Origin of the sequence: Allobosea sp. BE125 (assembly GCF_031456075.1) — a bacterium.
Lineage (GTDB): Bacteria > Pseudomonadota > Alphaproteobacteria > Rhizobiales > Beijerinckiaceae > Allobosea.
This window is the reverse complement of sequence record NZ_JAVDTY010000003.1, coordinates 57,672-114,055: the sequence shown is the minus strand read 5'-3', so window position 1 is coordinate 114,055 and position 56,384 is coordinate 57,672. Positions and strand designations below refer to the sequence as shown.

Here is a 56,384-nt window from a genome sequence, read left to right as displayed (position 1 = left end):
CTCCCAGCTGCCGGCGAGGTCGAGCCGGAAACCGGCCCGGACCTCGTCGAGGATGAGCGCGGCGCCCGTCTCGTCGCAGACCGCGCGCGCGGCGGTGGCGAAACCCTGTGTCGGCAGTTCCTGGTCGCGCGCGAGGTCATGGCGATAGGCCGAGACGATGATTCCGGCCAGGTCGTCGCCGGCCTCGGCTGCGGCCGCGCGCAGGCTCTCGGCATCGTTGAAATCGTAATAGAGGATATGGGCGCGATCCTCCGAGGTCACGCCGACGACCGAGGGCGAGCACCACGGCACGGCGCCATGATAGGCGCCGCGTGCGGCCAGCAGCTTGCGCCGCCCGGTGCCGGCGCGCGCGATGGTCGCGCAGCTCGTGGTGGCGTCGGTGCCATTCTTCTGGAACTGCGTCCAGTCGGCATGGGCCACCGTATCGACGAGAAGTTCGGCGAGCTCGACCATCACCTCGGCGGGGCCGTTCATGCAGTCACCCAGGCGGGCCTGGCGCTCGGCCGCAGCCTCGACTTCGGGATGATGGTGGCCGAGAAGATTTGGGCCCCAGCTGCACATGAAGTCCAGATAGGAGCGCCCGTCCACGTCCCAGAGCCGGCAGCCCTCGGCGCGCGCAAAAAACTGCGGATAACCCTCCGGCAGCCTGTTGGCGTGGAGATGCCCCCACATGCCGCCTGGAACCACACGTAGCGCCCGATCGCGCAGCGCCGCATCGACGGAATTCTTGACCTCGGGCATGGCTATCCTCCGAGTTGGATATATCATATAGTACACCGGGCTTGGCAAGAGCTTTTGCGTATGCCGGACGGTCTCTGCATGATGGCGAAAAAGGCCACGCTCCGAGACCGCTCCGAAAGCGGCACGCCAGACAGCGGCGGGGCAAACGTCATGCCGAGGACAGGGGCCTGCGCTCAGCGTTGGCGTCCTGGGATCAGCAACAAGGAGAGGGGATCACATCATGCGGGCAGGACAGATGAAGGCGGCCTTGGCGCTCGGCATTGCCGTATCGCTGGCGGGGCCGGTATCGCCGATACGGGCCGCCGATGCACGCCCGCTCGTCGTGGCCAGGAACATGGACATCACCTCGCTCGATCCGGCGCGATCATTTTGCGACACCTGTCAGATCTACCTGTCGGCGGTCTACCAGACGCTGGTCACGCTGGCGGCAGACAACAAGACGCTTGCGCCCAACCTCGCCACCTCCTGGGAGGTCAGCCCGGACCAGACGCGCTTCGCCTTCAAGCTGGCGCCCAACGCCGTCTTTTCCGACGGCGCGCCCGTGACCTCGGCCGATGTCGCCTGGTCGCTGACACGGCTGAAGAACATGAAGTCGGATGCGTCGTTCCTCATGGAGGCCCTGACAGCGGTCGAAACGCCCGACGAAAAGACCGTCGTGCTGCGCACGGCTCAGCCCAATTCCGAATTCCTGAACATGCTCGCCTCGTCCTATGCCGGCATCATCAACCGCAAGCTCGCAGAGGCCAACGGCGCGGCGGGTGGCGAGAATGCCAGCACGGCCGACCAGGCCGACAACTGGTTCTTCGCCAACTCGGCCGGCAGCGGCCCCTACAAGCTCGCGCTCTATCGCAATGGCGACCAGCTGCGCCTGGTCACGAACGACAAGTTCTGGGGCGCGGCGCCGAAGGTTGCCGAGGTCATCATCAAGCAGGTGCCCGACGCGGTGGCGCAGCTGCAGATGCTGCAGACGGGCGGCGCCGATGTGGCGATGCAGATCGATCCCGACACGGCCGCCTCGGTCAAGGATCCAAACCTCGTGCTCGATACCGTGCCGAGCTATAACTTCATCTACTTGGCGCTGGGCGTCGGCGCCAAAGACAACACGGTCCCGCTGACCAAGCCTGTCCGCGAGGCCATCGCGGCGGCGATCGACTATCAAGGGCTGATCGACTTCACCGTCGGCGGCAAGGGCCGACCGCAGCCGGTCGCGATCCCCAATGGCTTCCCGGGCACGACCGGCCTGCCTTCGCCCAAGCAGGATCTTGCGCTTGCCAAGGCGAAGCTCGCGGAAGCAGGCCAGCCCAACGGCTTCACGATGAAATCGGCCTATCCGGCGGTCAATTCCTACGGCGTCGATCTCTCGCTGATGATGCAGAAGCTGCAGCAGGATCTGAGCCGCGTCGGCATCAAGCTCGAACTCGAGCCGATAACCTTCGCGGTCTGGCGCGAGCGCGTCGCCAAGGACGGCATCCCGATCACTGCATCCTATTATGCGCCCGACTATTTCGGCACGGTGCAATATGTCCAGTTCTTCTCGATGATGAGCACGAGCTCCTGGGTCAAACGTTCCCATGCCGACAAGGTGCAGGGCGTGGTCAACGAGAAGGAAGGCGAACTCCTCAAGCAGGCGCTGGCCGCCACGCCGACTGAAGCCGAGCGGATCTATCGCGAGATCGCGCTGGAGATGATCGGCGACAAGGTCATCATCCCCGTCGTCAGCCCGGATCTGATCCTGGCCTCGCGTAAGGGTGTGACCGGGGTGCACTACAGCGCCTGCTGCAATCTCGCGCTCAGTCAGGTCGGGCGGCAATAGCGCGCCCGGCCGGCAGAACCGATGCTCAGAGTTGCGCTGCAACGACTGGCGATGATGCCGTTTCTTCTGCTCGGCATCGTCACTGTCGCCTTTTTTCTCTCGCAGTTCACCAAGGGCGACCCGCTGGTCGCCCTGATCGGTGAGCGGCAGATGAACAATCCCGTCGTGGTCGCCGCCGCTAAGGAGCGCTGGCGCCTCGATCGTCCGCTGGCCGAACGCTATGTCGTCTATGTCCGCAACCTGCTGCATGGCGACATGGGCACCTCGTTCCGCACGCGCCAGCCCGTGGCGGGCGATCTGGCCCAGCGCCTGCCCGCGACGCTGGAGCTCGTCGTCGCATCGGTCGTGCTCGGCGGCAGCGTCGGCGTCATCCTCGGTATTCTGGCAGCAAAGTTCCGCGACGGGCTGGGCGACACGGCCATCCGCATCTTTGCGCTCGTCGGCTCGTCGGTGCCGATGTTCTGGCTCGGGCTGATCGCGCTCTTCATCTTCTTCGCCACGCTCGGCTGGTCGCCGGGGCCGGGCCGGCTCGACACGCGCTCCTTGCCGCCGCCCTTCGTAACCGGCTTCTTCACGATCGATGCGGCGCTCGCTGGCGAAGGGCGCATCTTGCGCGAGGCGCTGGCGCATCTCGTGCTGCCGGCCCTGATGCTGGGCTGGACGGTGGTGGGCATCGTCGCCCGCCTGGTGCGTGCGAGCATGATCGAGGTGCTGTCGCAGGATTACATTCTGGTCGCGCGGGCCAAAGGGGCGGGCGAGGGCCGTGTCCTGCTGACGCATGCGCTGCGTAACGCGCTGATGCCGACATTGACGATCCTCGGCTTCACCTTCGCCTATCTGATCACCGGTGCCGTCCTGACCGAAACGATCTTCGCATGGCCCGGTATTGGCTCCTACGCTGTCGAGGCGGCGCGCCAGCTCGATTATCCCGCCATCATCGGCGTCACGATCATCGGTGGCGCCGCCTTCCTGCTGACCAACCTCGTGACCGACATCGCCTATGCCTTCGTCGATCCGCGCCTGAGGGATCGCCGGTGAGCGCAGCCCTTCCCGAAGCGGCGGCGGTTGCGCGCCGAGGCCGCCTGCGCCGGCTTGCCGCGCTGCTCGATCCGCGCGCCGGTCCCGCGCGCTGGCCGGTCCTGATCGCACTCGTGACGATCCTCGCATGGGTCGTCGTCGGCGCGACCATCGATCTGTGGACGCCCTATGATCCGGTCGCCCTGGCCGGCCGCCGCCTGCAGCCGCCGAGCGCTGCCCACTGGCTCGGCACCGACGCGCTGGGACGCGACGTGCTGGTGCGCACGCTCTACGGCGTGCGGTTCTCCTTGCCGGTGGCGGTTGGCGTCCTCGTCACGGCGGTCGCGATCGGATGCTTTCTGGGCGCTCTTGCGGGCTATTTCGGCGGCGTCCTGGACGGCGCGCTGATGCGGCTTGCCGATGTGACGCTATCATTTCCACCCATGCTGCTGGCGATGGCGATCGCCGCCTCGCTCGGGCCGGGACTGCTCAATGCCGGCTTGGCGATGGTCATCGTTTGGTGGCCCATCTATGCTCGGCTGATGCGGGGGCAGGTGCTCTCGGTCCGCTCTCTGGAGCATGTCGATGCGGCTGTGGCGATGGGCGCCTCCTCCCCGCGCATCCTGGTTCGGCACGTGCTGCCGTTGTGCTGGACGCCGATCCTGATCAACGCCACCGTGGACATCAGTCAGGTCGTGCTGCTCGTCGCCGGCCTGAGCTTCATCGGCCTCGGCGCGCGCCCCCCGACGCCAGAGTGGGGCCAGATGATCGCGGAGGGCGCGACGAATTTCTACAACTGGTGGATCGCCGCAGGGCCAGGCCTTGCGATCCTTTCACTGTCGCTCGCCTTCAGCTTCATAGGCGATAGCCTGCGCGACCTGCTCGACCCACGCTCACGGTGACACGGTCGTCCAGCGCGGGACTCACGCGCTTGCCGGCCGAGAGCGTTGGTTGCATCGCATCTGACAGCCCAAGGCTGGCAGATGCGAGCGCTTTTTCGGGTTACAGAAGGCAGGCCCCGAAAGGCGCCTGCCTTCCGAAGTCAGCGGCGCAGCCGCGTCCAGACACCATCGCGGATCTCGCGTGCCTTGAGCGAGCAATCCTTGACCGGCCTGAACCTCGTCTTCAAGGCTTCCGGCGGGTTGATCGCCGGATTGTCGCGAAGGTCGGCTTTGAGCAACTCCTCGGCGCCCTTGATGGCATTGTTGTAGCCGCTGAAATTCGAGGCCTCGGCGGCGTTCTTCGGGACCATCATCCAGTTGAGGAAGATCTTGGCGCTCTCGGGGTTGGATGCACCCTTGGGAACAGCAAAATTGTCGCCCCAAAGATTCATTCCCTCCATCGGGTAGACGAAGACGGCGGTCGGGAGCTTGGCACGCGAACGGTGCGAAGCGCCGTTCCACTGCTGGTGCATGATGACTTCGCCGGCAGCGACGCGGTCGATCGTGCCGGTCGAGGAATAGATCTTGATATGCGGCTTCTGCTTTTCAAGCAGCGTCAGGATCTTCTGGCCGTCTGCGGGGTCTTCGCTGCAGGTGTCGAGCCCAAGATAGAGCGCCGCCGCGCTGTAGACCTCGCCCTGATCGTTGAGCACAGCGATCTGACCCGAGAGCTCGGGCCGCGGCTCGAAGAATTCCTTCCAGCTCTCGGTCAGCTTGCCGCCCGGCACCTTGGCGGAATCATAAGTGAATCCGGTCGAGCCCCAGAGATAAGGCACCGAATATTCGCGGCCTGGGTCGCTGGCGGGCCGGTCGTGAGGCGCGGTGACATTGCCGAAATTCGACATTTTTGCCGCATCGACCTTCAGCAGGAGCCCGGACTTGATCATCGTCGCCAGGATGGAATTGCTGGGAACGACGATGTCGTAACCGCCGCCGCCGGCCTGCAGCTTGGCGAGCATCGTGTCGTTGCTGTCGTAGACGTCGAGGCTGACCTTGATGCCGGTCTCCGCCTCGAAGCGCTTGATCAGATCGGGCGGCACGTAATTGGCCCAGCTGTAGAGCAGGAGTTGCTTCGACTGGGCGAGCGCGGCGGCGGGTGTGGCCGCGATCGCGAGCGCCGCGAGCACCGTGCGGAATCGGGTGGCTATCGTCATGAAGTCTTATCTCCCCTTGTTTGGTTGGCAGGCGTGGTTCCACTTCGGAAGACGATGGCGACGACCGCGACTGAAGCCAGCAGCAGGAGCGTCGACAGCGCATTGACCTCCGGTGTGATGCCGGTGCGGATCATCCCGTAGATGTAGACGGGCAGCGTCGTGGCGCCGGGACCGGCGACGAAATAGGTGATGACGAAATCGCCGAGTGAGCTGATGAAGGCGAGGAGCGCGCCGGCAAAGATGCCCGGAGCGAGCAAGGGCAGCTCGATGCGCAGGAAGCGCCGCCATGCGGGCGCGTAGAGATCGCTCGCCGCCTCCCCGAGCGCAGGGTCCAGCGCAGCCAGGCGCGAACGGATCGGATAATAGGCGAAGGGGATGCAGAAGACCGTATGCGCCAGAATGACCGACATCAGCCCAAGCCTCACGCCCACAAGCACGAAGAGCATGAGCAGCGCGACGGCGGTGACGATTTCGGGGATGAGCAGCGGCAGGCCGAGCAGCCCCTCGACCACAGTGCGGACGCGGCCGCCCGAACGCGCGATACCGAGCGCGGCCGACGTTGCGGCGGCGGTGGCAAGGATGGTCGCGACCGCCGCCACCGTCAGCGAGTTGCCGATGGCGATGAGCATCGTGTCGTTGCCGAGCGCCTGAGCGTACCAGTGCAGGCTGAAACCGGTCCAGACCGTCGTCATGTCGCTCGCGTTGAACGAGAGCACCACGAGCACGATGATCGGCACGTAGAGGAAGAGCATCGCCAGCGCGGCGAGGACTGCGGTGCCGGGAAGGCGGAGAGGGTGCCGGGCCTCGTTCATGATGCGAGCCGCTCCCGCCGCTTCACGCTGGCGAGCAGCGCCAGCGCGACCAGGAGAACCAATAGGAGAACGAGCGCCAGCGCGGCCCCGAACGGCCAGTTGCGCGAGGCGCCGAACTGGGCCTGGATCAGGTTTCCGATCATCAGCGACTTACCGCCGCCCAGCAGCTCCGGGCTGACATAGGCCCCCAGGCACGGCACGAAGACGAGGATGGCGCCAGCGGCGATGCCGGGCGCCGCCAGCGGCAGGACCACGCGCGAGAGCACGCGCCAGCGATCCGCGCCGAGGTCAAAGGCTGCCTCGATCAGACGCCGGTCGATGCGCTCGAGCGCGACATAGATCGGCAAGATCATGAAGGGCAGGAAGGAATAGGTCAGGCCGATCCCCGTCGCGAGCGGCGTGTAGAGGATGTCGAGCGGCGGCGTGACGAGGCCGGTCGTCGCGAGCGCGCTGTCGAGCGGGCCGCCATTGCGCAGGATCAGGATCCACGCAAAATTCCGGACCAGCAGGTTCGTCCAGAACGGGACGGTCACGAGGAACAGCATCAGGGCCGCGCGGCGCGGCGGCAGACTCGCCATGTAGAGAGCCGTCGGGATCCCCAGCGCCAGAGTGACCGCCGTGGTGATGGCCGCAAGCCGGAACGAGCGCAGGATGATAGCGATATAGTCGCTGTTGAAGGCGATCTGTCCCGCCAGATCCCGCTCGAACAGCAGCTTCTCATAAGCGATGGCCGTATGCTGGCCCCAATTGACGCCTCCGAAGGCGCCGCGCTCGAGGGTTGAGACATAAAGCATCAGGCCGACCGGCACGAGCATGAACGCGATCAGGAAGAGCGCAGCCGGCGCCGTCAGCAGCCCAGGAGAGGTCCGGATCGCATTCATGCCGGGAAGACCCGGACTGCGTCGGCGGGAAAGGCGAACCCCGTGGCGGTGCCGATCAGTCCCGCTGCCGCGATGCTGCCGGGCAGGCGCGCCCGCAATGCGCCCCCGCCCGCAAGCGCGGCATGCACGACGAGGTCGCTGCCGCGATAAACCGCCGTCTCCACGGTGCCGTGCAACAGGCCGGGCTCGGCCGCGCCGAGCGTGATGCGCTCGGGCCGGACGACCAGCACGGCCTTTGCTCCCTCAGTCAGCCCTTGCGCCTCGGCGACGGGCATGACGGCCTCGCCGGAGCCGATCGCGAAGCGCCCGCCTGCGCCGCTGCGTCCAAGACAGGTCGCACTCCAGAAATTCGCTTCGCCGATGAACTCGGCGACGAAGAGATTGGCCGGCCTGTCATAGAGGTTTTCCGGCGAGCCGACCTGCATGACCACGCCGTCGCGCATCACCGCCAGGCGATCGGACATGGCGAGCGCCTCTTCCTGGTCGTGCGTCACGAACACGAAGGTGATGCCCGTTTCGGTCTGAAGCCGCTTGAGTTCGATCTGCATCTCGCGCCGCAGCTTGAGATCGAGGGCAGACAACGGTTCGTCGAGCAGCAGCACCTTGGGCGCCGGAGCCAAGGCGCGCGCCAGCGCGACGCGCTGCTGCTGGCCCCCGGAGAGCTGGGCCGGACGGCGCTCGCCCATCCCCTCGAGGCGGACCAGATTCAGCATCTCCGCGACGCGCGACCTGACGGTCTCGCGCGGCCGCCCGAGCATTTCGAGCCCGAAGCCGATATTCTCCGCCACGCTCATATGCGGAAAAAGCGCATAGCTCTGGAAGACGGTGTTGATCGGCCGCAGATTTGGCGGGGTCTGGCCCAGAAGCTTGCCGTCCAGGCTGATCTGCCCGGAATCGGGCATGCCGAACCCTGCGATCAGGCGCAACAGCGTGGTCTTGCCACAGCCCGACGGGCCGAGCAGCGTGAAGAACTCGTTGCGGCGAATGTCGAGCGAGACGCCGGCCAGCGCCGGCTGGGCTGCGCCTGCATACCGTTTCGAGACTTCGGAGATGGCGACGATGGTGTCGTTCATGCTGGGCCTTCGGTCACGGCTGGCCTCCCGCCTTGCGAGCGCGAGGGCGCTTGAACCAATCCTCGAGCTGATGGCGCCAGTAGATGAATTGGAACGCGGCGCGGCCATAAGTGCCGCCGGCGAAAGGCAGCCCGAACGGCGCGAAATGGCGATGGCGGTCGTCGCCCTCGGCAATGGCCGATGCGATCAACTCGCCCGCGAGCGTGGTGTTGACGAGGCCGAGCCCACCAAAGCAGGCGGCGGCCCAGAGGCCCTCCGCCAGGGGCCCGATGACAGGCATTCTGTGCCGGGCGATCGGCATCAGCCCGGACCAGGCGCTCTCGATTTCGAGATCGGCCAGCTGCGGATAGATTCGCGCAATGTCGCGCTTCAGAAGGCCGCGCACTGTCTCGGGTGCATATTCGAAGGCATTGGCCCTGCCGCCCCAAAGCAGGCGGCCATCGGGCAGCACGCGATAGTAGTCCGTCGCGACGCGCGTGTCGGACACCGCAAAGCCCGTGCGGATGGCGGCACGCAAATGCTCGGATGCGGGCTTCGTGGCGACGACGAAGGATGCGACCGGCACCGTGGCGAGCCCCAGGCCGGTATGCAGCATTCCCAGATGCGCGCCGCCGGCGAGCACGACATGGCGCGCCGTGACCGAGCCGGACCGGGTGACGACCTTGCGCGCAGCGCCGGCGGCCTCGATCGCGACGACGTCTGCCCCCTCGTGAAGTCGCGCACCCACTGCTGCAGCGGCGTGCGCCATCCCGCGCGCCAGATTGAGGGGCTGGATCTGCAGGGACGCCGGATTGAGAAAACCGTCGGCATAGGCCTCCGTCGCCAGCAAAGCGCGCAGCTCCCTTGGGGGCAGATGGACGAGACCTGCCGCGAAATGCTCGTTCATCCAGCCGACATGCTCACGCAGCGTGTCGGGCTGCCAGGCGATGCGGCAGCGCAAGGCGCCGTGGCCCTGCAAGGTGTCGGTGCCGAGCGCTTCCGCGCGGCGGCTGACGACCGAGAGCGCCTCCACGCTCAGGCGCCAGAGCGCCGCGGCGTCGGATAGTCCGCGCTGCGCTGCGAGAACCCGCATCGACAGCGGATAGCCAGCGCTGGCGAAGCCGCCATTGCGGCCCGACGCCCCCCAGCCCATGCGGTTAGCTTCAAGCAGCACGACCGATCGCCCGCGCTCGGCCAGGCCCAGTGCCGTCGCCAGGCCGGCCAATCCCCCGCCGATCACGCAGGTCTCGGCCTCGCACTCGCCGTCGAGGACGGGCCACTGGGCGTCATCGCTGCGGGTGGCGGCGTAATGCGTCTGCGGATAGGGCAGCAAGTTCAGTACCCTCCGCCGGAGATCAGGCGGGCGGCGGCAACCGCCATGGGCGCGAATTTGGTCCGGACCTCGCTTTCATCATGGTCGGCGAGGGCCATGGCGATGTGAACGGCGCCGCGCGGCCTTCCCTGCATGTCGACGACCGGCGCGGCGACCACGATCTCGCCCATCAGCGCTTCCTGGATGCAGACGGCAAAGCCGTCCTGCCTGGCCCGCGCGATCTGCGCCATCACGGCCTCGACATCGGTGATGGTGTGCGGCGTCAGCGGCTTGCGCGGGCTGCGCTCGACCAGCGCGCGCGCCTCGTCCTCCGGCAGCAGCGACAGCATCGCCCGACCGCCCGAGGAGCAGAATGCCGGGATGCGGCGTCCGATCACTGTGGCGCCGAAGGCCTCGCGCTGGCTCTGGAGCCGCACGACATAGACGATATCGAAGCCGTCCAGCAGGCTCAGATCGACCCGCTTCTGGCAGGCTTGCCTGAGATCGGCGAGATAGGGCGTCGCCAGCTCGACCAGCGGATCGGTGCGCAGATAGGCATGCGCCAGGCCGAGCACGCGCCGCGACAGTCTGAATCGCCGCGTCGCCGGGTTCTTTTCGAGATAGCCCAGGGCCTGCAGCGTGAAGGCGAAACGCTGCGCGGCGCTCTTGTCGAGCCCTGTCTTCGCCGCGATCTCCGTCACCCCGACATCGCGCCGCTCATTGCCGACCGCTTCAAGCACGGCGAAGCCGCGCTCGAGCGAGGTCACGAAAAGCGAATTCGCCTGCGCGGCGTTCTCGCTTCTGATGGAGACAGAAGGATCCTTGCTGACCGACAATTTGCCCCTCACCGCGCTCAATCCGGGGAAAGGCTATGATGCAGCGCTATGGATTGCAATACAATTAAAAGTATCGTCTGGCGACACAAAGCCTTGACGCCATGGCTGCGCAAAATCGCTGTTGAGCTCGCCTGTGCGCGATTGGAGGCGTCAATTCGGTGCCATGCTCGCAGGGGGGCGCACATCGATGCGAGCCTTGCTGATCGGGCGCAGTGCATTGTTCCAGCCGCCCAACGACGCACGCCGAAACCGGACGCAGCCGATGTCGGCTGCGGATTGCAAGCCCGGCTGTTGGCTGAGCCGGAAAGCGCACGGGCGGCGCGATCTTGATCCGGCAGGAGAAGTTATATCGGTGCTTCAAACGGGTAGGCGTTCGCAGTTTTTTCCTCAGCGGCGCGCCATTTCACAATCAAAGCTTCGAACTCTCTCCGCTCAGCCCGCGTGACCGCTCAGCATGTGGTCAGCCAGGCTGTAGCAGTGGCTTGCCTGATAGGCGTTCCGGCCGCGGTTCATATGCGTCAGGTTGAATGCCCGGATGGCCTGCAATGAACGGCGCTCCGCGAGGAATTTGCCGATCGAGGAGAGGCCGCGGACCTTGACGCCGAAAATGTCCTCGCCGCGGGGGAAGACATAGCTGACATCTTCCGGCGTCATCACGCAGCGCTCGAGGAAAGCTTCATCCACCTGGCCCGGATCGAGCGAATGGTCCCTGGTGAAATCGGAAAGATGCACCAGAAATAGCGCGCGGATGCCCTCGCCATCCGCATAGAGCGAGAAAAGCTCCATCCAACTCGCGTTGACGCGAATGAGCGCCTTGCCCGGTGTCGACGGCAGACAGGAAACCGACCAGTAATGCCGCTCGGTCCGGCTCGGGATCGGGATGCAGTTGCGGCCGTATTGCCGGAGAATGTCCAGGACCGCTTGCACCTGCGGTCGGCGCAGCAGCTTCTCGAACCGCGGGACGTATTTGAGACGCAGTTCCAGCGACTCCGCGCGCTCATCGGCATCGCGCAGGATAGTCTTGCCCTGCATCCAATCGCGCTGCTGCTGGAGATCCAGGAAGCGGCGCAGACCGGTGGTGCTTGGGCGGGCAGGCGTGCTCACGTCAGATACCATGTCGGCCCAGTCGGTTCGGATGGGCTAGCGGCAATGCGATCAACAGACGGCCCGAATATCACGATGCTCCGGACCATAGGTCGTTCTCAGTTTCATCTGCATTGCGACGCCGCCTTTTCATGGCAGGAGCAGCCGGCTGAAAACCAACGAAAATCAGAAATCGCTCCAAGCGCCTATTGCGTCGGGATGAGCACCAGATGACCGGGGGCGATCTCGGTGTATCGCGACGGCGCGGGAACGTGACCGGCGGGATGGATGGGCGAGCTTAGGACCGGAGGCGCGGTCAGGCTACGCGTCGCCCGTCGCGCCGGATCGGCGATCGGGACCGCCGACAGAAGCGCCCTTGTATAGGGGTGCTGCGGGGTCTCGAAGATTGCGGCACGCGGGCCGATCTCGACGATCCGGCCCAGATACATCACCGCGACGCGATGGCTGATCCGCTCGACGACGGACATGTCGTGGCTGATGAACAGACAGGAAATTCCCAGATCCGCCTGCAGCTCCATCAGCAGGTTCAGCACCTGCGCCTGCACCGAGACATCCAGCGCCGATACCGCCTCATCGGCGATGATCAGCTTCGGGTTGAGGGCGAGCGCGCGGGCGATGGCGACGCGCTGACGCTGGCCGCCCGAAAGCTCGTGCGGGTAAAGCTCGATGAAGCCGGCGGGCAGGCGCACACGGTCGAACAGCTCCGCTACGCGCCGGTGCAGGGCCTGTCCCGACAGCCGGTCGTAGTTGAGCAGGGGCTCCGCCACCTGGTCGAACAGGCGCATCCGCGGGTCGAGGCTCGCATAGGGATCCTGGAAGATCATCTGCATCTTGCGGCGCAGCGCGTGCATCCCCTGCGTCGACTGGGCCAGCACGTCCTGCCCGTCCAGCACCACCTCGCCCGACAAGGGTTGGATGAGCCGCAGGATCGAGCGGCCGCAGCTCGACTTGCCGCAGCCGGACTCGCCGACGAGGCTGAGCGTCTGGCCGCGGTCGATGGTGAAGCTCACATCCTCGACCGCGTGGACATTGGCGATGGTCCGGCGCAGCAGCCCTTTCTGGACGGGGAAGCGGGTGCACAGGTGGCGCACCGCGAGAAGCGGCGCAGCCTCCGTCCCCGCAGCGGTCGCAATGGTGGGGGCGGCCGCTGCGCGGGGGGCGTCGCCGGTCGCGATGCCGCGCATCGGCGCCGGGCAGGTCGTGCCGCGCATCTCGCCCAGCCTGGGCACAGCGGCCAGCAGCGCGCGCGTATAAGGGTGTTGCGGGTCGGAGAAGATCGCCTCGACCGGTCCATCCTCGACCTTTTCGCCGCGATACATCACCACGACCCGGTCGGCCATCTGCGCGACCACGGCCATGTCGTGGGTGATGAACAGCACCGCCGTTCCCGTCTCGCGCTTCAACCTGTCGATCAAACCGAGGATCTCGGCCTGGATCGTCACGTCGAGCGCCGTCGTCGGCTCATCGCAGATCAGCAGGCGTGGTTCGCAGGCCATCGCCATGGCGATCACGACGCGCTGGCGCATGCCGCCCGACAATTCGTGCGGATATTGCTTCAGGCGGCGCTCGGGCTCGCTGATCTGCATCTGCGTCAGCAGGTCGAGCGCGCGGGCGCGCGCCGCAACTGCGGGGATGCGCCGATGCGTCAGGATCACCTCGACCAATTGGCGCCCGATCGTGAAGACGGGATTCAGCGCCGTCATCGGCTCCTGGAAGATCATGCCGATCTGGTCGCCCCGGATCGCACGCATCGTCGCCTGATCGGTCCGGGCGAGGTCGATCACGCGCCCGTCGGCCTGCCGAAAGCGCAATTCCCCTCCGGCGATCCGGCCGCCACCGAATTCGACGAGCCGCATCAGCGACAGCGCCGAGACCGACTTGCCCGAACCGGATTCGCCGACCACGCAGACGCATTCCCCGGGAGCGATGTCGAAGCTGATGTCACGCACGCCGATGACGGGGCCGGAATCGGTCTCGAACGCGACGCGCAGGCCCGCGATCGAAACCAGCGGCGTCAGGCCGGATACTTGCGGAGCATGGGACGTCTCGAACATCAAACCTCCCCGGGACGGGCCCGGCCATCCTAATGCCAGGCGACGCCGCAGCCGGAGCAGAGCATCCGGCGGGGTGCGGACCTGTCTCGAGAAAGTACTATTTGTTACATATTGACTGCGGTATGGCGTGCTTGCAATGTATTTTACATATTCTCGCGATCGGGACAGGTGCCTTCGGGATGGATCAGAACCTCATATGCGGCGCCGCCAGCGACTGCGCCTGCCGCATGCGCGGCTGAGGCCTCGAGATGTTCCAATACACGCTGCGCCGACTGCTGGTGGCGATCCCGACGCTCCTGCTGATCAGCCTTGTCATCTTCCTGCTTCTCGGCCTCGCGCCCGGCGATCCGATGGCGCAATTGCCGCTGACGATTCCGCCCGAGGTGAAGGAGAAGATGCGCCAGTCGCTCGGCCTCGGCGATCCCTTGATGCTGCGCTACCTGCTGTGGCTCAAGCAGTTCTTCTGGATCGAGCCGCTGCATGTCCTCGACACGGTCTTCGGGCTGAACCTGGCAGGGGACAGCCAGCGCGTGATGTCGTGGCAGTCGCGCGCGCCCGTCGCCGATATCATCGCGCTGCGCCTGCCGCAGACGCTGTGGGTCGTGGGCCTGGCTTATCTGGTGGGGATCGCCATTGCCCTGCCGATCGGCATCATCTCGGCCTATCGGCAGCACAGCTGGTTCGACCAGCTCGGCACCTTCCTGTCGATGATCGGCTTCTCGGTGCCGACCTTCTTTACCGGGGTCGTGCTGATCGTGATCTTCTCGGTCGAGCCGCACTGGTTTCCCTCGCTCTACGACACGACGCTGAAGGTCACCGACTGGAACAGCTTCCTGATGCAATTGCGCCAGATGGTTCTGCCGGTGATGGTGCTGGCGCTCTACAATGCGAGCCAGATCAGCCGGTTCATGCGAGCCGCGATGCTCGACAACCTGCGGCAGGACTATGTCCGCACCGCCCGCGCCAATGGCCTGAGCGAAAGGGTCGTGGTGCTGGTCCATGTGCTCAGAAACTCGATGATCCCGGTCGTGACCGTCATCGCGATGGGCGTGCCGCAGATCTTCGGCGGCGCCATCATCACCGAGCAGGTCTTCAAGGTGAATGGCATCGGTGAGCTGCTGATCTCGTCGATCCAGGCGAATGACGTGCCGATGGTGCAGACCCTGACCTTCATCTTCGCGGTGCTGATCGTGCTGTTCAACCTGGTCGCCGATATTCTGTACGGCGTTCTGGATCCGAGGATCCGCTATGACTGAGCGGGGATCGACTATGACTGAGCCTGCCGCGACCGCTGCCCGCCGGCGTTCAAGCCAGGCGCGCGATGTCTGGCGCCGGTTCCGCAGCCATCGCGGCGCGGTGATCGGCGTGGTGATCCTGGGGGCGATCCTGCTGGCGGTCATCGCCGGACCCTGGCTGTGGCAGCTCGACCCGACCGCGCTGGCGATGCGGCTGCGCAACAAGGGCCCGTCGCTTGAGCATCCGCTTGGCACCGACCAGCTTGGGCGCGACATGCTGGCGCGATTGATCGCGGGCGGGCGGGTCTCGCTGACGGTCGGGCTGACGGCGATGGGGCTGGCGCTGCTGCTGGGCACGCTGGTGGGGGTCTGCGCGGGGTTCCTGCGCGGGCTCGACGGGGTCCTGATGCGCCTGACCGATCTGTTCCTGGCGCTACCGCTGCTGCCATTGCTCCTCGTCATGTCGATGCTCTTCCGCGAGCCGCTGTCGCAATGGCTCGGTGCCGAGACGGGGATATTCCTGCTGATCGTCACCTCCATCGGCGGAACCAGCTGGATGCACACGGCGCGCCTCGTGCGGGGTGAGGTTCTGACCCTGAAGGAACGCGAATTCATCCTTGCCGCCCGGTCGATCGGCACGCAGCGCGGCAAGATGATCCTGCGCCACATCCTGCCCAATGTGCTGTCGCCGATCCTGGTTTCGGCCACGCTCGGGATCGCGAGCGCGATCATGACCGAAAGCTCGCTATCCTTCCTCGGGCTCGGCTTTCCACCGGATTTCCCGACCTGGGGGCGGCTGCTTTACGATGCGGTCGATCAGATCCAGCTCTATCCGATGCGGGCGATCCTGCCCGGCATTGCGATCTCGCTGACGGTGCTTTCGGTCAATTACATCGGCGACGGCTTGCGCGACGCGATGGATCCGCGGATCCGCGGGCGCTGAGCGGGCGCGCACCGGGGGGACGGCGCTCAGCGCTTACTTTTAAACTCCGCGAGCCCTCATCCTGAGGAGCCGCGAAGCGGCGTCTCGAAGGATGCTCCAGATGGTTCGGGAGCCTCCTGGAGCATCCTTCGAGACGCCATTCCCAACGGAATGGCTCCTCAGGATGAGGGCTGGAGGTTCCAAAGGGGCTCTTAGCCCTCCATCCGGTCACGCAGTTGGTTGAACGGGCCACGGCACAACTGCACCATCCGCCCCAGCAGCGCGCGAGCGACGACCCGCGGCGGTTGCCGCTGGGGCCACCAGTCGAGCCCCGCCGCGGGGTCCTCGAGGGTACGCGCGAAGGCGCAGGCCAGCGCTGCCGAGGTCGGCACGCCCCGGCCGGACCAGCCCGAAAGCGCCCAGAGCCCGTCGTCGAGGCGCTGGATCGAGGGCGTCTGGTCGAGCGCCATGCTGACGGTGCCGGTCCACATGAATTCCCAGTCCAACCCCTCTAGCACAGGCCAGATGCGCGACAGGCGGCGGGTCATGAAGGCGACGGTATAGTCGAAGCGGCTGCCGCGTCCGGGTTCCTGCAGGCCGCCGGTGACGATCCGCCCGGAGGCGTCGATGCGGAAGAACATCGGGTCGTGATGGGTGTCGCCGAAATTCATGCCCGACGGCATGACGCTCGCGCGTTCCTCTGTCGTCAGAGGGCGGCTTGCCACCGCATAGCTCGTCAGCGGGAAGAAGCCCTGCGTCACCGCGCCGGGGATAGCGGGCGTGGAATAGGCGTCGGTCGTCAGGCCGACGGTCTTGGCGCGGATTTCGCCATCGGGCGTGCGGACGCACCAGCGACCGTCGCGGCGCGAGAAACCCGTCATCGGGCTGTGGGTGAAGACCTCGACCCCGAGCGAAAGCGCAAGCCGCGCCAGTTCGCGCGCATAGCCGAGCGGATTGAGATGGCCGCCCTCGCGATGGGCCCAGCCGCCCAGAAAGGCGCGCGTGCCGGTCAGCCCGGCGACCTCCTCGGCGTCGAGATAGCGCTCGGTCTTGCCGTAGCCTGCGTATTTCGCCTGCGCCGCCCGGGTCGTCGCCAGCGTCCGCTCGTTATAGGCCGCGCTGAGCGTGCCCTTCTGCACCGCCTCGCAGCGCAAGCCATGGCGCGCGATCCGGTCGAAGACCCGGGCGCCGGCCTCGGCGAGGAGCCCGACGCCCTTTTCGGGCAGCGTCGCGGGATCGAGATAGCCGAACACCGGGATGCACTGGCCGTGGTTGCGCCCGGATCCGCCAGCGCCGATCTCGCGCGCCTCGATCACCGCGACGCGGGCCCCGGCCTCGGCCAGTTCGATTGCGGTCAGCAGCCCGCCATAGCCGCCGCCGACCAGGAGCATATCGACATCGCACGTGCCGGCGAGGCGCTCGGTCGCCGGGGCGGCGACGGCGGTCAGCGCATAGGGCGGCTCGGCGGAAAACGAGGTCACGCGGCCACTCCGTCGTCGATGGCGGCCGTCAGCGCACCCGCCAGACGGCCCGCCCAGCGCGCGCGGTCCGGCCCGGTCTCCAAAAGGTCGTTCGTCACCTCGAAACCGCAGGCCGGCAGGCCCGAGCCATAGCTGTGCCAGTCGACCGTGAAGACGCCGTTCCGGCCGGAGTAGGGCTGGTTGTCCCCCAGGACGAGGCCGTCTTCCTTGCCGAGATGATCAAGCAGGTGGCGCGACAGGGTCGCGTCGTCATGCCAGATCGTGCCGCCATCCCAGGGGCGGTGCAGGCCCTGGAAAACGCGGGTGCAGCTGTGCAGCGCGAAGAGGAAGGGGCGCGGATGGCGCGCGGTCTGGCGCTCCCAGATCGTCCCCAGCAGGTTGTGATAGGGCCAGAACACGGCCTCCTGCCGGGCCTCTCTTTCGGCCGGGGACAAGGCGGCATTCGCTGGGATCGGCGTGCCTTCGACCGCCATGGCGATCGAGCGGGGATCATCGACCCAGCGATTGACGTCGATCACGAGGCGGCTGACGTCGCACAGCACGATCGGCACGTCGATCCGCGCAGCAAGCTCATGGGCGAGCTCCGCCACGCCCAGGTCGCAGAAATAATGGCTGTCGCGCCAGGTCGCGGCGAGACCGAGCTCGCCGAGCCCCGGCGGGACCGAGCGGCCGGCATGATCGACCGCGATCACCCCGGGCAAGCGACCTTGCGGGTTCAGCACGATCGGCGGATTGGCATTCATGGGAGATCAGCTCTCTCTAGCAGACGGCTCGTTAGCTCCGAGGCTGCGCAGCTCCTCGATCCGGGCGAGCCGGTCGCGGCTCGAATCGCGGCAGCGCAGGCTGATGGCGGCGACGATCGCCTCGATCTGGGCGGTGACGACGACGCGCGAGCCGAAGGGCGAGGTCGAGGCGTCGGGCGAAGTCAGCACCGCATCGGCATGTTCCGCGATGGGCGAACGCCAGGTGTCGGTGAACAGGCAAAGGCGCGCGCCGCTTTGCCGCACCCCGCGCGCGAAGGTCAGGAGCTCGCTCTGGTAGCGGCGGTAATCGAAGATCACGAAGACGTCCTGCGGCCCGGCATCGACAAGCGTGTCATAGGCGAAGCCCAGCGTGAGGGGGGTGAAGACGACGCCGGGCCGCAGCTGGCCAAGCTGCGTCGCCAGCCGCTGTGCGAGGTTCTGGCTGTAACGCCCGCCCAGCAGTTTGATCGTCGCCCGGGGAGACACCAGCAGGTCGACGATCGCATCGAATTCCGCCGGCATCGCCTGGGCGGCTGCGACCTGCAGCGCCTCGGCCTGCATCAGCAGGGTGCGCTGATAGATATGGTGGGGTGCCTCAGCCGGTGCTTCCGAGCGGATGTTGTTCAGCGGCGAGCCGAGCTGGCGCTCGACATCGGCGATCGCCGCGGCCTGGAAATCGGCGAAGCGCGAGAACCCGATCTTGGTGAGGAAGCGCAGCACCGTCGGCGCACTGACCGAGGCCTGCTTCGCCAGCACCTCGACCGTCGCAAGCGCGCGCGTCGGGTAGCCTTCGAGCAGGACCGAGGCGACCTTCCGCTCGGCCGTCGACCGGGCTTCGCTGCGAATCCTGTCGAAAAGGGGCGGTGCGGCCATTCCTGTATTCTTTATTACATATTGACTCAAATCAAGCGTCTTGCACAGTATGTTACAACAATCAATGCGCGTCGGAATGCCCCTCGCTTGGGAGCCCAGCAGGCGAACGGGGCCGGCCACAGGAGAGCACGGAATGAGCATGGCCAAGTTCTTGACCACGACGAAGTTCTTGACCACCGCAAAATTCTTGACCACGGCCGCCTTTGCGCTGCTGCCCTTCGCCGCGCAGGCGGAGCGGGGGGCGGACGGGGATCTGAAGATCTTCTACTGGCAGGCCGCGTCGACGCTGAACCCTTATCTGTCGGGGATCGGCAAGGAGGTCGATGCCGCGGCCCTGGTGGTCGAGCCTCTCGCGCGGTTCGATCCGCAGGGCACGCTGGTGCCGCTGCTGGCGGCTGAGATCCCGACAAAGGAGAATGGCGGTATCTCGGCGGAGATGACGACGATCACCTGGAAGCTGCGCCCCGGCGTCAAATGGTCGGATGGCAGCGCCTTCACCGCGAAGGACGTGGTCTTCACCTGGACATACTGCACCGCCACCGGGGCGGGCTGCGCGGCCTCGAACGCCTTCGACGGGATCAAGGACGTAATCGCCAAGGATGAGTTGACCATCGAGATCCGGTTCGCGCAGCCGACGCCCTATCCCTATGTGCCCTTCGTCAGCTCGACCACGCCGATCCTGCAGGAAGCGCAGTTCAAGGAGTGCATGGGCGCCAAGATCGCCTCCTGCACCGCGCAGAATTTCGCGCCGATCGGCACCGGCCCCTACAGGGTCAAGGACTTCAAGCCGAACGACGTCGTCGTCTACGCGATGAATCCGGCCTACCGCGAAGCCGACAAGCCGCATTTCTCGGGCGTGACGATCAAGGGTGGCGGCGACGCGATGTCGGCCGCGCGGGCGGTCTTCGAGACCGGCGAAACCGATTACGCCTGGAACCTGCAGCTGGCGCCCGACGTCCTGGCGAAACTGACCTCGGCGGGCAAGGCGCGGCCGGTGACGGCCTTCGGCTCGATGGTCGAATACCTGTTCCTGAATCTGACCGATCCCGGATCGGATCTGGGTGACAAGCGCTCGACTGTTGCAGGCGGCCCGAACAAGATTCTGAGCGACATCCGCGTGCGCAAGGCGCTGTCCCTTGCCATCGACCGGGCCGAGATCGCGGAGGTTCTCTATGGCGATCAGGGCAAACCGAGCTGCAATGTCGTGCCGGCGCCCGCACAATATGTCTCGAAGGCCAATGACGGCTGCCTGACGCCGAATGCCGCGGCGGCCAAGGCCTTGCTGGACGAGGCGGGATGGAAGCCCGGCCCTGACGGCATCCGCGAAAAGGGCGGGCAGAAGCTGAAGCTGTCCTTCCTGACCTCGACCAGCGGGGTGCGGCAAGACACCCAGGCCATGTTGAAGGAATACTGGAAGGGGCTCGGCGTCAGCGTCGACCTTCGCAATGTCAGCGGCTCGGTCTTTTTCGGCGGCGATGCCGGCAACCCGGACACGCGGCAGAAGTTCTACGCCGACATCGAGATGTACACCGACAATTCGAAGGGCCTCGACCAGGAATCCTATCTGAACAAGTGGGTCTGCGCGGCGATCCCGTCTCCGGTCACGCAATGGCAGGGCAGCAACATGCCGCGCTACTGCTCGCAGGATTACGATGCCGTGTCGCAGGCGCTGCGGAAGACGGATGGGATTACTGCCCGAGCCGAGCTCGCGCGCAAGATGAACGACATGCTGGTGCAGTCCTACACGGTGATCCCGCTCGTGCATCGCGGCAATATCTCGGGCGCGGCCAAGTCGCTCAACGGGGTTTCCATGAACCCCTGGGACAGCGAATTGTGGGACGTGGCCGGCTGGTCGCGCGCCAGGTGAGGGGGGCGCCCGCCGTCCTGGGTCTTCTGGGGGATGTCCGACCGGATGTCCGGATGTTGCCGGGTGAACGCCGCAATGGCCGGGGCGTTTTTGAGCGAAGTGGGTACCGCTTTGCGTAAAGAAAGCGCTTTAAAACAATGAGATGGAGCTGTTTAACGATCCAATTTGATCGGAAGCGGCTCTAGCGCCCCGTGTTCATGGCGCAAGAACGCCTCGGCGGCATCGGAAGTGAATGCCTCAACAACCGGCAGATGTGCTTGGTCCGCAGCGAACAGGGCAGGGTCTGTGTTTGCTATCAATTGTGTATTCCCCTGCGTAAGCGTAACCTGAATCAAGCAGCTTTCATCCGACGTGATGGAAGCGTGCTTGATATCTTCCAATTGAGGAGGATGCCATGGGACGCAAGTTCATCGACTGCCGCGAATTCCCGAGCGAGATGAAGTGCTCGGTCGCGATTACCGCCGATACCGAGGGCGAACTCCTGGAGGTGGCTGTGCAGCATGCCGTCGCCGTGCACGGGCATCAGGATACGCCCGAGCTACGGGACCAGATCAAAGGCGCCATCAAGGACGGCACGCCGTCTGAAGAGGCACCGGGTCGCGCCGCCTGATCGGCAAGTCCTGATCAGCAAGTCCTGATCAGCAAGTACCGTCATCGGCGAGCTCCGTCGCCTCGTCTCATCCTGCCTGCTGCTCCGTGGTGGTCGGGAGCAGGGCTGCGGTGATGATGATCTCGATCAGGTCGCCTTCGGGCATCACCGACTGCACGAAGGAGCGCACGGGCCCGTAACCGGCCGGCATCCAGCTCGACCAGGCTTCGTCGAAGGCGGGCTTGTTGTCGTGATCGGTCACCACGATCTCCGCCTTGACGATGCGCGTGCGGTCGAGTCCCGCATCCCTGAGATAGACCTCGATGACGCCCAGCGCGCCCAGCGTTTGCGCCCGGATATCCTGCGTGCGGTCAGGTGAAGTCGCGACCGCCCAGAGCAAGCCGCCTCCGCCCGGCAGATGGTAGATCGCCACGGCCGATTTGGTGGGAAGCGTCTTGTTGGGGATGCGGGTGATGTCTGTCGCGCTCATGATTTCCATGCCGGGCAGCTGCTGTCGAAGGGCTCATGCGAGATGGAGCCGGGCTCGCGCTCAGGTCAGGTAGCGCTTGAACCAGCCTATCGTCCGGTCCCAGGCCAACTTGGCGTTCGCCTCGTCATAGCGCGGGGTCGAGTCGTTGTGGAAGCCGTGATTGGCGCCAGGATAGATGTAGGCTTCATAGGTCTTGCCGCCCGCTTTCAGTGCCGTTTCATAGGCTGGCCAGCCCGCATTGATGCCGGTGTCGAGCTCACCATAATGGATCAGGAGAGGCGCCTTGATGCGTGCCACATCCTCGGCGCGGGGCTGGCGACCATAGAACGGCACAGCGGCGCCAAGCTCCGGATAAGCGACGGCGGCGGCATTGGCCACGCCACCACCATAGCAAAAGCCCGTGATGCCGACCTTACCGGTGGTTTGATCGCTCTTCATCAGGAATTCGATGGCTGCGAAGAAGTCGTTCATCAGCTTCTCGGGATTGACCTGCTGCTGCAGCTGGCGGCCCTTGTCGTCATTGCCGGGATAGCCGCCGACGGAGCTCAGCCCGTCCGGAGCAAGGGCAATGAAGCCGGCCTTTGCGACCCGGCGGGCGACATCCTCGATATAAGGGTTCAAGCCACGGTTCTCGTGCACGACCACCACCGCGGGGACGCGGCTGGTGGCTTTCGTCGGGGCCACCCAGTACCCTCGCACATCGCCATGGCCCTTCGGAGAGGGATAGGTGATATAGCTGGCGACGATATCGGGGTCGGTGAACGAGATTTGTTGCGCAAGCGCGTAGTCGGGGCTCATCGTGGCCAGAATTGAGGCGGCCGTCATGCTGCCCAGGGCGAATTTGCCGGCGCGATCCAAGAATTCGCGCTTGGTAATTTTTCCGTGAGCATAAAAATCGTAGAGTTCAAGCAGCTCTTGCGGAAAATCCTTGGCGGTCAGGCGCTGCACGGCACTTCCCCCTTTTTTGTCTATGGCATCAAGAGACCGATCCTAACCCCCACGCCAATCTTGTCTTCAACATTCCGTTGCCGCAGCTGAAGGATCGCCAGTCCATCCAGCCGCAATCGGTCGCCGTCACGCGGCGCTGCCGCCATGGCGGGTGGAGGCGAGAAAGGCCTGGAGGCGGGAATGCGCGGATGTGCCGGTGAGCTCGGCCGGCTTGCCGCGCTCGAGCACCGCGCCGCCTTCCATGAACCAGATCTCGTCGGCGACCTCGCGGGCAAAACCCATCTCATGGGTGACGCAGATCATGGTCATGCCGCTGGCGGCGAGCTGCTTCATGGCGGCGAGGACTTCGCCGACCATTTCCGGATCGAGCGCCGAGGTCGGCTCGTCGAACAGCATGACCTGCGGATCCATGGCGAGCGAGCGGGCGATGGCGACGCGCTGGCGCTGGCCGCCAGACAGCCGGCCCGGCATCTCATCGGCCTTCTCGGCCAGTCCGACGCGCGCGAGCTCGGCCAGGCCCCGCTCACGGGCTTCCGCCTTGTTCATCCCGCGCAATTTGGTCAGGCCTAGCGTGATGTTGCCGATCGCGGAGAGATGCGGGAACAGGTTGTAGGCCTGGAAGACGAAGCCAACGCGCTGGCGCAAGCGATTGATGTCGACGCCGCGGGAACCGACGTCGGTACCGTCGACCAGGACGCGGCCGCCCTGGATCGTCTCCAGCCGCGTCACCGTGCGGATCAGGGTCGATTTGCCGGAGCCGGAGGGGCCGACCAGCACCTTGACCTCGCCGCGGCCGACCTCGCCGGAGACGCCGGCGAGCGCCTGCATCGGCCCGAACCATTTATCGACATTCTCGAACCGGATCATGGGTTGCCTCATGCCGCGACGATGACGCCGGGCGCCCCGCCGCGCCCTGACGAGGTGCGCCGCTCGATGAAGCGGGCGAGCGAGGTCAAGGCGAAGCACAGCACGAAATAGGTCAGGGCCAGGATGCCATAGACCTCGAAGGGCTGGGTCAGCAGCACATTGTTCACCTGGCTCGCCGCGAAGGTCACCTCATGGGCGCTGATGACGTAGCCGAGCGAGGTTTCCTTGATGGTCGAGACGAACTGGCTGACCATGCTCGGCAGCATGTTGTGCAGCGCCTGCGGCAGCACGACCTTGAAGGTGGTCGGCCAATAGCGCAGGCCGAGCGATTTGGCGGCCTCGACCTGGCCTGCCGGCAAACCTTCGATGCCGGCGCGGATGATCTCGGAGAGATAAGCCGCTTCATAGACCACCAGCGCGATGACGAGCGTCTCGACCCCGCCGACCGCGCGCCCGATCACCAGCGGCGAGACGAAATAGGTCCAGAAGATGAACATGATCAGCGGCAGGCCGCGCACCGTATGCACGATCGCGGTGGCCGGCAGGCGCAGCCAGCGATAGGGGCTGAGCCGGGCCAGCGCCAGCGCGATGGCGAAGGGAAAGCACAGGGCAAGCGCGGTTGCCGCCATGAACAGCGTCATGGTTAGGCCGCCGATCGGCCCATGCGGGTATTGGCCGACGAGGAAGAGCAGCCAGTTGTTCTCGAGGATCTCCAGCATCAGCGCGTCTCGAGCTTGAGGCGGCGGTCCGAATAGGAACCCAGCGCCATGATGCCGAAGGAGATCAGGAGATAGATCACTGTGGCGACCGCGAAGGCCTCGAAGGTCTTGAAGGTGTAGCTCTCGACCTCACGCGTGCGGTAGGTCAGTTCGCCCACGCCGATCGCCATGGCGAGGCTGGTGTTCTTGAACAGCAGCAGGGTCTGGTTGATCAGGGGCGGGATCGCGATCCTCATCGCCTGGGGCAGCACGACATAGCCCATGGCGCCGAGATAGCCGAAGCCGATCGAGCGTGCCGCTTCGTATTGCGCCTTGGGGATCGAGCGGATGCCGCTGCGAATATCCTCGGCGATATAGGCAGCCGAGGCGAGCCCGAGCGCGATCGCCGCCAGCAGGAACTCGCCGTGATGGGCGTTGATCCATTGCCGGGCCGGCCGCGGCAGCAGCGAGGGGACGCCGAAATACCAGATCAGGATCTGCACAAGCAGCGGCACGTTGCGGTGATATTCGACATAGAGCGCAACGAACCAGCCGAGCGGCGGCAGCGGGATCATCCTGATCAGGGTCAGGATGATCCCCATCACCATGGCAAGGCACCAGGCGACGCAGGTCAGGGCGAGCGTGGTCGCGACGCCGATCACGAACCAGTCGAGATACTGGCCGCTGAGCACGCCACGCAGGTCGAAGACATATCCCATCGTGCACCGCCCCCTGGCAGTTAGGCCTTAGAGCCTGTTTTGGAAATTCGTGCCCGATTCTTCGAGGCGCGGGCTTACGCCCGCTCCTCGGTATGAGGGCTCAGGGAGTTTCCAAACAGTCTCTCAGGCCCTCAGCCCTTGATCTCTTCGATCGGGAAATCGCGCTTGATGTCGAAGGCGGTGCCGGCGCCCAGCCATTTCGAGAAGACCGCGTCGATCTCGCCGGAGCTGGCGAGCTTCGTCAGGACGCCGTTGACCTGGTCCTTGAAGGCGGTTTCGCCGCGACGCAGGCCCAGACCCCAGGGCTCGACGAAGAGCGACTTCTCGATCACCACCATCGGCGTCTTGGCCTGGCTCTGCTGGCGCAGCTTCACCAGGATCAATTCGGAGGCGCAGAAGGCGTCGACCTTGTCCTGGACCAAAGCGAGATAGGCCGAGGAGGTGTCCTGGAAGGTGACCGTCTCCGCCGTCGGGATCAGGCGGCGCACGCCCTGCTCGGAGGAGGAGCCCTTGAGCGCCGTGACCTTCTTGCCGGCAAGCTTGTCGAGCGTGGTGATGCCCGATTCCTTGGTGACCATCAGCTTCTGCTGGCTGACGAAATAGGAATAGGAGAAGTCGATCTGCTGGGCGCGCTCGGGCGTGTAGCCGAGATTGGCTGCGAGAATGTCGACGCGCCCCTGCGTCAGCTCGGGAATGCGGGCCTCCACCGCGATCGGCTTCAATTCGAGCGTCACGCCGAGCGAATCCGCGACCTTCTGGCAGATATCGACGTCGTAGCCGACGATCTGGCGGGTCTGCGGGTGCTGGAACGAGAAGGGCTCGGCCGTGCCGAGCGTGCCGCAGATCAGCTTTCCGCGCGCCTTGATATCGGCGAGCTGGTCGGCCTTGGCCGCAGTCGTGGCGGTGCCGGCGAGAAGGGCGGCAAGGCCCAGGATCGAAATCAGCTTCATGGTCTAGTCCCCGTTTTTATGATCGTTGCAATGCGTCGCTGGCGCGCTTCATCCGCGCGCAGGCCTCCTCGATCGCGTCGAGAGATGTCGCGATCGACAGGCGCAGATAGGGCGAAAGCCCATAGGCCGAACCGTCGAGCATGGCGACGCCGGCCTCCTCCAGGAAATAGAGCGCGACATCGAGATCGCTCTTCAGTTCCTGGCCCTCAGCCGTCCTCCTGCCGATCAGCCCGGCGCAGGACGGGTAGACATAGAAGGCGCCGTCGGGCGTCAGGCAGGTGATGCCGTCGATCGCGTTGAGCAGCGCGACCGCCCGGTCGCGCCGGGCCCGATAGGCGAGGCGGGCTTCACCGACAAAGCTTTGGTCGCCTTCGAGCGCCGCTGCGGCCGCGGCCATGCTCGGGGCCGCTGCCGCCGAGGTGGTCTGCGACTGGATGACGTTCATCGCCGTCACCAGCGGTTTCGGGCCGGCGCCGTAGCCGATGCGGAAGCCGGTCATGGCGTAGGTCTTCGACACCCCGTTGACCAGGAGCGTGCGCTCGCGCAGCCCGGGCGCAATCGCCACGGGGCAGACCGGCTCGCCGCCATCGAAGCGGATATGCTCGTAGATGTCGTCGGTCATCAGCGCCACATGCGGATGGCGCAGCAGCACCTCGGTCAGCGCCGTCATCTCGGCGGTGGAGTAGAAGGCGCCTGTCGGGTTCGAGGGTGTGTTCAGCAGGAGCCAGCGCGTCTTCGGCGTGATCGCGGCTTCAAGCGCCTCCGGCGTCAGCTTGAAGCCGGAGTTTTCCCCGCAGGCCACGATCATCGGCGTGCCGTCGCAGGCGAGCACCATGTCGGGATAGGACACCCAATAGGGCGCGGGCACGATGACCTCGTCGCCTTCGCCCAATGTCGCCGCAAGCGCGTTGAAGATGATCTGCTTGGCGCCGCTGCCGACGACGATCTGGTCGAGGGGGTAGCTGACGCCGTTCTCGCGCTCGAACTTCGCGGCGATCGCCTTGCGCAGTCGCAGCGTGCCGTTGACCGGGGAATAGCGGGTCTCCCCGGCCGCCATGGCGGCGGTCGCCGCCTGCTGGATGTGCAGCGGCGTGTCGAAATCGGGCTCGCCGGTGGTGAGGTCGATGATGTCGCGGCCCTGCGCCCGCAACTCCTGGGCGCGCATGCGCGCGACCATGCTGGGAGAGGGCTTGATGCGCTGGACGCGTGCCGAGAGCGGGATGGCGGAGACGGTCATGACGCGGCCTTTTCGACGATCCCGGTATAGGGCTTGTCGAGGCGGCCCTCGGCGATGTCGGCGAGCGCGCCGGCTTCGCGCGCCTCCTGCTGGCGCACCAGCGCCAGCAATTCCTCGGCATCAGTGCGGTCGAAGGTCACGATGCCGTCCGCATCGCCGACCACCACATCGCCCGGCATCACCACCATGCCGTCGATCGCGACCGGAACGTTGATCTCGCCCGGCCCCGTCTTGTAGGGGCCGCGATGGGTGACGCTGCGCGCATAGCAGGGGAACCCGGCCTCGACGAAGGCCGCGACATCGCGGATCGCCCCGTCGATGACGAAGCCGGCGACGCCCATCGCCTTGGCGCGGCTCATCATGATCTCGCCGACCAGCGCCTGGATCTCGTCGCCGCCGCCATCGACGACCAGCACATCGCCGGGGCGCAGCAATTCATAGGCCTTGTGCAGGGTCTGGTTGTCGCCGGGCCGCGTCTTCACCGTCACCGCGGTGCCAACCAGATGGCCGGAGCGATGATAGGGCTTGAGGCTCTTCGTGCCGTGCAGCCGGTTCATATTGTCCGAAATGACCGCGACGGCAGCGCCGCGAAAGGCATCGAGAATGGCGGCCGGAACGGCAGGCGCGCTCGGGTTGGTGCGGTGGCCGATCAGCGGCATGGTTTTGAACCTGCGTCAGACAAATGGTTTCGACGACAACCAATATGTGACGTCGCAATGATGACAGAAAGCGAATATTATTCGCGGGAGCGATCGCTTTTCTTCATTTCAGAGGAGGGCGTTCGCGCGCGATTGCGAGGTCTCTCCGATGCCAGCCAGCCTGAAGCAGCTCGAGGCTTTCTATTGGACTGCGACGCTGGGCGGCTTCACCGAAGCGGCGCAGCGCCTCAACCTGGCCCAGTCCACGATCTCGAAACGGATCCTGGAGCTCGAAGCCGTCACAAGCGGGCCGCTGTTCGACCGTGCGAGCCATGCCTTGCGCTTGACCCGGGCCGGCGAGGCGAGCCTGCCGATCGCGGCGCAGATGCTGGCGCTGGAGCTGCGCTTCCGCGAGGCGGCCAGCGGCCCGGCGAGCTTCTCGGGCCCCTTCCGCTTCGGCGCCACCGAGCTCGTCGCGCTGACCTGGCTGCCGAAGCTCGTCGTCGCGATGAAGCGCGACTATCCGAACCTCGTCCCGGTGCCGGAGGTGGCGGCGAGCATCGACCTGTTCGGCAAATTGACCACGAATGAGCTCGACCTGGTGATCGGGCTCGATCCGCCGCAGACGCCCGATCTGACGGCAGTGCCGCTGCAGGCTGTCCAGCTCGAATGGGTCTCGGCGCCGGGCTTCGGTCCGGCCGAGGACTGCATCCCGCTCGGCGAGATGGCGAAATATCCGATCCTGAGCCAGACGCAGGGCTCAGGCCTGCAGCGGCTGGTACTCGACTGGGCGCTGGCGAACGGCCTGCAGATCAACCGTGTCGTCCAGTGCAACAGCCTGAACGTGCTCGCCGGGCTCGCGGCCTCGGGGCTGGGCGTTACCTTCCTGACCGCGAGCTATTTCGCGCCCGAGATCAGGAGCGGTCTCCTGCGCGTGATCAGGACGGAGCCCGCAATTCCCCCGATCCGCTATTTCGCGGTGCACCGCGCCCGGGATCTGTCGCCGCTCGCGGCCCGCGTGGCTGCCATCGCGCAGGAGTGCTGCGATTTCGCGGCGCGCAGCCTGCCGGAGCGAGAAAGCGCCGCAGCGGCCTGAGCTTGGCCGGGGCGGGCGGTCCTGAACCGGCCCGCTCCGGCAGATCCATTGGAGCGGGATGCGAAAAACCGGCTCCCACTTCTTTGCATCCCGCTCTGGGCGATCGCCACGCTTTTCACGACCACGGACGGGACGCTGAGCTGTTGTCTGACATCCGCCAACCGTTCCATAGTCAGCTTGGGAGGCTGCACGAGACGCACGCCGCGCCGTCTTGCCGAGGCGACAGCACGACCTACGACCGAATGGGTAAGGTCGATAGAAAAAAATAAGCAGGGCGCTGCGGCACTATGAATAAAGGGTGGCGCTATTCATCGAACAAAAATGCTATCTAGGACGGGGGTGAAATGAATAATAAAAACCTATACTGCCTAAAAATTGCTACGATATGTTTGATTTTAACTGTAGTATCTTGTGAGATTGCGAGCGCAGATAGCCTCATTCGGATCGAATCGCCAGAGCTAGAAAAGATCATAACGGGTAATTCTTTGGTGCGCCGACGAGGTGATTTAAATCGCCCAATAATGGAGAATTTCTTTCAAGATAAAAAATGGTTCCAGAGTGGATTGAAATTAGATCTGTTTGGGCATTGGGATATCAGTGAAAATACGGTATGCATATATTTATTTAATACCGTTAGCTGTCGATTTTTATTCAAAGATGAAGCCGGTAGGTTGTTTTTTTCTAGTTCATCAAGGGGTGATAACGGTATGGCTTTCGATCTCATAGTTAGATGATTGAATAATGACGCAATTTTGAGAATTTAAATGGCCTGGCCGGATGTTCCGAAGAAAATCGAGTTTTTTACCGGTAGTAGATTATCTGCGAACGGCAATTCTATTTCTCGGCGCGCAGCCTGCCGGAGCGGGGAAGTGCTTCGGCGGCCTGAGCTTGGCCAAGGCGGGCGGTTCTGAACCGGCCCGCCCCGTTAAACCCATCAGGCGACCGCGCGCGCATCCTCGGGGGCCACGCGCGGCAGGTCCGTGAAGCGCGCCACGACATCCTCATAAGCGCGGTAGATATCGGCCGCGCCTTGCCCGCCCTCAGCAGGCGGGCTCTTGATGACGTGGAAGATCTGGTGCTTGACGAAATAGCGCCAGGTCACCGGCACCTGCGCGAGGATGCGCGTGAGCGCTGCATAGCGCCCGCGCGTCCAGATCGTCTCAAAAGCGATGCGGCCCGGGCCATAGCCGAACTCCGCGCTGTCGGCCTCTCCAGCCATTTGCGCGCGGAGCGTGACGGTGGCGTCGTCATCGAGCGCGAAGTCGGGGCCGATGACGACGCCATAGTCGAGGCGCGCCCGCTCCTGCGAGACAAGACCGCGCTTCACATCGGTCAGGACGTCAGCCACCGGGCGTTCCAGCGGCGAGCCGTAGCCGCCGGCGCCTGGTCCCTGGATCAGGATGATGTCGCCTGGATCGCAGGGGACGATGTCCTGCGAGCCGAGATCGACCGCCTTCGATGTGCCGGGGTTCTTGATGAAGCGCGAGACGGCGCCTGAACGCCCGCCGACCAGCCCCCAGGCCGAGAAAACCGAGCGGTCGCGGTTGCGCGCGGTCACCAGAGATTGCGGCGCGTCGAGCTGGAACTCCATTTCCAGCCCGGTGCCGCCACGGCGACGGCCGGGGCCGCCGGAATCCGGCACCAGCCCGTAGCGGCGGATCTTGATCGGGATTTCCGCCTCGCTGATCTCGACGGGCGTGTTCTTCAGGAAGGAGAGGTTGGCACCGCTGCCTTCGGCCCCGTCCCCGAAGGCGCTGCCGCCGGCGCCGCCACCGACCGGGCCGATCGAGGCCATGATCGGCTGGCCGGATTTGGTGCTGGTCTTGACGTTCATGATGCTGACGGCGCTGCCCGGCGAGGCCGGCAGCCGCTCCGGCACGGCGCGGCAGAAGGCGCCGATGGTGACCGTCTGCGCCAGGTTGCAGAGCAGGCTGCGCATGCCCACAGCCGCCGGCTTGACCGCGTTCACCACCGTGCCCTCGGGCAGGACGGCCCGTGTCGGGCGCATCAGCCCGGCATTCAGCATCATCGTCGGGTCCAGGCAGTAGAGCGCATAGACCGTACCGACCGTCACCAGCGAATGGCGCTCCTTGCCGCCTGTGGGCATGTTGAGCGAGGAGGCGAGCTGGGGATCGCTGCCGGTGAAATCGACCGTCAGCGTATCGCCATGGACCTTGAGCGTCACTGCGACGCGCACGGGATAGCCGCCCGTCTGGTCCTCGTCGGCATAGTCGGCGAAGAAATACTCGCCATCGGGAATCTGCGCGATCACGGCGCGCGCCTGGCTCTCGGCATAGTCGAGCAACTGCTCGAGCCCGGCGATGAATTCCTCCTTGCCGAAGCGGTCGAGGATCTCGTGGATCTTGCGTTCGCCGACATTGATGCAGGCGATCTGGGCGTTGAGATCGCCCCAGTTCTGCTCGGGCAGGCGCACGTTGTGGGCGATGATGGCGAGCAGATCCTGGTTCAGCACGCCGGCGCGCATCAGGCGCATCGGCGGAATCCGCAGGCCCTCCTGCTGGATCTCGGTCAGGGTGCGCGAGAGCGTCGCCGGGACGGCGCCGCCGACATCGGTGTTGTGGATGTGGTTGCCGACAAAAGCGACGATCTCGCCGTCGCGGAACACCGGCTTCCACATGTGCAGGTCGGGCGTATGCGTCGCGACATTGCCGGAATAGGGGTCGCTGGTGACGTAGATATCGCCCTCTTCATAGTCGAAGAGCGAGATCACGCCGCCATAGTCCAGGCCGGTGTACCAGGTCGCCCCAAAAGTCTTGGGCGAGGCGACGGTCAGCCCGTCCCGGGTCAGGACCTGGCAGGAAAAATCCTCCGTCTCCTTGACGAAGGTCGAATAGGCGGTGCGCATCAGCGTCCAACCCATGCTCTCGGCGGCAGCCGCGCAGTAATTGGCGAGAACCTGCAGCGTGGTGTTGTCGAGCTTCACGGTGCGATCTCCGAAACGATGCGAAGGTTGGCGTATTCATCGACGCGCACGGTCAGGCCGGGCGGCACGATCGTGGTGCAGTCGTCCTGGGTTATGACGGCTGGACCGGCGAAGCGCTGGCCGGGCTTGAGGTCGTTGCGGCTGAACACCGCGATCGAGCGATAGGCGCCGTCGAGCCAGGCCTCGGCATGGCCGAGCGGCGTCGCCGGTTCGGAGACGGCCTCAACGCGGCGAAACTCCGGTTTGGTGGTCTTGCCGGAGATCACCAGGCGCAGCGAGATCACCTGAACGGCGGCCGTGGGATCGGCATGGCCGTAGACGCGCTCATGCTCGGCATGGAAGGCGGCGGCGAGGGCTTTCGTGTCGCCGGCTGCGACGGCTGCGGGGTCGAGCGGCGTGTCGAGCTCGAAGGACTGGCCGCGATAGCGCATCTCGGCGGAGTAGGTCAGTTGGTGCTCGCCGGAATAGTCCTGGTCGACATGCAGCCAGGCGAGCGCCTTCGCCTTCAGGGTTTCGAATTCGTCGCGGATGGTCGCGCCGGTGGCTGGGGCGAGATCGGCATAGAGCGTCTTGATGAAGTCGCTCTTGATGTCGGCGATCAGGCCGCCCAGCGCCGAGAGCACGCCAGGCGTCGGCGGCACCACCGTCTCGCGCATGTTGAGTTCGCGGGCGAGGAAGCAGGCCATCATCGGGCCGGCTCCGCCGAAGGCGAGGCAGGAGAAATCGCGCGGGTCGATCCCGAAACGCGAGACCAGCGCGCTGACATCCGAATACATCCCGGAGACGGCGATGCGGATGATCGCCTCCGCCGTCTCCTCGATGCTGCGGCCGAGCTTTTCGGCGAGCGCGCCGACGACCGCGCGGGCCTTGTCGCGGTCGATCGTCACGGCGGAATAGCCGATCTCCGAAAGGCCGACGAGGCCGAGCGCGGCAAAGGCGTCGGTGATCGTGGCGCGCGTGCCGCCGCGGCCATAGCAGGCCGGACCCGGCCGCGAGCCGGCGCTTTCGGGCCCGACCTTGAGCACGCCTTGCGCATCGACCCAGGCGATCGAGCCGCCGCCTTCGCCGATCGAGCTCACCGAAACGGACGGGATGTGGATCTGGAACTCACCGATCTGCTCGCCGACGCCATATTGCGGCTGGCCGTCGATGATGATCGCGACATCCGCCGAGGTGCCGCCGATGTCGAGGCTCATGCAGTGCTTGATGCCGCAGACCTCCGCGACATAAGCCGCGCCGATCACGCCCGAGGCCGTGCCGGACAGGATCATCTGCACGCACTGGCTCTTGCCTTGCTCGGCGGTCATCACGCCGCCATTCGACTTGGTCAGGCGTGGATTGACCGTGACGCCGGCGTTCTTCAACGCCGCCTGCAGCGAGCCGAGATAATGCGCAACGCGCGGCTGCACATAGGCGCCGATCGCCGCCGTGATGGTGCGCTCATATTCGCGGATGATCGGCCAGGTTTCGCTGGAGAGAAACACCGGGATCTCGGGCGCAAGGCGCTCGACAAGCGCCTTGACGGCGCGCTCATGGCCGGCATTGCGGTAGGAGTGCAGCAGCGAGACGACGATGCCCTCCGCGCCTGCCGCCTGGGCGCCGGCCACGGCGCGGGCGACGCTCGCCTCGTCGAGTGCCGTTTCCTCGCTCCCATCAGCCTTCATGCGGCCCACGATGCCGAAGACACGGTCGCGCGGGATCAATGGCTCCGGCCGCTTCGAGAGCAGGTTGTACATGTTCGGGATCTTGAGGCGGGCGACCTCCAGCACGTCCCGGAAATGCTCGGTGGTGAACAGGGCGAGCTTCAGCCCCTTGCGCTGGATCACCGTGTTGATGCCAACGGTCGTGCCATGGGTGAAATAGGTGATGTCGCCGGGCCTGATGCCATAGCGCTCGCCGACGAGCCTGACGCCTTCGAGCACCTCCGCGCCCGGCTCATCGGGCCGCGAGAACACCTTCAGCGTCTTGAGGCTCTGCGTATTCTCGTCGAACAGCGCGAAATCCGTGAACGATCCGCCGATATCGACGCCGACCCGATAACCCATTGAAACCTCCAGAGCCTATCCCCCAGCTTCCGCTGGCAGCGCGCAGGCGAATAGGATTTTTCGCGTGCGCGATGGGATGGCGGGCGTGCGCCAGCCGCATGCCTGCGCGAACGCGGCAGTGCGGTCGGGGCTGGCCGGGAGCGGGCGCGGATGAACCCGCACCGCACGCTCACCTCAGAGGTCGACGAGAACCCAGAGCACCACCGCATTGGTGGGGCCCTTCGAGGTCCAGGTGTGCTCGGTCGTGGCGTCGTAATAGACCGAGTCGCCCTTGTTCAGTTCCAGCGGCTCGTAGAGGCGGCTGTGCACGACCAGCGTGCCTTCCTGCACCATCACGAAGATCTCCGCCTCCGACTTGGCCCAGGCCGGGTATTCGTCGGGGGAACGCGCCGTCACCGTGGTCAGGATCGGGGTGGCGCGCTTGTTCTTCAGGTCGGCGCAGAGCAGCACATTGTTGCAGGTGCCGGTCGTGTGCCGGCTGCCCGCGCCGGCGCGGCTGATGCTGCGTCGGCCGCCGAAGGCGCCAACGCTGTTGTCCTGGTCGGTCAGCAGGGTGACGAGTTCGACGCCGAGCCCCTGCGCGATCCTCTGCATGGTCGAGATCGTCGGCGATAATTCGTTGCGTTCGATCTTCGAGAACGCCGATGCCGAGACGCCGGTCAGCGTGCTGACCTCCTGGAGCGTCAGCCCCCGGCTTTTGCGTAGCTTCAGCAGGTGGGCGCCGATATCGACCGCGGATCTGAGATCATCCCCCGTCCGGGCGGAATCGCGCTCGCCATAATCGGTCGCTTCGCGAACGGCATCGCCCCGTTCAGCCAGCGAGATTTCCGGCATGCTGCTTCTCCCTCAGCGATCCAGTGCAACCAGTGAGAGCACCTCATAGTCGTCAGCTTAGGCCAAGGGAAGCGCGCTGTCTGCCCGCTTTCGACATAAAATGTCGTATAAGACATTTTTCTATTTTCATGTTGACAGCCACCGGATCGTCGATGAGGCTGCGCTTCCGACAGCACGCCGGCAAAACTTCTCCGGGGCCGGCATGGCGCCGGTTCCGGATGCGAAGGCGGCAGAGCTAGCGCAAGGATTTAAGTCGGATGACACTCACGCAAGATCATTTGAGCGGCCTCTACACCGCGATCGTCACCCCGCTGACACAGGACGGGGCCGTCGATATCAAGGGGTTGCAGGCGCTCGTTCGCTTCCAGCTTGCCGCCGGAGCCCAGGGCATCGTGCCGATCGGCGGCACCGGCGAATATCCTGCCTTTTCCCGCAGCGAGCGCCGCGACATCGTCGCGGCTTGCGTCGAGGCTGCCGACGGCAAGCCGGTCATCCCCGGTGTGCTCTCGACCGGTTTCGAGGATGCGCTGGAGGCCGGACGCGACTTCGCCGCCGCTGGCGCCGCCGCGGTGATGACGGTGACGCCGTATTACGCTCCGGGCACGCAAGAAGGCATGCGCGCCTATTTCCGCCGCTACCGCGATGCGCTCGATCTGCCGGTGATGCTCTACCAGATCCCGCGCCGCACCACGGTCGCGGCCTTCGCCGACACGGTCCAGGCCATGGCCGAGGACCGCTCGATCATCGGCATGAAGTACTCCTCCTATGACATGCCGGACTTCATCCGCACGGTGAAATATGCCGGCGACAAGATCGCGATCCTGAGCGGCGAGGAGCCGCTCTTCGCCACCCACATCGCGCTCGGCGCCAAAGGCGGTGTCCTCGCCTCCGCCACGATCTATCCGAAGATCTGGATCGAGATCTTCGAGCTTGCCCGGGAGGGCAAGCTCAAGGAGGCCCTCAAGCTCCAGGACAAGATCGATCCGGTCACCGATGCGATCTATATCGAGACCAATCCCGGCCCGCTGAAGACCTATATGGAGCTCGCCGGCATGCCTGTCGGCGGCGTGCGCCTGCCGCTGCTGGGCCCGAGCCCGGAAACGCTGGCGAAGCTGAAGGTCGCCGCGCAAGGCGCCAAAGCCGTCAACCTCGCCTGATCCTGGAAGGACCCTGTCGTGCTCGAGCGGTTGCGCGCCATCGTCGGAGACAAGGGCCTGATCACCGATCCCGGTGAGATGGAGCCCTGGCTCACCGATTGGCGCCAGCGTCGGCGCGGGCAGGCGCTTTGCGTGGTCGCCCCCGCGACGACGGCCGAGGTTTCTGCCGTGGTTGCGCTCTGCGCCAGCGAGGGCCAGCCGGTCTTCCCTGTCGGCGGCAATACCGGCCTGTGCTTCGGCGCGGTGCCGGAGAGCGACCGGCAGGGCAAGATCGGGATCGTGCTCTCGCTGCGCCGGCTCAACCGCATCCGCGCGCTCGACCAGGCGACGGGGATCGCCACCGTCGATGCCGGCGTCGTCCTCGGCGATCTGCATGAGGCGGCCGTGAGGGCAGGGCGCCAGTTTCCGCTGCATCTCGGCAGCGAAGGCAGCGCCCAGATCGGCGGCCTGATCTCGACCAATGCCGGCGGGACCGGCGTCGTGCGCTACGGACCGATGCGTGATCTCGTCGCCGGGCTCGAGATCGTGCTCCCTGATGGGCGCGTGCTCTGCGACCTCGCGGGCCTGCGCAAGGACAATACAGGCTATATGCTGCGCCATCTCTTCATCGGCGCGGAAGGCACGCTCGGCATCATCACCGGGGCGGCGCTCCGGCTCCACCCCCAGACGCCGAACACGGCCCATGCCTGGGTTTCGGTCGCCGATCCGGCGGCGGCGGTTTCGCTGCTGACGGCGCTGCAGGGCCGCGCCGGCTCCTATATCCAGGCTTTTGAGCTGGTCTCGGCCTCGCAGTTCGAACTGGTGCGCCGGCATGAAGAGCGGGCGCGCATTCCCTTCGCCGAGATCCCGGCCTGGTCGCTGCTCATCGAGCTCGGCAGCGAGGATGCCACGACCGCGCTGAATGCGATCCTCGAGGAGGTGCTGGGCGCCGCCCTGGAGAGCGGCGGCATCATCGATGCGATCGTGGCCGTGTCCGAACAGCAGGCCGCCGATTTCTGGCATGTCCGCCATTCCGTCTCGGAGGCGAACAAGAAGGAAGGCATCGGCATCGTCCATGACGTTGCGGTGCGGACCTCCGACGCTGCCGCCTTCATCGCGGCTGCCGACAAGGTCGCCGCCGAGCGCTTTCCGCAGGCGGTGACGCAGGTCGTCTGCCATCTCGGAGACGGCAATGTGCATTACATCCTGATGTTTCAGCGCGAATTCTGGAACAGCCTGGAGGATGAGGATGCCTTCGCGCTCGAGGTCGAGCGGGCGATCCATGATGCGGCTGCGGTTTTTGAGGGCACCTTCAGCGCCGAGCACGGTGTCGGCCGCAAGCTCACTGAGGAGCTGGAGCGTCTCGCCGATCCGCTCCGCTATGAATTGATGGGGCGGGTCAAGGCGTTGTTCGACCCGCAGAATCTGATGAACCCCGGTGTTCTCCTCACGGCCAAGCCCGTGTGAGGAAGCCGGGGGACGATCCACTGTCGCCTTCGATGAGGGGGGCGCAGGACGGAAGGCCCGCCAACGCAAGCGGGTGCCTGCCTCATCGGTTACGAGGCTTGTTTTCAACAATCGGGAGAATTGACATGATTGCACGCAGGGATCTCGCCGGCCTGATCGGGGCAGGCGCAGTGGCAGCCACGGCCCTGACGTTGGCATCGGGCAGCGCCAGCGCCCAGAGCGCGACGCAGAACACTTTCGACCGAGTCATGGCCAAGAAGAAGCTGCGTCTCGGCGCGGTGACCTCCAGCGCCCCCTGGTTCATGAAGGACCCGGCGACGGGCAAATGGGGCGGCCATTTCTATACGATCGGCGCGGCGCTCGCGGCCGATATGGAGGTCGAGCTGGAACTCGTCGAGACGACCTGGGGCAACGCCGTCCTCGATCTCCAGGCCGACAAGATCGACATCATGTTCGGCCTCAACCCCACGCCGAAGCGGGCCATGGCGGTTGATTTCTCCGGTACTGTTTACGACAGCGCGCTGGTCGTCATCGCCAAGCCGGGGTTCGAGCCCAAGAGCTGGGCCGACATGAACAAGCCCGAGATCAAGATTTCAGTTGATGTCGGTTCGGCGCACGACCAGATCGCGTCGCGCCTGTGCCCGAAGGCGCAGATCACGCGCTTCAAGACCATCAACGAGGCCATGCTGGCGCTGCGCAGCGGCCGTGTCGATGCGCAGTGCATCTTCTGGATGGGCGGCGTACGGGCCGTGAAGGCCGATGCCGCTCTCGGCAAGGTGATCGTGCCTCAGCCCTTCTTCGGCTCGACCTCGAATGCCGCGTTCCGTCGGGAACCAGATAAGACCTGGCGCGACTTCGTCAACACCTGGATCGTGTACGCGCGCGGCCTCGGGCTGGTTCGCGAAGCCGTCGTCTCCAGCCTCGAGCAGGTCGGCGTGATGCCGGACGATCTGCCCCCGGGCATCACGCTCTGAATGTCGCCCGGCTCCCCGCGGTTCGCGTGGGGAGCCGCAGGCCACCATCCTCGTGGAATGGCGCCGTATAGCGGGCCGAGAGCTGCGCCGTAGCAGGTTGGGCATGGGTTAGCATGATGGGTTACACTTGGCATTTTGACGTCATCTGGGGCTATCGCTGGCTCTTGCTGACAGGCACGGGCGTCACCATCGGCTTGACGATTGCGATCGTCGTGCTCGGCATGGCGGTCGGGCTTGTCGCCGGGATCGCCCAGATCTCGCGCTCGCCGGTGCTGCGCTGGCTCTCCTGGGCCTATATCGAGATGTTCCGGCTGACGCCGCTGCTCGTGCTGCTGCTGTGGTTCTATTACGCGCTGCCGATCCTGACCGGCATCAAGCTCGACGCGCTCACCGCCGCGATCGTGACGCTTTCGCTTTATGGCGGTTCCTTTTACGCCGAGGTGATCCGTGGCGGCATCGTCTCGATCGAGCCCGGGCAGAGCGAGGCCGGGCTCGCGCTGGGCATGACGCCGGCCCGCGTGATGCGGCGCATCGTGCTGCCTCAGGCGATCAAGCGCATGATCCCGCCGCTGATGAACCAGTCGATCATCCAGTTCAAGAACACCTCGCTGGTCTCCGTGCTGGCGGTGCCCGATCTGCTCTATCAAGGTCAGGTCGCGGCGATGGACACCTATCGTGCGCTTGAGGTCTACACTGTCGTCGCAGCGATCTATGTCGTCGTGCTTCTGCCGCTGACGGCGATCGTCAAGCGCGCGGAAAAGCAACTCGCGCACAGCAACTGAGGCCAGGACGATGAACCCCAAGATCGAGGTCTCCGGCCTGCGCAAGAGCTTCGGCTCCCTGACCGTGCTGCGCGACATCAACCTCACCGTCGAGCCGGGCGCGGTGGTGGCGCTGATCGGCCCCTCCGGCTCGGGCAAGTCGACCTTGCTGCGCTGCCTGAACCTGCTGGTGATCCCCGAAGGCGGCAAGATCCGGATCGGCGAGAGCAGCTTCTCCTTCGGCGACAGCTCGAAGCTGCCGGGCGTGCGCGAGCAGGCCCGCTTCCGCTCCAACACCGGCATGGTGTTCCAGCACTTCAACCTGTTCCCGCATATGAGCGTCCTCCAGAACGTCATGGAGGGGCCGCTCTCGGTGAAGAACATGCCCAAGGCCGAGGCACAGGCGCTGGCGCGCCGGCTGCTCGCCAAGGTCGGCCTGAGCGACAAGGTCGATGTCTTCCCCAACAAGCTCTCGGGCGGCCAGAAGCAGCGCGTCGCGATTGCCCGCGCACTCGCCATGGAGCCGGAGGTGATGCTGTTCGACGAGGCGACCTCGGCGCTTGACCCCGAGCTCGTCGGCGAGGTCTTGGGCGTTATGCGCGATCTCGCCGCCGAGGGCATGACCATGATCATCGTCACCCATGAGATGGGTTTCGCGCGTGAGGTCGCCGACCGCGTCATCTTCATGCGCGACGGCGTCATCGTCGAGGAAGGGCCGGCCCGCGAGGTCATCGAGAACCCGGTGCAGGACGCGACCCGCGCCTTCCTGAGCCATTTCCACAATCGCGGCTGAGCGGATCAGGGTGATGGCGCGCGAGACGTCCCAGACCGTCGCCGTCATCGGCGCCGGTATCGTCGGCCTCTGCGCGGCGCTGGAGATCCAGCGCTGCGGGCACAAGGTCGTTCTGATCGAGCCCGAGGAGCCGGGCGGCCGGCAGGCGGCGTCTTATGGCAACGGCACCTGGCTCAGCCCGGCCTCGATCATGCCGATTTCCGTTCCCGGCCTCTGGCGCAAGGTTCCGGGTTTCCTGCTCGACCCGACCGGTCCCTTCGTGATCCGCTGGCGCAACCTGCCCGGGCTCGCCGGCTGGCTCCTCCGCTTCATCCTCGCCGGACGCAGCTGGGCGCAGATCGAGGCCTGCGTCGCGGCGCGCTACCCGCTCTGCAAGGACACGGTCACCGACCACGCCGCCTTGGCGCAGGAGGCCGGCGTGCCGGAGCTGATCCGCCGGGAGGGGCTGATCTTCGTCTATCGCGATCGTGCCGAATTCCTGGCGGAAGCCCGCGAATGGGAGATGCGCAAGGCGCTTGGCGTGCGCTTCTCGCAGATCGAAGAGGATGAATTGCACCGCCTGCTGCCGCAGCTCGGGGCAGCCTATCGCTTTGGCGCAAGGCTAGATGATGGCGGCCAGGTCGCCGATCCCGGCGCCTATTGCCGGGCCCTGGCCGAATTGGCGCTGCATCGTGGAGCGACGCGCGTCACGGCCCGCGCGACAGGCTTCACCATCAGCAGTGGCCGCTTGCGCGCGGTGGAGACCGATCACGGTCCCGTCGCCTGCGACCGCGCCGTGATCGCCGCCGGCATCGGTTCGCGCGATCTCGCCCGCCAGGCCGGCGACGCCGTGCCGTTGATCTCGGAGCGCGGCTATCATGTCGTGATCCCCGATCCGGGTGTGGAGCTCGCCGCCGGGCTGATGCCGTCCGACGGCAAGATGGGCGTGGTCTCGACGCCGCAGGGCCTGAGGCTCGCGGGGCAGGTCGAGCTTGCTTCCCTCTCGACGCCGCCGGACTGGCGCCGCGCCGACATCCTGCTCGGCTTCGCCCGCGCCATGTTCCCGGCCTTCGCCGAGCGGTTCGGGCGCGCCGAGATCGACCGCTGGATGGGCCACCGGCCCTCGACGCCGGACGGGCTGCCCTGTATCGGAGCGGCCTCGGCATGCCGCGATGTGGTCCACGCCTTCGGCCATGCCCATACCGGGCTGATCCAGGCTCCGGCCACGGCGAAGCTGGTCGCGGCGCTGATCGACGGGCGGGCCCCGCCCTTCGATCCGTCTCCTTATTCGGCAAAGAGGTTCGGCCGATGAGCAATGAGCTGCTCTATCTCTCGCGTGGTGATGTCCAGGCGCTTGCCATCGCGCCGTCGGAGGCGCGCGAGGCGGTCTTGCAGGCCTTCCGCGACCATGCCGCCGGGCTGAACCAGAGCCTGCCGAAGAGCGCGCTCGGCCTCGGTCCCGGCCATGGTTTCCAGGCGATGACGGCTGCCTCCTCGGCACAATCCATCGCCACGCTGAAATGGGTGTCGATGGCGCCGGTACCGCCCAAAAGTCCGGTGCCGGGCATCAATGCGCTGATCTGCGTCAGCGACTATGCGAGTGGCGCGCCGATCGCGGTGCTCGACGGTGACGAGATCACATTGATCCGCACCGCTGCCTTGTCGGCGGCGGCTGCATCCAGGCTCGCTCCGCCCGCGCCGCGCACGATCGGATTCGTCGGCTGCGGGCTGCAGGCGCACGCCCATCTCGCGGCCTTTCTCGATCTCTATCCGGGGCTTACCTCCGCCCTGCTGTTCAGCCGCAGCCGCGCCTCGGCCGAGAGCCTCGCCGAGGCCGCCTCCGCTCGCGGCCTCGAGACAGAGGTGGTCGAGGATGCGGATCTGCTGCTTGCGCAAAGCGACATCGTGATCTCGATGGTGCCCGGCGCGCCGGGGCTGCGGCCCTTCCTCGATGCCAACAGGATGAAGCCGGTTTCCTTCGCCTCGGCGGTTGATATCGGCCGCAGCTGGCGTCCCGAAACGCTGCCTGCCTTCGACGTGCTCGTGACCGACAGTCTCGCCCAGTCGAGCGCGCCCTATGATGTCGATGGGCAACCGGTGACGACCGTCCGCTTTCAGCATGATCTCGTCGAGCTTGCCGACGCTCCGCATCCGACTGCTGCCGAGCGCCGTTCCTTCTTCTGCTTCCGCGGCTTTGCCCTGGCCGACCTTGCGCTTGCGCATCTGGTCGTCGCCAAGGCGCGCATTGCGGGCATCGGCGTCAAGCTGCCGCGATGACCAAGCCCGCCTTTGCCCATCTCCTGAATGTCGAGGATGCGCGTCGGGCCGCTAAGCGCCGCCTGCCGCACGGTCTGTTCGAATATCTCGACCGCGGCAGCGAGGACGAGATCTCGATCTCCGGCAACCGTCGGCAGCTCGATGCGATCCGGCTTGCTCCCTCTGTGCTGGTTGACGTGTCGCAGCGTTCGCTCGAGGCGAAGATCCTCGGCCATTCGCAGCCGCTTCCGCTGGTAATCGCGCCCACGGCCATGGCGGGGCTGGTCTGGCATGATGGCGAGATCGCGCTCGCCAAGGCCGCGGCTCGCGCCGGTATCCCCTTCTGCGTCTCGACACAGTCGATCACCTCGGTCGAGCGCATCGCTGCGGAATCCGGCGCAAAGCTCTGGTTCCAGCTCTATGTCTGGAAGAACCGGCAGCGCACGCTGACGCTCATCGACCGTGCTTGGGCGGCCGGGGCCGAGACGCTGGTGCTGACGGTCGACACCGCCGTCGGGCCCAACCGCGAATATAATCTGCGCAACGGCTTCGGCATTCCGCTCAAGGCATCAGTTCGCGCCGGCATCGACCTGATGCTGCATCCGCGCTGGACGGCGTCCGTGATGCTGCGTTCGCTGACCGCCTCGGGCGTGCCGACCTATGCGCATTATCCCGACGAGTTCCGTACCAAACTAGGGCGGAGCTCGCTCTCCGACGAATTGAGCCTCGCCACCGATGTGACCTGGGAGGATGTCCGCCTGCTGCGCCAGCGCTGGAAGGGCAAGCTCATCCTCAAGGGCATCTTGCGGGTCGACGATGCGCTGACGGCGCTCTCCCATGGCGTCGATGCGATCGTGGTCTCGAACCATGGCGCGCGCAATCTCGACTGCGCGCCTGGCCCGACCGAGGTCCTGCCCGCCATCGTCGCGGCGATCGGAGGCCGCATGGAGATCCTGGCCGATAGCGGCGTGCGCCGTGGCGCCGACATCGCCCGCTTCCTGGCGCTGGGCGCAAGTGGCGTCCTGATCGGCCGCGCGACGCTCTATGGCGTCGCGATCGGGGGCGCGGATGGGGCAGGGCACGTCCTCGATCTCCTGACCCATGAACTCAATGTGACGATGGGCATGCTCGGCGCGCGCAATCTGGCTGATCTGCGTCGCTGCTGAACCGGGCGCTGTTGAGGGGCGTGCTTCTCGCAAAGCCTGTCCGGACCATCATTGCATACAAGACAGAGCCTTTCCGGGACGCTAGAGCCAACTCCGATCCAGTTGGATCGGAGTTGGCTCTAGCCTTTTATTTTGACGCGTTTTCTTCACGCGAACCGGTGTCCACTTCGCTCGAAAACGCTCTGAGGAACGCACCATAGCGCGAGGAAAACTATGATCTTTCTGTACAAATCCGAGGCGGTGCGCGGCAATCACTGGAAGGCCGTCTTCGAGGAGCGCGAGCCCGATCTGCCGTTCCGGATCTGGCCGGATGTCGGCGATCCCGCGCTGGTCAAATACATGGCGGTCTGGCTGCCGCCGGACGACATCGTGACCGGCTATCCCAATCTAGAGGTGCTGTTCTCGGTCGGCGCGGGCGTCGACCAGTTGAACCTCGATCTGGTGCCGCCAAACGTCAAGGTCGTCAGGATGCTCGACCCGAGCGTGCCGCAGATCATGGCCGAGTTCGTCACGACGGCGGTGCTGTCCCTGCATTGCGATGTCCTGACCCATATGGGCCAGCAGCAGCGCGGGCTCTGGAACCCGCTGCCCTCCGCGACGGCGGGGACCAGGCGCGTGGGTGTGCTCGGGCTTGGCCAGCTGGGCAGCCTGGCATGCAAGAAGCTGGCTTATGCCGGCTTCAAGGTCGCCGGCTGGAGCCGCTCGCACCACGAGATCGAAGGCATCGAGACCTTCTCCGGGGAGGGGGAGTTCGATGCCTTCCTTGGCCGCAGCGATATCCTGGTCTGCCTCCTGCCATTGACGGCGGAGACCCAGGGCATCCTGAACGGCGAGCTCTTCGCCAAGCTGCCGCGTGGCGCCATGCTGGTGAATGTCGGGCGCGGCGGCCATCTCGACCAGGGCGCTTTGCTGGCGGCGCTGGACAGCGGGCAGATTTCAGGCGCGGTGCTCGACGTGACCGATCCCGAACCGCTGCCGCCCGATCACCCGATGTGGACGCATCCGCGCATCCTGCTGACGCCGCATATCGCGAGTTCCGCGCAGCCGGGAACCTCGGTGGAGGTCATCCTCAGGAATCTCGACCTGCTGCGGGCAGGCAAGGAGCCGATCGGCCTGATCGATCGACAGCGCGGCTATTAGGGCTCGCTGGTGTTGGGCGGGTGTGCAGGAACCACCCTGTCATCCCGGACAAGCGGCGAAGCCGCGTAGATCCGGGATCCATCGAAGGGCGTGAACTCTACGATGGATTCCGGGCCTCCGCTTCGCTGCGCCCGGAATGACGGCGTGTTTCAGAGCACCCTAATGGCTGCGCGAGGCCAGCGTCGCGTCGAGGCTGCGTGTCGCCTGCAAGGCGCGGCGGCGCACCAGCAATTGGTCGAGGAGCCGCAGGCCCTCGGGCCAGCCGCCATGGCCGCTGGCGACATTGATATGGCCCGCATCGCCGGCGTCGACGAAGGCGGCCTCCCACATATTGGCGATCACATGGGCGCGGTCCTGCGCCATATAGGGGTCGGTCCGGCTCGCGACGACGATCGCAGGGAAGCTGAAGGGCTCGTCGGGCAACGGCCCGAACGAGGCGATGCCGCGAATGCGTGAAATCCGCAGCTCCGGATCGGCGGGGGCAACGAGAAGCGCGCCACCGATCGCCAGCTCCGGATGGCGCGCGGCGAGATGGGCGATCAGCGTCGCGCCGAGGCTGTGGCCGACGAGGATCGCACCCGGGCGCCGCGCGACATGGCCGCGCAGCGCCGCGAGCCATCCCTCGAGATCGGGCGCGTCCCAGTCGCGCTGCTGGACACGCTCGACATGGTCGAGTTCGGTTTCCCAGCGGCTTTGCCAATGTGCGGGTTCCGAATTGTAGAGCCCGGGCACGATCAGGATTGTCATGACGGTTGTTCCCTATGCCTTGCGATCATCGGCGGCGGGGCATGGCGGGTCAACGAAACGTGTTGGCAAATTCCGGTGGGTTGGTGGGACACCAGGCGCGCCGAAGGCGTGCCTGGGAGAAGCCTGTTCCGATCGCGGCGGCAGGGGGAAGAACTGCCCAGAATCGAGGCAGTCCTCACTCGGCGGCGGCGGGCCAGCTCCGCCGGAATTGAGCCGCGCGGTGACGGTCGGGCAGGCGCGGCGCCCCGAACAGCTTCTGCCGCAGCGGCCCCTCCTCATAGGCGGTCTTGTAGAGCCCGCGATCTTGCAGCTCCGGAACCACGAGGTCGACGAAGGCCTCGACGCTTTCGGGCGTCACCGTGCGGGTCAGGTTGAAGCCGTCGACATCGGCCTCCTCGACCCAGGCGGCGAGCTGGTCGGCGACCTGGGACGGGCTGCCGACGATCGGCTGGTTGCGGCTGCCGAGCTTCATCTGTTCGCGCAGCGCGCGCACCGTCCAGACCTTGTCGGGGCTGCGCTTGGTGATCGCCTCCAGCGCGGAGTTGTTGGCGTCGTTCTTGACGAAGCTGATCGGCTCGTCGGGATCGTAAGCCGCGAAGTCGAGCCCGACCGAGGCCGAGAAATGCGCGAGGCCGCCCTCAGTGCTGGCGTGTTCGCGATATTCGGCGAAGAGGTCCTGCGCCTCGGCCTCGGTCGGGGCGACGATCACGGTCACCCCGACGAAGGCCTTGACGTCCTCGGGCCTGCGTCCGGCCGCCACCGCCTTGCGGCGGATGTCCTCGACCACCGAGCGGGTGATCGCCCGGCTCGGGCCGTTGACGAAGACGCATTCGGCATGCTCGCCGGCGAAGCGCCGGCCGCGATCGGAGGAGCCGGCCTGGTAGAGCAGGGGCGTGCGCTGCGGCGAGGGCTCGCTGAGATGGATGCCGTCGACCTGGTAATGCGGGCCGCGATGGCTGATGCGGTGGACCTTGGAGGGGTCGGTGAAGATCCGGCGTTCGCGGTCGCGCAGCACCGCGTCATCCTCCCAGCTTCCCTCCCAGAGCTTGTAGACCACCTCCATGAATTCGTCGGCGACGTCGTAGCGCCCGTCATGGTTCTGGAGCTTGTCCTGGCCGAGGCCGCGCGCGGCGCTGTCGAGATAGCCGGTGACGATGTTCCAGCCGATCCGGCCCCTGGTCAGGTGGTCGAGCGTCGAGAAGCGCCGCGCGAACAGATAGGGCTGCTCATAGGTCAGGTTGACGGTGATGCCGAAGCCGAGATGCTCCGTCACGGCCGCCATGATCGGGGCGAGCAGGATCGGATCGTTGAGCGGCGTCTGCGCCCCGGTGATCAGCGCCGTCTCCGGGCCGCCCTTATAGACATCGTAGAGGCCGATGATGTCGGCGATGAAAAGCCCGTCGAACAGGCCGCGCTCCAGCGTGCGCGCCAGATGCTGCCAATAGGCGATGTCGGTATAATGTGCCGAGCGGTCGCGCGGATGCGTCCACATGCCATGTGAAATATGCCCGACGCAGTTCATGTCGAACGCGTTGAGCCGGATCTGCTTGCGGGCCTGGCTCATTCGGCGGCTTCCTTGATGGCGCGCTCGGCGATGCCCACGCTCCAGACGCGGTCGGGCAGCTTTCCGTTGACGAGATAGTCGCCGACGATGCGGGCGCGGTAGACGAGGGGGTTGTGCGAGAGAATGGTGCGGGCATTGCGCCAGTGCCGGTCGAGTGCGGCCTCGTGGCGCACCGCCGAGGCGCCGAGCGCATCGAACAGCCGGGAGGCGGAGCGGAGCACGATGTCGGCGATCGCGACCTGCGCCTGGTTGACTTCGATCTCCAGCGCCTGGGCGGCAGTGAGTGCCGCTTCGCGATCGGCCCCCGCTGCAGCGACTTGGGCGGCGGCGAAGCCCGGCGCGGTCGCCAGGACCAGCGCCTCCGCGGCATAGGCGGCGGCGCCAAGCTCGCCGACGACCTGCTTCAATTGCGGATCATCCTTGGCGAGGTCGCTGTTGCCATGGCTGTAGACGCGCGTCCGGGCGCGCAGCTGGGCTGCGGTGTCGGTGACGATCGCGCGGGCGATGCCGGCAAGCGTCGCCAGCAGCACGACCTGATAGATCGCGGTGAGATAGGGCGCGCGTTCCTCGCGTGTCCTGATCGCGTGCGGCTCGACCGGGACATTGCTGAACACGCCGGTGCCGGTGCCGGTCAGCTTCTGGCCAAACCCGTCCCAATCGTCGCTGATCGTGATGCCGGGATGGTGGCGCGCGGTCAGCGCCGAGACATGGGCCTCGTCGCTGCGGCGGGCCGAGACGTCGATCCAGTCGGCGAAGATGCTGCCTGTGGTGTAGAATTTCGTACCGTTCAGCAGCCACTGCCCGTCGGCCTGGTGGAGCCTTGTCGAGCGCTTGTCCAGAATGGCGCCGTCGGGCTCGGTCGAGGCGTTGCCGATGATGTCGCCCTGGCCGAAGCGTGTGAGCCAGATCGCACGCGACCGCGGATCGGCGTCGCTCAGCCTGTCCTCGACGATGGCGATATGGCCGCGGAACAGATGCGCGACATTGGAGTCGGCGGCGGCGAGTTCTATCAGCAGGCGCAGGAAACCGGCATGGTCGAGCCCATAGCCGCCGAATTCTACGGGTACGCGCAGCGCGCCGAAGCGCTGCTGCTTCAGCCAGGCGACCTCTTCGAAGGGCAGGCGGCGCTCATGCTCGCGCGCGACGGCGCCTTGCGCGATCCGGGCGAAGATCGGCCGGAACAGCGCGGCTGCCGTCTCGAAGTCGCCGGGCGCGGCTTTGCCTGGATTGGTGGAAACAAGACTCAAGGGCTCGGTCATCGGATGTCCTTCGCGGTGTTGCGAAACGGGGCGGGCGTGGCGGCGCGGCGGGCCGTCACCGCCTGAGCCTCGGGTTGAGAGCCTGGTTCAGCGCGTCACCGAGGAGGTTCAGGGCGAGCACGGTGACCATGATCGCGAGGCCGGGAATGGCGGTCTGGTACCAGGCCGTGCGCAAGGCATCGCGGCCGGCGCCGATCATCGTGCCCCAGCTGACATGGTTGGGGTCGCCGAGGCCCAGGAACGACAGGCCCGCCTCCGAGAGGATTGCGGTCGCGACCAGGATCGAGGCCGCCACGATGACGGGCGTCATTGCGTTCGGGATGATGTGAACCACCAGGATGCGCCAGTCCCGCATCCCCATGGCGACCAGCGCCTGGACGAAATCGCGATCGCGCAGCGTCATCACCTCGGCTCGCGTCAGGCGGGCGATGCCGGGCCAGGCGGTGACGCCGAGCGCCAGGATGATCGTGAAGATCGACGGGTTGAGCACCGCGACCAGCACGATCGCCAGCAGGAAGGCCGGCATTGTCTGGAAAAGCTCGGTCACCCGCATCACGACATCGTCGATCCAGCCGCCGTAATAGCCGGCGATGGCGCCAAGCGAGACGCCGATGCTGAGCGCAATGGCGGCGGCGATCGCTCCCACCATCAGCGAGACGGAGGCGCCGTGGAACAGGCCAGCCGCGATATCGCGCCCCATCAGGTCGGTGCCGAGCGGATAGTCGGGGTCGGTTGCCGGCCAGGTGAAGGGGGCGGCGACCATGTCGAAGGGGTCGCCGGGGAAGAGCAGCGGCGCCGTCACGGCGGCCGCCAGCACGCCGATGACGACCAGGCTGCCCGCGATGCCGGCAGGCGAGGAGCGCAGCGTGCGCAGGATCGAGGGCCGGTTCATGCGCTCACCGCGATGCGCGGGTCGAGCCAGGCATAGAGCAGGTCGACCGTCAGGTTGACGGCCACCACGACGAAGGAGCTGAGCAGCATGATCGAGAGCAGTAGGTTGAGGTCGCGGTTGCTGACCGCCTCGAAGGCGAGCCGGCCCATGCCGGGCCAGGCGAACACTGTCTCGACGACGACCGAGCCGCCGAGCAGGGAGCCGGCCTGGAGGCCGACCATGGTGACGAGCGGCAGGAGCGCGTTGCGGAAACCATGCCGAAGCGCGATGCGCCCTTCGCTCAGGCCCTTGGCGCGGGCGGTGCGGATATAGTCTTGGCTCATCGCCTCGATCATCGAGGCGCGGGTCATGCGGGCGTAGATCGCGACAAAGAACAGCGCCAGCGTCGTCGCGGGCAAAACGAGATGGCGCAGGCGGTCGCCCCAGAGGACGAGGCCGCGCAGCGGAACCTGCGTCACCTCCTGGAAGCCGCCTGTCGGCAGCCATTGCAGGTGGACGCCGAAGAGCACGACCAGCATCAGCCCGACCCAGAAGAGCGGGGCTGAATAGGCGATTGTCGACAGGACCGAGACCAGGCTGTCGACGACCCCTCCGGGCCGGCGTGAAGCGAGCAGCCCAAGCGCCGTGCCGATCACGACGGCAAGCACTAGGCTCGTCAGCGCCAGCAAGAGCGTGCCGCCCAGGCGCTCGGTGATCAGGCTCGCGACCGGGACGCCGTAGCGATGGGAAAAGCCGAAATCGAGCGTCAGGACGTTCTTGAGATAGACGCCGAGCTGGGTCAGCACCGGCAGGTCGAGCCCGAAGGCTTTGCGCAGTTCGGCGACATAGCCGGCATCGGCCGCGGCGCCGCCTTGTTCGCTCGCCAGCACATCGGCGAGATCGCCGGGCGCCAGCTGGAGCAGGAAGAAATTGAAGGCGATGATCCCGAGGATCAGCGGCACTGCCAGCAGCAGGCGCCGCGCGAGATAGGGCAACATGCGTGGATTCCTGAGGGTTCGCTCACTCGGACGCGAAATAGACGCTGGCGAAATTGTCCGCCCGCTGGTTGGGCGTGTCCGTCAGGCCGCGGAGCCGGCTGTCATAGACGGAGAACCAGTCGACCTCGAAAAGCGGGATCAGGGGGAGATCGCGCTGCACGATGCGCTGGAGCGTGTTGTAGTCCTCGATGCGCTTCTGCGGATCGACCTGCGTCTGCGCATCCTCCAGGGCGGCGTCGAGCTCGTCGTTCTTGTATTCGGAGACGACGGTCCAGGCCGTGCCGGGCTGGCGCGCCTTCGACCAGAAGCGCGTCTCGATACCCATCTGCGGATCGGCGCCGGAGCCGCCCCAGGAGCTGATCAGGTCGAAATTATAGTCGGTGAAGACGCTCTTCAGCCAGGTGGTGAGGTCCTGGCTGCCGAGCGTTACGTCGATGCCGACGCGGCGCAGCGCCTGGCGGACGAACTCGCCGGTGCGGCGATAATCGTCGCCATAGGGGATGAAGTCATGGGTCAGCTTGAAGCGGAAGCCGTCGGCCTTGCGCGGGAAGCCGGCCTCGTCGAGCAATTGTTCGGCCTTCTTGGGGTCGAACGCATATTGCTGCAGCCCCTCGCTCAGATGGAACGGCTTGAGCGCGGAGGGGATCGGGCTGACCGCGGGCTTGCCATAGCCGCCCCAGACGGTCTTCAGCAGCAGACCGCGATCGATCGCATGGGCAATCGCCTGGCGCACCTTGAGATGCTGCAGATACTGGTTCTTGTGGTTCGGCTCCAGCCAGAACCAGGTCGGTGAAAACTCGTAGCCGCGCGTATCGACGATGAACTTGCCGGTCTTCTTCAGGCGCTCCGCATCGGCGAAGGTGATCGGATGCTGCTGGCCGAACTGGACCGCGCCGGTCTCGAAGGCGGCGGCGCGTCCGGCCGCGTCCGGGATCACCTTGAAGACGATCCGGTCGAGATAGGGCTTGCCGGCCTCCCAGTAGTTCGGGTTGCGATCGAGCGCGATATGGCTGCCGCGGACATATTCGGTGAAGCGGAAGGGCCCGGTGCCGATCGGCTTGGCGTTCCACGGATTGGAGCGGATATCCGTGCCTTCATAGAGATGCTTCGGCAGCAGCCAGAGCGCCTGGGAATTGAGGTTGCGGTAGATCACCGGGGTCGGCTGCGAGAGCGTCAGCACGACCGTGTAGTCGTCCGGCGTCTCGACCTTGGCGAGCGTCTTGAAGATGCGCTTGCCGGTGGAGGAGTATTTCAGCAGGCCTTCCTCGATCGAGAACTTCACATCCGCGGCGGTGAAGGGCTTGCCGTCATGCCAGGTCACGCCCTTGCGCAGCTTGAAGGCGAGCGTCAGCCCGTCCTTCGAGAAATCCCAGCTCTCGGCGAGCTTGGGGATGATCGCCCCATCGTTGGCGTAGTCGACGAGCCCGTCATTGATCTTGGTGGCGACGAGGACGATCGGCGTCGCCGTGTTCAGGAGCGGCGACAGGATCGGCGGCTCGGGATGAACGATCGCGCTCAACGTGCCGCCATAGGCGGGCGTGTCTTTTTGCTGCGCGCCGGCTTGCTGCTGCGCTCCGGCTTGACCCGCCATCGCCAGTGCAGCCGTCACCATCAGGGCCCGGATCAACCTCGACATCTCGATCTCCCGCATCGGCCCAGGCGGGCCACAAACCAGATATCGATATTGTCTATTGAATTTATAGATTATGTCAACGCGGCACGACCTTGGTGATTGCCGCCGTCCCCAGGGCTGCGCCGGCCGAGATTGTTGCGGGCGACTATGGCGGAGTCCTGCGCATGCACGAACGCAGATGCGAACCGACCGGGCTTGGGGCGCAGGGGGACGAGGGCGCGTATGCGCCCCCGATCCGCATCATTCAGGCAGCTGTTCGAACGCCGTGCTCCGCTTCCCGCGCCGTCGCCTGTCTTATGACGGCCTCCTTCTCGCGCTGGAGCAGCGCCTTCTTGCGGTAGACGCCCCAGCGATATCCCGAGATCGAGCCGTCCTTCCTAAGGACGCGGTGACAGGGCACCAGGATCGCGATCGGGTTGGCGGCGATCGCCTTGGTGACGTCCCGGGCGTCGCGCGTGCCCAGCAGCGCGGCCAAGGCCCCGTAATGGGTAGTCTCGCCGGCCGGGATATCCCGGAGCATCTGCCAGACATTGATCTCGTAAGGCGTTCCGCGCAGATCGAGCGGGATGTCCGGGGCCAGGCCCGGCTGCTCGACCAATTGCGCCATCGTGCCGACCAGCTTGGCCAGGCCACCTTCGTCGCTGACGATCTCAGCGTCCGGGAAGTGCGCATGCAGCGTCGCCTCCATGGCCGCACGCTGATTGGCGAACTCGAAGGCGACCAGGCCCTTGTTCGAGACCGCGACCAGAAAGTCGCCCAGGGTACTTTTGCCCCATGCAAAGCGGATGATGTCGCGCATGGCTTTCTCCTATCGGGTCCGATTGCTGATCCCTGAGATAAGGGCCGACGGCACCGTCCTCCACCCGATTCCTGCCCATTGGAGATGCCCAAGGGAGACTCTCATGGGAGATGCCCATGCGGTGCGCGGACCGATGGTCGCAGCGGCGCCCGGCATGCTAGGGAGGGCCCGATGGATGCCCGCATCCAGGACATCTTGATGAGGAATGGCGATGTTTGAAGCGCTCGCGATCGCGACGGACGACAAGACGGAATTCTATCGCGAATTGTCGCAGCAGCTCGAGGCTCTGCTGGCGGGGGAGGGCGATGCGATCGCCAACGCCGCCAACACCTCGGCGCTGCTGTTCCAGATGATGCCGGGCCTCAACTGGGCCGGCTTCTACATCATGCGCAACGGCGAGCTCGTGCTCGGGCCGTTCCAGGGCAAGCCGGCCTGCGTGCGCATTCCGGTCGGGCGCGGCGTCTGCGGCGCAGCGGTCGAGCGCCGGCAGTCGATGCTGGTCGAGGATGTCCATGCCTTTCCCGGCCATATCGCCTGCGATGCGGCCTCCCGCTCCGAGCTGGTCGTGCCCTTGATCCGCGACGGCAAGGTGATCGGGGTGATCGACCTCGACAGCCCGCATCCGGCCCGGTTCGACGAGGCCGATCAGGCCGGTATCGAAGCCATCGCTGCGATCTACCTCTCCGCGAGTGCTCCGATTGCATCGTAGACAGCGTTCGGGGGGGCGGACGGGATGTCGTTCCCCGAGACGCGCTCTGACATGGCGGAATGGGGCCATGCCTGAATCCGGGCTGATCCGGCCGTGACAACCATCCGGCATCCGCCTATCGTTATGACTGTCGGAACACAGCGTGAAGCGCGTGCGGACAGACCGCGGACCGCTCTTCGCCGCTTTGGCTGGCGGGATCGAACCGCGCGCCATCGTTTGGTCGTAGGGAACGCCAAGCTGTCGAGACCAGACCGACCGGTCGCCTTTCGCCCGCTCGCAATCATTGCCGGCGCGGGCGCTTCCGGGCGATCGGGAACAACCACCTGCTGAGATCAGCCTTCGGAGAACGCATCATGTCGCACGCCTTGCAATTCTACATCGATGGTCAGTGGGTGGCGCCCTCGGGGAACAAGACGCTCGATGTGATCGACCCTTCGACGGAGGAGGCCTTCGCCACGATCGCGCTCGGCGAGCAAGCCGATGTCGACAAGGCAGTCGCTGCCGCCCGCGCTGCTTTCCCGGCTTTTGCCGCGACCTCCCGCGCCGAGCGCCTGGCGCTGATGCGCCGCCTGGCCGAGGCCTATAAGGCGCGTTATGCGGATATCGCCGACGCGCTCTCGCGCGAGATGGGTGCGCCGAAGGAACTGGCCCACCGCGCGCAGGCCGGCATGGGAACCGCCCATCTGGCAAAGATGATCGAGACGCTCGAGACATTCGAATTCGAGGAGCTGCGCGGCACGACCCTGATCGCCAAGGAGCCGATCGGCGTCGTCGGCATGATCACGCCGTGGAACTGGCCGCTGAACCAGATCATGTGCAAGGTCGCGCCGGCGCTCGCCGCTGGCTGTACCATGGTGCTGAAGCCCAGCGAGATCGCCCCGATCAACGCCATCATCTTCGCCGAGGTCATGCATGAGGCCGGCGTGCCGAAGGGCGTGTTCAACCTCGTCAATGGCGACGGGCCGACGGTCGGTGAGGCGATCTCGCGCCATCCCGGCGTCGACATGGTCTCCTTCACCGGCTCGACCCGCGCCGGCATCCTCGTCGCCAAGGCGGCGGCCGATACGGTCAAGCGCGTGCATCAGGAACTCGGCGGCAAGTCGGCCAACATCATCCTGGACGATGCCGACCTGCAGAAATCGGTGAAGCTGGGCGTCGAAAGCGTCATGCGCAACTCCGGCCAGTCCTGCAACGCGCCGACCCGGATGTTCGTACCGGAGAGGCTGCACGAGGAAGCGCTCGCCATCGCCAAGCAGGTCGCCGAGCCGCTCAAGGTGGGTGCTCCCTCGGCGGACGGCGTCTTCCTCGGCCCAGTCGTCAGCGAGGTGCAGTACGAGAAGATCCAACGCCTGATCGAGGCCGGCATCAAGGAAGGCGCGACGTTGGTCACCGGTGGACCGGGGCGTCCGGAAGGGCTGAACCGCGGCTACTATGTCCGCCCGACGGTCTTCGGCGGCGTCACCGACGAGATGGCGATCGCCCGCGAGGAGATCTTCGGCCCCGTGCTCTCGATCCTGCCCTATGGCAGCGAGGATGAGGTGATCGAGCGGGCGAACGACACGCCTTACGGCCTGGCCTCCTATGTCCAGTCCGGCTCGCTTGATCGCGCCCGCAAGGTTGCGGCCAAGATGCGCAGCGGCAATGTCTATATCAACTACCCGGCCTGGGACGCGGGCGCGCCCTTCGGCGGCTACAAGCAGTCCGGCAATGGCCGCGAATATGCCGGCTTCGGCCTCGAGGAGTTCCTCGAGATCAAGGGCACTGTCGGCTTCGAGGCGGCCTGAGAACGCTCATCCCGCGGCGGGGGCGTTTTGCCCCCGCCGTATCGGGCTTGCATGAGGCCCGAGCCTCTGAAGTACGATGCCTCCGAAACACCATGCCGGAGCCGCAATCGGTTGAGACAAGCAGGCCGCGCGCGGGGCGACGGCCGACGACATGCCTGTGACAGCCAGGATGTGCCCATGCTTGTGTTTCCGATCGGTTCTGCCCTTTGCGCCCTGGCCTGCATGCTGGTGCATTACGAGTTGCTGCGGCTGCTCTCCTGCAGCGCATCGAAACTCTCGATCGCACCGCGACAGAGGATCATCTACGTCGTCGCCGGCGCGCTCGGCAGCCATGTCGTCCAGATCACCTTGTTCGCGCTCATGCTGTGGGGGCTCTCCGTCAGCGCCCGGGCTCAGATATTCGGGGCCGGGATTCCCGGCTCGTTCAAGCAATCCCTCTATGTCTCGTTCGAATCCTATGCGGCGCTCGGAAGCAACGAGACGTTCCTCTACGGGCCGCTGCGCCTGTTCACGGGCCTCGAGGGCCTGTCGGGCCTCGTCTTCATCGGCTGGACCTCGGCCTTCACCTATTGGTGCATGACCCAGTTCTGGAACGACCATTGAGGCGTGGCGGCGCATACAGCGCTCGCTGTGGGACAGCTGGGCGCAAGATTCGTAATCTTCCAAAAACCGGAGATTTTCCAATGGCGCGTGCGCAATGCAGTTGCGGTGCCCTGACACTGACGCTCCCGGAGGCGTCGAGACAGGTTGTTGTCTGCCACTGTCTCGATTGCCAACGCAGGAGCGGTGGCCCGTTCGGCGTTGGCGCCTTCTATCCGGCCGAACTTATAAACATTTCAGGAGATCAGCGGGAATTTGCGCGCTCGGCGGCAAGCGGTGGGAAGGTTCACAACTTTTTTTGCCCGAATTGTGGATCGACGGTCTACTGGAAAGCCGCCAATCTACCGGGGTTCATCGGCGTTGCGGTCGGTGCGCTGGCTGACCCGCAATACCCGGCTCCCTCTCGATCCATCTTTGAACAGTCGAAACATCATTGGGTTCAGATTGACGGCGTCGCGGAGCACTTTCAACAAAGCAGCGCGAAAAAATGAAAAGTGAGACTCGCCCCAATCACTATCGTGCATCGATTTCGGTGCTTAAGGCAGTCACCCAGCGAATTTCAGACAGTTTGTGGGTCCCCAACCTAGGCCGTGAGCCTGTAAATCCGGCCTGACGCCACGCCAGAGTCCGCTATGCCCGATAGCCGACGTCTTGCTGCTTAGCAGCGAAACGACGCTATGTGCCAAACTGGAAGTGGCCGTTGCGGCGAAGTGGGCGTTGGGCTCATTTCTGACCCCAGGTTCTGAGCCGGGTCCGGGCTCTTCGCTCCGACTATCTTGGTTTAGGATCGTCTGAAGGGCGGTCCAGTAAAATCATCCGGTCATCATGCATGGCGGCGCTGATGCTCTGTCTGGC

General features: G+C 65.7%; 52 protein-coding genes (1 of these 52 only partly in view). 22 read left to right on the top strand and 30 right to left on the bottom strand.

From position 1 onward, the window contains the following. On the bottom strand, positions 1-741 hold the 5' portion of the coding sequence (locus tag J2Y55_RS09100) for an aminotransferase class III-fold pyridoxal phosphate-dependent enzyme (protein WP_310151034.1). It extends 501 nt beyond the left edge of the window; 741 of the gene's 1,242 nt are visible here — the first part of the coding sequence; it begins with the start codon at positions 739-741; its stop codon lies beyond the left edge, outside the window. 220 nt (positions 742-961) lie between these two features. Here J2Y55_RS09100 and J2Y55_RS09095 point away from each other — a divergent pair, with 220 nt between their 5' ends. The 3 genes from J2Y55_RS09095 (at position 962) to J2Y55_RS09085 (ending at position 4,473) form a co-directional block, all read left to right on the top strand. Continuing rightward, entirely contained in the window at positions 962-2,554 is a 1,593-nt protein-coding gene (locus J2Y55_RS09095; RefSeq protein ID WP_310151030.1) for an ABC transporter substrate-binding protein, read from the top strand. 21 nt (positions 2,555-2,575) lie between these two features. Beyond that, the gene (locus J2Y55_RS09090; protein ID WP_310151027.1) at positions 2,576-3,592 is read left to right on the top strand and encodes an ABC transporter permease; all 1,017 of its coding nucleotides are present in this window, start codon (positions 2,576-2,578) and stop codon (positions 3,590-3,592) included. Between the two features lie 101 nt (positions 3,593-3,693). After that, a complete protein-coding gene (locus J2Y55_RS09085) occupies positions 3,694-4,473 on the top strand; it encodes an ABC transporter permease (RefSeq protein WP_310152007.1) in 780 nt (259 codons plus the stop codon). A 140-nt stretch (positions 4,474-4,613) separates the two neighbouring features. On the opposite strand, the gene J2Y55_RS09080 is transcribed toward J2Y55_RS09085, so the two are convergent. The 8 genes from J2Y55_RS09080 to J2Y55_RS09045 form a co-directional block, all read right to left on the bottom strand. Next, the gene (locus tag J2Y55_RS09080) at positions 4,614-5,666 is read right to left on the bottom strand and encodes an extracellular solute-binding protein (protein WP_310151024.1); all 1,053 of its coding nucleotides are present in this window, start codon (positions 5,664-5,666) and stop codon (positions 4,614-4,616) included. Continuing rightward, positions 5,663-6,478: an ABC transporter permease gene (locus J2Y55_RS09075; protein ID WP_310151021.1), complete on the bottom strand. Its 816-nt coding sequence runs from the start codon at positions 6,476-6,478 to the stop codon at positions 5,663-5,665. Before J2Y55_RS09075 ends, J2Y55_RS09080 begins: the two co-directional genes overlap by 4 nt. Beyond that, a complete protein-coding gene (locus tag J2Y55_RS09070; RefSeq protein ID WP_310151016.1) occupies positions 6,475-7,359 on the bottom strand; it encodes an ABC transporter permease in 885 nt (294 codons plus the stop codon). Before J2Y55_RS09070 ends, J2Y55_RS09075 begins: the two co-directional genes overlap by 4 nt. After that, complete coding sequence (locus J2Y55_RS09065) at positions 7,356-8,432, bottom strand: ABC transporter ATP-binding protein (protein WP_310151011.1); 1,077 nt, start codon at positions 8,430-8,432, stop codon at positions 7,356-7,358. The genes J2Y55_RS09070 and J2Y55_RS09065 overlap by 4 nt, the downstream gene beginning before the upstream one ends. Before the next feature lie 13 nt (positions 8,433-8,445). After that, positions 8,446-9,744: an NAD(P)/FAD-dependent oxidoreductase gene (locus J2Y55_RS09060; RefSeq protein ID WP_310151009.1), complete on the bottom strand. Its 1,299-nt coding sequence runs from the start codon at positions 9,742-9,744 to the stop codon at positions 8,446-8,448. 2 nt (positions 9,745-9,746) lie between these two features. Next, entirely contained in the window at positions 9,747-10,571 is an 825-nt protein-coding gene (locus J2Y55_RS09055; RefSeq protein ID WP_310151007.1) for an IclR family transcriptional regulator, read from the bottom strand. A gap of 420 nt (positions 10,572-10,991) precedes the next feature. Beyond that, the gene (locus J2Y55_RS09050; protein ID WP_310151004.1) at positions 10,992-11,675 is read right to left on the bottom strand and encodes a hypothetical protein; all 684 of its coding nucleotides are present in this window, start codon (positions 11,673-11,675) and stop codon (positions 10,992-10,994) included. A 173-nt stretch (positions 11,676-11,848) separates the two neighbouring features. Then, positions 11,849-13,717, bottom strand: coding sequence for an ABC transporter ATP-binding protein (locus J2Y55_RS09045; protein WP_310151002.1), 1,869 nt, complete (start codon positions 13,715-13,717; stop codon positions 11,849-11,851). 248 nt (positions 13,718-13,965) lie between these two features. Between J2Y55_RS09045 and J2Y55_RS09040 the strand changes: the two genes are divergently transcribed. Further along, positions 13,966-14,973: an ABC transporter permease gene (locus J2Y55_RS09040; RefSeq protein WP_310150998.1), complete on the top strand. Its 1,008-nt coding sequence runs from the start codon at positions 13,966-13,968 to the stop codon at positions 14,971-14,973. Positions 14,974-14,986: 13 nt separating this feature from the next. Further along, complete coding sequence (locus J2Y55_RS09035; protein WP_404978864.1) at positions 14,987-15,895, top strand: ABC transporter permease; 909 nt, start codon at positions 14,987-14,989, stop codon at positions 15,893-15,895. Positions 15,896-16,086: 191 nt separating this feature from the next. On the opposite strand, the gene J2Y55_RS09030 is transcribed toward J2Y55_RS09035, so the two are convergent. From J2Y55_RS09030 to J2Y55_RS09020, 3 genes are read right to left on the bottom strand one after another with little or no spacing between them, the layout of a single operon-like run. Continuing rightward, the gene (locus J2Y55_RS09030) at positions 16,087-17,355 is read right to left on the bottom strand and encodes an NAD(P)/FAD-dependent oxidoreductase (protein WP_310150993.1); all 1,269 of its coding nucleotides are present in this window, start codon (positions 17,353-17,355) and stop codon (positions 16,087-16,089) included. After that, on the bottom strand, positions 17,352-18,098 hold the full coding sequence (locus tag J2Y55_RS09025) for an N-formylglutamate amidohydrolase (RefSeq protein WP_310150990.1): 747 nt from the start codon (positions 18,096-18,098) through the stop codon (positions 17,352-17,354). The genes J2Y55_RS09030 and J2Y55_RS09025 overlap by 4 nt, the downstream gene beginning before the upstream one ends. A gap of 6 nt (positions 18,099-18,104) precedes the next feature. Beyond that, on the bottom strand, positions 18,105-18,971 hold the full coding sequence (locus tag J2Y55_RS09020) for a MurR/RpiR family transcriptional regulator (RefSeq protein WP_310150986.1): 867 nt from the start codon (positions 18,969-18,971) through the stop codon (positions 18,105-18,107). A 139-nt stretch (positions 18,972-19,110) separates the two neighbouring features. On the opposite strand from J2Y55_RS09020, the gene J2Y55_RS09015 reads away from it, so the two are divergent. Together J2Y55_RS09015 and J2Y55_RS09010 are read left to right on the top strand one after the other, a co-directional pair. Then, positions 19,111-20,838, top strand: a complete 1,728-nt coding sequence (locus J2Y55_RS09015) for a peptide ABC transporter substrate-binding protein (RefSeq protein ID WP_404978879.1) — start codon at positions 19,111-19,113, stop codon at positions 20,836-20,838. Between the two features lie 394 nt (positions 20,839-21,232). After that, entirely contained in the window at positions 21,233-21,448 is a 216-nt protein-coding gene (locus J2Y55_RS09010) for a DUF1059 domain-containing protein (protein ID WP_069691190.1), read from the top strand. A 67-nt stretch (positions 21,449-21,515) separates the two neighbouring features. On the opposite strand, the gene J2Y55_RS09005 is transcribed toward J2Y55_RS09010, so the two are convergent. The 8 genes from J2Y55_RS09005 to J2Y55_RS08970 all read right to left on the bottom strand — a co-directional run bounded on the left by J2Y55_RS09005 (position 21,516) and on the right by J2Y55_RS08970 (position 27,995). Beyond that, on the bottom strand, positions 21,516-21,917 hold the full coding sequence (locus J2Y55_RS09005; RefSeq protein ID WP_310150978.1) for a RidA family protein: 402 nt from the start codon (positions 21,915-21,917) through the stop codon (positions 21,516-21,518). Between the two features lie 60 nt (positions 21,918-21,977). Then, positions 21,978-22,865 (bottom strand): YghX family hydrolase, encoded by an 888-nt coding sequence (gene yghX / locus J2Y55_RS09000; RefSeq protein WP_310150976.1) that lies wholly within the window; start codon positions 22,863-22,865, stop codon positions 21,978-21,980. Positions 22,866-22,991: 126 nt separating this feature from the next. Then, the gene (locus tag J2Y55_RS08995; RefSeq protein ID WP_404978863.1) at positions 22,992-23,732 is read right to left on the bottom strand and encodes an amino acid ABC transporter ATP-binding protein; all 741 of its coding nucleotides are present in this window, start codon (positions 23,730-23,732) and stop codon (positions 22,992-22,994) included. Positions 23,733-23,740: 8 nt separating this feature from the next. Next, positions 23,741-24,451, bottom strand: coding sequence for an amino acid ABC transporter permease (locus tag J2Y55_RS08990; RefSeq protein ID WP_069691195.1), 711 nt, complete (start codon positions 24,449-24,451; stop codon positions 23,741-23,743). Next, positions 24,451-25,149 carry an amino acid ABC transporter permease gene (locus tag J2Y55_RS08985; protein ID WP_310150966.1) on the bottom strand — a complete coding sequence of 233 codons (699 nt, stop codon included), beginning with the start codon at positions 25,147-25,149 and terminating at the stop codon, positions 24,451-24,453. The genes J2Y55_RS08990 and J2Y55_RS08985 overlap by 1 nt, the downstream gene beginning before the upstream one ends. Positions 25,150-25,280: 131 nt before the next feature. After that, positions 25,281-26,099 carry an ABC transporter substrate-binding protein gene (locus J2Y55_RS08980; RefSeq protein WP_310150964.1) on the bottom strand — a complete coding sequence of 273 codons (819 nt, stop codon included), beginning with the start codon at positions 26,097-26,099 and terminating at the stop codon, positions 25,281-25,283. 16 nt (positions 26,100-26,115) lie between these two features. Then, on the bottom strand, positions 26,116-27,336 hold the full coding sequence (locus tag J2Y55_RS08975) for an aspartate transaminase (protein WP_310150961.1): 1,221 nt from the start codon (positions 27,334-27,336) through the stop codon (positions 26,116-26,118). After that, entirely contained in the window at positions 27,333-27,995 is a 663-nt protein-coding gene (locus J2Y55_RS08970) for an RraA family protein (RefSeq protein WP_310150958.1), read from the bottom strand. Before J2Y55_RS08970 ends, J2Y55_RS08975 begins: the two co-directional genes overlap by 4 nt. A gap of 148 nt (positions 27,996-28,143) precedes the next feature. Here J2Y55_RS08970 and J2Y55_RS08965 point away from each other — a divergent pair, with 148 nt between their 5' ends. Both J2Y55_RS08965 and J2Y55_RS08960 read left to right on the top strand, forming a co-directional pair. Continuing rightward, complete coding sequence (locus tag J2Y55_RS08965; protein ID WP_310150954.1) at positions 28,144-29,070, top strand: LysR family transcriptional regulator; 927 nt, start codon at positions 28,144-28,146, stop codon at positions 29,068-29,070. A 344-nt stretch (positions 29,071-29,414) separates the two neighbouring features. Beyond that, the gene (locus tag J2Y55_RS08960; RefSeq protein ID WP_310150951.1) at positions 29,415-29,804 is read left to right on the top strand and encodes a hypothetical protein; all 390 of its coding nucleotides are present in this window, start codon (positions 29,415-29,417) and stop codon (positions 29,802-29,804) included. A 200-nt stretch (positions 29,805-30,004) separates the two neighbouring features. Here J2Y55_RS08960 and J2Y55_RS08955 read toward each other — a convergent pair whose 3' ends face one another. The 3 genes from J2Y55_RS08955 to J2Y55_RS08945 form a co-directional block, all read right to left on the bottom strand. Continuing rightward, positions 30,005-32,014, bottom strand: coding sequence for a hydantoinase B/oxoprolinase family protein (locus tag J2Y55_RS08955; RefSeq protein WP_310150948.1), 2,010 nt, complete (start codon positions 32,012-32,014; stop codon positions 30,005-30,007). Further along, entirely contained in the window at positions 32,011-34,059 is a 2,049-nt protein-coding gene (locus tag J2Y55_RS08950) for a hydantoinase/oxoprolinase family protein (RefSeq protein WP_310150943.1), read from the bottom strand. The genes J2Y55_RS08955 and J2Y55_RS08950 overlap by 4 nt, the downstream gene beginning before the upstream one ends. A 174-nt stretch (positions 34,060-34,233) precedes the next feature. After that, positions 34,234-34,893 carry a helix-turn-helix domain-containing protein gene (locus J2Y55_RS08945; RefSeq protein WP_310150940.1) on the bottom strand — a complete coding sequence of 220 codons (660 nt, stop codon included), beginning with the start codon at positions 34,891-34,893 and terminating at the stop codon, positions 34,234-34,236. Positions 34,894-35,150: 257 nt separating this feature from the next. Between J2Y55_RS08945 and dapA the strand changes: the two genes are divergently transcribed. The 9 genes from dapA (at position 35,151) to J2Y55_RS08900 (ending at position 44,565) form a co-directional block, all read left to right on the top strand. After that, positions 35,151-36,050: a 4-hydroxy-tetrahydrodipicolinate synthase gene (gene dapA / locus J2Y55_RS08940; protein WP_310150937.1), complete on the top strand. Its 900-nt coding sequence runs from the start codon at positions 35,151-35,153 to the stop codon at positions 36,048-36,050. 18 nt (positions 36,051-36,068) lie between these two features. Beyond that, a complete protein-coding gene (locus J2Y55_RS08935) occupies positions 36,069-37,496 on the top strand; it encodes an FAD-binding oxidoreductase (protein ID WP_310150933.1) in 1,428 nt (475 codons plus the stop codon). A 125-nt stretch (positions 37,497-37,621) separates the two neighbouring features. Next, entirely contained in the window at positions 37,622-38,470 is an 849-nt protein-coding gene (locus tag J2Y55_RS08930; protein WP_310150930.1) for a transporter substrate-binding domain-containing protein, read from the top strand. A 116-nt stretch (positions 38,471-38,586) separates the two neighbouring features. After that, positions 38,587-39,252, top strand: a complete 666-nt coding sequence (locus tag J2Y55_RS08925) for an amino acid ABC transporter permease (protein WP_310152004.1) — start codon at positions 38,587-38,589, stop codon at positions 39,250-39,252. A gap of 10 nt (positions 39,253-39,262) precedes the next feature. Then, positions 39,263-40,024, top strand: coding sequence for an amino acid ABC transporter ATP-binding protein (locus tag J2Y55_RS08920; protein WP_092164806.1), 762 nt, complete (start codon positions 39,263-39,265; stop codon positions 40,022-40,024). Between the two features lie 13 nt (positions 40,025-40,037). Continuing rightward, entirely contained in the window at positions 40,038-41,315 is a 1,278-nt protein-coding gene (locus tag J2Y55_RS08915) for an NAD(P)/FAD-dependent oxidoreductase (RefSeq protein WP_310150921.1), read from the top strand. Then, entirely contained in the window at positions 41,312-42,280 is a 969-nt protein-coding gene (locus J2Y55_RS08910) for a hypothetical protein (RefSeq protein WP_310150917.1), read from the top strand. Before J2Y55_RS08915 ends, J2Y55_RS08910 begins: the two co-directional genes overlap by 4 nt. After that, positions 42,277-43,425 (top strand): alpha-hydroxy acid oxidase, encoded by a 1,149-nt coding sequence (locus J2Y55_RS08905; protein ID WP_310150914.1) that lies wholly within the window; start codon positions 42,277-42,279, stop codon positions 43,423-43,425. The genes J2Y55_RS08910 and J2Y55_RS08905 overlap by 4 nt, the downstream gene beginning before the upstream one ends. A gap of 213 nt (positions 43,426-43,638) precedes the next feature. Beyond that, on the top strand, positions 43,639-44,565 hold the full coding sequence (locus J2Y55_RS08900) for a 2-hydroxyacid dehydrogenase (protein ID WP_310150911.1): 927 nt from the start codon (positions 43,639-43,641) through the stop codon (positions 44,563-44,565). Positions 44,566-44,724: 159 nt separating this feature from the next. On the opposite strand, the gene J2Y55_RS08895 is transcribed toward J2Y55_RS08900, so the two are convergent. From J2Y55_RS08895 to J2Y55_RS08865, 7 genes are all read right to left on the bottom strand, one after another. Next, on the bottom strand, positions 44,725-45,312 hold the full coding sequence (locus J2Y55_RS08895) for an RBBP9/YdeN family alpha/beta hydrolase (RefSeq protein ID WP_310150908.1): 588 nt from the start codon (positions 45,310-45,312) through the stop codon (positions 44,725-44,727). Positions 45,313-45,487: 175 nt separating this feature from the next. Continuing rightward, positions 45,488-46,876, bottom strand: a complete 1,389-nt coding sequence (locus J2Y55_RS08890) for an LLM class flavin-dependent oxidoreductase (protein WP_310150905.1) — start codon at positions 46,874-46,876, stop codon at positions 45,488-45,490. Continuing rightward, the gene (locus tag J2Y55_RS08885; RefSeq protein WP_310150902.1) at positions 46,873-48,135 is read right to left on the bottom strand and encodes an acyl-CoA dehydrogenase family protein; all 1,263 of its coding nucleotides are present in this window, start codon (positions 48,133-48,135) and stop codon (positions 46,873-46,875) included. Before J2Y55_RS08885 ends, J2Y55_RS08890 begins: the two co-directional genes overlap by 4 nt. 55 nt (positions 48,136-48,190) lie before the next feature. Further along, positions 48,191-49,027 (bottom strand): ABC transporter permease, encoded by an 837-nt coding sequence (locus tag J2Y55_RS08880; protein ID WP_310150899.1) that lies wholly within the window; start codon positions 49,025-49,027, stop codon positions 48,191-48,193. Continuing rightward, positions 49,024-50,004 (bottom strand): ABC transporter permease, encoded by a 981-nt coding sequence (locus tag J2Y55_RS08875; RefSeq protein ID WP_310150895.1) that lies wholly within the window; start codon positions 50,002-50,004, stop codon positions 49,024-49,026. The genes J2Y55_RS08880 and J2Y55_RS08875 overlap by 4 nt, the downstream gene beginning before the upstream one ends. A gap of 22 nt (positions 50,005-50,026) precedes the next feature. After that, the gene (locus tag J2Y55_RS08870; RefSeq protein WP_310150890.1) at positions 50,027-51,640 is read right to left on the bottom strand and encodes an ABC transporter substrate-binding protein; all 1,614 of its coding nucleotides are present in this window, start codon (positions 51,638-51,640) and stop codon (positions 50,027-50,029) included. Between the two features lie 241 nt (positions 51,641-51,881). Further along, positions 51,882-52,436, bottom strand: a complete 555-nt coding sequence (locus tag J2Y55_RS08865; protein WP_310150887.1) for a methylated-DNA--[protein]-cysteine S-methyltransferase — start codon at positions 52,434-52,436, stop codon at positions 51,882-51,884. A gap of 211 nt (positions 52,437-52,647) precedes the next feature. Here J2Y55_RS08865 and J2Y55_RS08860 point away from each other — a divergent pair, with 211 nt between their 5' ends. The 4 genes from J2Y55_RS08860 (at position 52,648) to J2Y55_RS08845 (ending at position 56,020) form a co-directional block, all read left to right on the top strand. Continuing rightward, positions 52,648-53,145 carry a GAF domain-containing protein gene (locus tag J2Y55_RS08860; protein WP_310150884.1) on the top strand — a complete coding sequence of 166 codons (498 nt, stop codon included), beginning with the start codon at positions 52,648-52,650 and terminating at the stop codon, positions 53,143-53,145. Positions 53,146-53,498: 353 nt separating this feature from the next. Next, on the top strand, positions 53,499-54,929 hold the full coding sequence (locus J2Y55_RS08855; RefSeq protein ID WP_310150881.1) for an aldehyde dehydrogenase family protein: 1,431 nt from the start codon (positions 53,499-53,501) through the stop codon (positions 54,927-54,929). Between the two features lie 177 nt (positions 54,930-55,106). Continuing rightward, the gene (locus tag J2Y55_RS08850) at positions 55,107-55,532 is read left to right on the top strand and encodes a hypothetical protein (RefSeq protein WP_310150876.1); all 426 of its coding nucleotides are present in this window, start codon (positions 55,107-55,109) and stop codon (positions 55,530-55,532) included. Between the two features lie 80 nt (positions 55,533-55,612). After that, positions 55,613-56,020: a GFA family protein gene (locus J2Y55_RS08845; RefSeq protein ID WP_310150873.1), complete on the top strand. Its 408-nt coding sequence runs from the start codon at positions 55,613-55,615 to the stop codon at positions 56,018-56,020. Positions 56,021-56,384 lie beyond the last annotated feature (364 nt).

Coding starts and splice junctions, on each gene's coding strand:
- J2Y55_RS09095 (WP_310151030.1), top strand. CDS start 962: ATGCGGGCAGGACAGATGAAGGCGGCCTTGGCGCTCGGCATTGCCGTA.
- J2Y55_RS09090 (WP_310151027.1), top strand. CDS start 2,576: ATGCTCAGAGTTGCGCTGCAACGACTGGCGATGATGCCGTTTCTTCTG.
- J2Y55_RS09080 (WP_310151024.1), bottom strand. CDS start 5,666: ATGACGATAGCCACCCGATTCCGCACGGTGCTCGCGGCGCTCGCGATC.
- J2Y55_RS09075 (WP_310151021.1), bottom strand. CDS start 6,478: ATGAACGAGGCCCGGCACCCTCTCCGCCTTCCCGGCACCGCAGTCCTC.
- J2Y55_RS09070 (WP_310151016.1), bottom strand. CDS start 7,359: ATGAATGCGATCCGGACCTCTCCTGGGCTGCTGACGGCGCCGGCTGCG.
- J2Y55_RS09065 (WP_310151011.1), bottom strand. CDS start 8,432: ATGAACGACACCATCGTCGCCATCTCCGAAGTCTCGAAACGGTATGCA.
- J2Y55_RS09050 (WP_310151004.1), bottom strand. CDS start 11,675: ATGGTATCTGACGTGAGCACGCCTGCCCGCCCAAGCACCACCGGTCTG.
- J2Y55_RS09045 (WP_310151002.1), bottom strand. CDS start 13,717: ATGTTCGAGACGTCCCATGCTCCGCAAGTATCCGGCCTGACGCCGCTG.
- J2Y55_RS09040 (WP_310150998.1), top strand. CDS start 13,966: ATGTTCCAATACACGCTGCGCCGACTGCTGGTGGCGATCCCGACGCTC.
- J2Y55_RS09035 (WP_404978864.1), top strand. CDS start 14,987: ATGACTGAGCCTGCCGCGACCGCTGCCCGCCGGCGTTCAAGCCAGGCG.
- J2Y55_RS09025 (WP_310150990.1), bottom strand. CDS start 18,098: ATGAATGCCAATCCGCCGATCGTGCTGAACCCGCAAGGTCGCTTGCCC.
- J2Y55_RS09020 (WP_310150986.1), bottom strand. CDS start 18,971: ATGGCCGCACCGCCCCTTTTCGACAGGATTCGCAGCGAAGCCCGGTCG.
- J2Y55_RS09015 (WP_404978879.1), top strand. CDS start 19,111: ATGGCCAAGTTCTTGACCACGACGAAGTTCTTGACCACCGCAAAATTC.
- J2Y55_RS09010 (WP_069691190.1), top strand. CDS start 21,233: ATGGGACGCAAGTTCATCGACTGCCGCGAATTCCCGAGCGAGATGAAG.
- J2Y55_RS09005 (WP_310150978.1), bottom strand. CDS start 21,917: ATGAGCGCGACAGACATCACCCGCATCCCCAACAAGACGCTTCCCACC.
- J2Y55_RS08995 (WP_404978863.1), bottom strand. CDS start 23,732: ATGATCCGGTTCGAGAATGTCGATAAATGGTTCGGGCCGATGCAGGCG.
- J2Y55_RS08990 (WP_069691195.1), bottom strand. CDS start 24,451: ATGCTGGAGATCCTCGAGAACAACTGGCTGCTCTTCCTCGTCGGCCAA.
- J2Y55_RS08985 (WP_310150966.1), bottom strand. CDS start 25,149: ATGGGATATGTCTTCGACCTGCGTGGCGTGCTCAGCGGCCAGTATCTC.
- J2Y55_RS08980 (WP_310150964.1), bottom strand. CDS start 26,099: ATGAAGCTGATTTCGATCCTGGGCCTTGCCGCCCTTCTCGCCGGCACC.
- J2Y55_RS08975 (WP_310150961.1), bottom strand. CDS start 27,336: ATGACCGTCTCCGCCATCCCGCTCTCGGCACGCGTCCAGCGCATCAAG.
- J2Y55_RS08970 (WP_310150958.1), bottom strand. CDS start 27,995: ATGCCGCTGATCGGCCACCGCACCAACCCGAGCGCGCCTGCCGTTCCG.
- J2Y55_RS08965 (WP_310150954.1), top strand. CDS start 28,144: ATGCCAGCCAGCCTGAAGCAGCTCGAGGCTTTCTATTGGACTGCGACG.
- J2Y55_RS08960 (WP_310150951.1), top strand. CDS start 29,415: ATGAATAATAAAAACCTATACTGCCTAAAAATTGCTACGATATGTTTG.
- J2Y55_RS08950 (WP_310150943.1), bottom strand. CDS start 34,059: ATGGGTTATCGGGTCGGCGTCGATATCGGCGGATCGTTCACGGATTTC.
- J2Y55_RS08945 (WP_310150940.1), bottom strand. CDS start 34,893: ATGCCGGAAATCTCGCTGGCTGAACGGGGCGATGCCGTTCGCGAAGCG.
- dapA (WP_310150937.1), top strand. CDS start 35,151: ATGACACTCACGCAAGATCATTTGAGCGGCCTCTACACCGCGATCGTC.
- J2Y55_RS08930 (WP_310150930.1), top strand. CDS start 37,622: ATGATTGCACGCAGGGATCTCGCCGGCCTGATCGGGGCAGGCGCAGTG.
- J2Y55_RS08925 (WP_310152004.1), top strand. CDS start 38,587: ATGGGTTACACTTGGCATTTTGACGTCATCTGGGGCTATCGCTGGCTC.
- J2Y55_RS08920 (WP_092164806.1), top strand. CDS start 39,263: ATGAACCCCAAGATCGAGGTCTCCGGCCTGCGCAAGAGCTTCGGCTCC.
- J2Y55_RS08915 (WP_310150921.1), top strand. CDS start 40,038: ATGGCGCGCGAGACGTCCCAGACCGTCGCCGTCATCGGCGCCGGTATC.
- J2Y55_RS08910 (WP_310150917.1), top strand. CDS start 41,312: ATGAGCAATGAGCTGCTCTATCTCTCGCGTGGTGATGTCCAGGCGCTT.
- J2Y55_RS08905 (WP_310150914.1), top strand. CDS start 42,277: ATGACCAAGCCCGCCTTTGCCCATCTCCTGAATGTCGAGGATGCGCGT.
- J2Y55_RS08900 (WP_310150911.1), top strand. CDS start 43,639: ATGATCTTTCTGTACAAATCCGAGGCGGTGCGCGGCAATCACTGGAAG.
- J2Y55_RS08895 (WP_310150908.1), bottom strand. CDS start 45,312: ATGACAATCCTGATCGTGCCCGGGCTCTACAATTCGGAACCCGCACAT.
- J2Y55_RS08890 (WP_310150905.1), bottom strand. CDS start 46,876: ATGAGCCAGGCCCGCAAGCAGATCCGGCTCAACGCGTTCGACATGAAC.
- J2Y55_RS08885 (WP_310150902.1), bottom strand. CDS start 48,135: ATGACCGAGCCCTTGAGTCTTGTTTCCACCAATCCAGGCAAAGCCGCG.
- J2Y55_RS08880 (WP_310150899.1), bottom strand. CDS start 49,027: ATGAACCGGCCCTCGATCCTGCGCACGCTGCGCTCCTCGCCTGCCGGC.
- J2Y55_RS08875 (WP_310150895.1), bottom strand. CDS start 50,004: ATGTTGCCCTATCTCGCGCGGCGCCTGCTGCTGGCAGTGCCGCTGATC.
- J2Y55_RS08870 (WP_310150890.1), bottom strand. CDS start 51,640: ATGTCGAGGTTGATCCGGGCCCTGATGGTGACGGCTGCACTGGCGATG.
- J2Y55_RS08865 (WP_310150887.1), bottom strand. CDS start 52,436: ATGCGCGACATCATCCGCTTTGCATGGGGCAAAAGTACCCTGGGCGAC.
- J2Y55_RS08860 (WP_310150884.1), top strand. CDS start 52,648: ATGTTTGAAGCGCTCGCGATCGCGACGGACGACAAGACGGAATTCTAT.
- J2Y55_RS08855 (WP_310150881.1), top strand. CDS start 53,499: ATGTCGCACGCCTTGCAATTCTACATCGATGGTCAGTGGGTGGCGCCC.
- J2Y55_RS08850 (WP_310150876.1), top strand. CDS start 55,107: ATGCTTGTGTTTCCGATCGGTTCTGCCCTTTGCGCCCTGGCCTGCATG.
- J2Y55_RS08845 (WP_310150873.1), top strand. CDS start 55,613: ATGGCGCGTGCGCAATGCAGTTGCGGTGCCCTGACACTGACGCTCCCG.